At 74.2% G+C, this 56825-nt stretch carries 53 protein-coding genes, 1 pseudogene and 1 riboswitch (1 of these 55 running past the window's edge); of the genes and pseudogenes, 21 read left to right on the forward strand and 33 right to left on the reverse strand.

The window, feature by feature from the left end:
- Positions 1–45 precede the first annotated feature (45 nt).
- From BAW75_RS16430 to BAW75_RS16465, 8 genes are all read right to left on the reverse strand, one after another.
- The gene (locus BAW75_RS16430) at positions 46–1281 is read right to left on the reverse strand and encodes a glycoside hydrolase family 16 protein (protein WP_104114139.1); all 1236 of its coding nucleotides are present in this window, start codon (positions 1279–1281) and stop codon (positions 46–48) included.
- Between the two features lie 114 nt (positions 1282–1395).
- A complete protein-coding gene (locus tag BAW75_RS16435; RefSeq protein ID WP_104114140.1) occupies positions 1396–2676 on the reverse strand; it encodes an MFS transporter in 1281 nt (426 codons plus the stop codon).
- Positions 2673–3248: a helix-turn-helix domain-containing protein gene (locus tag BAW75_RS16440; protein ID WP_104114141.1), complete on the reverse strand. Its 576-nt coding sequence runs from the start codon at positions 3246–3248 to the stop codon at positions 2673–2675. The genes BAW75_RS16435 and BAW75_RS16440 overlap by 4 nt, the downstream gene beginning before the upstream one ends.
- A 61-nt stretch (positions 3249–3309) precedes the next feature.
- Positions 3310–3747 carry a VOC family protein gene (locus tag BAW75_RS16445; RefSeq protein WP_104114142.1) on the reverse strand — a complete coding sequence of 146 codons (438 nt, stop codon included), beginning with the start codon at positions 3745–3747 and terminating at the stop codon, positions 3310–3312.
- 109 nt (positions 3748–3856) lie between these two features.
- Positions 3857–4348, reverse strand: coding sequence for an SsrA-binding protein SmpB (smpB, locus tag BAW75_RS16450; protein WP_104114143.1), 492 nt, complete (start codon positions 4346–4348; stop codon positions 3857–3859).
- The gene (locus tag BAW75_RS16455; RefSeq protein ID WP_244206142.1) at positions 4321–4980 is read right to left on the reverse strand and encodes a lysoplasmalogenase; all 660 of its coding nucleotides are present in this window, start codon (positions 4978–4980) and stop codon (positions 4321–4323) included. The genes smpB and BAW75_RS16455 overlap by 28 nt, the downstream gene beginning before the upstream one ends.
- A gap of 11 nt (positions 4981–4991) precedes the next feature.
- A complete protein-coding gene (locus tag BAW75_RS16460) occupies positions 4992–5819 on the reverse strand; it encodes a sterol desaturase family protein (protein WP_043323784.1) in 828 nt (275 codons plus the stop codon).
- A complete protein-coding gene (locus tag BAW75_RS16465) occupies positions 5816–6544 on the reverse strand; it encodes a FadR/GntR family transcriptional regulator (RefSeq protein ID WP_043330104.1) in 729 nt (242 codons plus the stop codon). The genes BAW75_RS16460 and BAW75_RS16465 overlap by 4 nt, the downstream gene beginning before the upstream one ends.
- Positions 6545–6681: 137 nt before the next feature.
- Here BAW75_RS16465 and htpG point away from each other — a divergent pair, with 137 nt between their 5' ends.
- The gene (htpG, locus tag BAW75_RS16470; RefSeq protein WP_104114145.1) at positions 6682–8574 is read left to right on the forward strand and encodes a molecular chaperone HtpG; all 1893 of its coding nucleotides are present in this window, start codon (positions 6682–6684) and stop codon (positions 8572–8574) included.
- Positions 8575–9135: 561 nt separating this feature from the next.
- Here the strand turns inward: htpG and BAW75_RS16475 are convergent.
- Genes BAW75_RS16475 through BAW75_RS16485 form a run of 3 tightly spaced genes read right to left on the reverse strand, consistent with a single transcriptional unit; the run spans position 9136 to position 11953 of the window.
- Positions 9136–9834 (reverse strand): SDR family oxidoreductase, encoded by a 699-nt coding sequence (locus BAW75_RS16475; protein ID WP_064445843.1) that lies wholly within the window; start codon positions 9832–9834, stop codon positions 9136–9138.
- Between the two features lie 33 nt (positions 9835–9867).
- Positions 9868–10344 carry a winged helix-turn-helix transcriptional regulator gene (locus tag BAW75_RS16480; protein WP_043323791.1) on the reverse strand — a complete coding sequence of 159 codons (477 nt, stop codon included), beginning with the start codon at positions 10342–10344 and terminating at the stop codon, positions 9868–9870.
- A gap of 46 nt (positions 10345–10390) precedes the next feature.
- The gene (locus tag BAW75_RS16485; protein WP_104114146.1) at positions 10391–11953 is read right to left on the reverse strand and encodes an LLM class flavin-dependent oxidoreductase; all 1563 of its coding nucleotides are present in this window, start codon (positions 11951–11953) and stop codon (positions 10391–10393) included.
- 172 nt (positions 11954–12125) lie between these two features.
- A riboswitch (cyclic di-AMP (ydaO/yuaA leader) is annotated at positions 12126–12271 on the forward strand.
- Between BAW75_RS16485 and BAW75_RS16490 the strand changes: the two genes are divergently transcribed.
- Positions 12270–12929, forward strand: coding sequence for a LysM peptidoglycan-binding domain-containing protein (locus BAW75_RS16490; RefSeq protein ID WP_104114147.1), 660 nt, complete (start codon positions 12270–12272; stop codon positions 12927–12929). (Overlaps the previous riboswitch by 2 nt.)
- 183 nt (positions 12930–13112) lie before the next feature.
- Positions 13113–13562, forward strand: coding sequence for a YbaB/EbfC family nucleoid-associated protein (locus tag BAW75_RS16495; protein WP_043323797.1), 450 nt, complete (start codon positions 13113–13115; stop codon positions 13560–13562).
- A 134-nt stretch (positions 13563–13696) separates the two neighbouring features.
- On the opposite strand, the gene BAW75_RS16500 is transcribed toward BAW75_RS16495, so the two are convergent.
- From BAW75_RS16500 to BAW75_RS16515, 4 genes are all read right to left on the reverse strand, one after another.
- A complete protein-coding gene (locus BAW75_RS16500) occupies positions 13697–15760 on the reverse strand; it encodes a M4 family metallopeptidase (protein ID WP_043323799.1) in 2064 nt (687 codons plus the stop codon).
- A gap of 404 nt (positions 15761–16164) precedes the next feature.
- A complete protein-coding gene (locus BAW75_RS16505; protein ID WP_104114148.1) occupies positions 16165–18483 on the reverse strand; it encodes a transglycosylase domain-containing protein in 2319 nt (772 codons plus the stop codon).
- A 192-nt stretch (positions 18484–18675) separates the two neighbouring features.
- The gene (locus BAW75_RS16510) at positions 18676–19341 is read right to left on the reverse strand and encodes a hypothetical protein (protein ID WP_104114149.1); all 666 of its coding nucleotides are present in this window, start codon (positions 19339–19341) and stop codon (positions 18676–18678) included.
- Positions 19342–19471: 130 nt separating this feature from the next.
- Complete coding sequence (locus BAW75_RS16515) at positions 19472–20623, reverse strand: hypothetical protein (protein WP_244206143.1); 1152 nt, start codon at positions 20621–20623, stop codon at positions 19472–19474.
- 152 nt (positions 20624–20775) lie between these two features.
- On the opposite strand from BAW75_RS16515, the gene BAW75_RS16520 reads away from it, so the two are divergent.
- From BAW75_RS16520 to BAW75_RS16535, 4 genes are all read left to right on the forward strand, one after another.
- The gene (locus tag BAW75_RS16520) at positions 20776–21711 is read left to right on the forward strand and encodes a diacylglycerol/lipid kinase family protein (RefSeq protein ID WP_104114150.1); all 936 of its coding nucleotides are present in this window, start codon (positions 20776–20778) and stop codon (positions 21709–21711) included.
- A 29-nt stretch (positions 21712–21740) separates the two neighbouring features.
- Entirely contained in the window at positions 21741–22511 is a 771-nt protein-coding gene (locus BAW75_RS16525) for a nucleotidyltransferase (protein WP_104114174.1), read from the forward strand.
- Between the two features lie 36 nt (positions 22512–22547).
- Positions 22548–25343, forward strand: coding sequence for an FAD-binding and (Fe-S)-binding domain-containing protein (locus tag BAW75_RS16530; RefSeq protein ID WP_104114175.1), 2796 nt, complete (start codon positions 22548–22550; stop codon positions 25341–25343).
- Between the two features lie 199 nt (positions 25344–25542).
- Complete coding sequence (locus BAW75_RS16535) at positions 25543–26403, forward strand: SDR family NAD(P)-dependent oxidoreductase (RefSeq protein WP_244206144.1); 861 nt, start codon at positions 25543–25545, stop codon at positions 26401–26403.
- On the opposite strand, the gene BAW75_RS16540 is transcribed toward BAW75_RS16535, so the two are convergent.
- Both BAW75_RS16540 and BAW75_RS16545 read right to left on the reverse strand, forming a co-directional pair.
- Positions 26381–29365, reverse strand: coding sequence for a glycosyl hydrolase (locus BAW75_RS16540; protein ID WP_104114151.1), 2985 nt, complete (start codon positions 29363–29365; stop codon positions 26381–26383). The genes BAW75_RS16535 and BAW75_RS16540 overlap by 23 nt on opposite strands.
- A gap of 260 nt (positions 29366–29625) precedes the next feature.
- A complete protein-coding gene (locus BAW75_RS16545; protein ID WP_104114152.1) occupies positions 29626–29988 on the reverse strand; it encodes a hypothetical protein in 363 nt (120 codons plus the stop codon).
- 96 nt (positions 29989–30084) lie between these two features.
- Here BAW75_RS16545 and BAW75_RS16550 point away from each other — a divergent pair, with 96 nt between their 5' ends.
- Both BAW75_RS16550 and BAW75_RS16555 read left to right on the forward strand, forming a co-directional pair.
- The gene (locus BAW75_RS16550; RefSeq protein WP_064445853.1) at positions 30085–30705 is read left to right on the forward strand and encodes an L-threonylcarbamoyladenylate synthase; all 621 of its coding nucleotides are present in this window, start codon (positions 30085–30087) and stop codon (positions 30703–30705) included.
- A 78-nt stretch (positions 30706–30783) separates the two neighbouring features.
- Positions 30784–32358: a Na+/H+ antiporter gene (locus BAW75_RS16555; protein ID WP_244206145.1), complete on the forward strand. Its 1575-nt coding sequence runs from the start codon at positions 30784–30786 to the stop codon at positions 32356–32358.
- Positions 32359–32396: 38 nt separating this feature from the next.
- On the opposite strand, the gene BAW75_RS32935 is transcribed toward BAW75_RS16555, so the two are convergent.
- The 3 genes from BAW75_RS32935 to BAW75_RS16565 all read right to left on the reverse strand — a co-directional run bounded on the left by BAW75_RS32935 (position 32397) and on the right by BAW75_RS16565 (position 34896).
- Complete coding sequence (locus tag BAW75_RS32935) at positions 32397–32735, reverse strand: hypothetical protein (protein ID WP_244206146.1); 339 nt, start codon at positions 32733–32735, stop codon at positions 32397–32399.
- A 5-nt stretch (positions 32736–32740) separates the two neighbouring features.
- Entirely contained in the window at positions 32741–33331 is a 591-nt protein-coding gene (locus BAW75_RS32940) for an NHL repeat-containing protein (protein ID WP_244206147.1), read from the reverse strand.
- Positions 33332–33447: 116 nt separating this feature from the next.
- Complete coding sequence (locus BAW75_RS16565; protein WP_043323818.1) at positions 33448–34896, reverse strand: glycoside hydrolase family 10 protein; 1449 nt, start codon at positions 34894–34896, stop codon at positions 33448–33450.
- 382 nt (positions 34897–35278) lie between these two features.
- On the opposite strand from BAW75_RS16565, the gene BAW75_RS16570 reads away from it, so the two are divergent.
- Positions 35279–36124: a S1 family peptidase gene (locus tag BAW75_RS16570; protein ID WP_104114153.1), complete on the forward strand. Its 846-nt coding sequence runs from the start codon at positions 35279–35281 to the stop codon at positions 36122–36124.
- A 51-nt stretch (positions 36125–36175) separates the two neighbouring features.
- On the opposite strand, the gene BAW75_RS16575 is transcribed toward BAW75_RS16570, so the two are convergent.
- Together BAW75_RS16575 and BAW75_RS16580 are read right to left on the reverse strand one after the other, a co-directional pair.
- Positions 36176–36508 (reverse strand): putative quinol monooxygenase, encoded by a 333-nt coding sequence (locus BAW75_RS16575; protein ID WP_043323822.1) that lies wholly within the window; start codon positions 36506–36508, stop codon positions 36176–36178.
- A gap of 40 nt (positions 36509–36548) precedes the next feature.
- Positions 36549–37511 carry a hypothetical protein gene (locus BAW75_RS16580; RefSeq protein WP_104114154.1) on the reverse strand — a complete coding sequence of 321 codons (963 nt, stop codon included), beginning with the start codon at positions 37509–37511 and terminating at the stop codon, positions 36549–36551.
- 165 nt (positions 37512–37676) lie between these two features.
- Between BAW75_RS16580 and BAW75_RS16585 the strand changes: the two genes are divergently transcribed.
- Positions 37677–37982: a DUF1330 domain-containing protein gene (locus BAW75_RS16585; RefSeq protein ID WP_030500037.1), complete on the forward strand. Its 306-nt coding sequence runs from the start codon at positions 37677–37679 to the stop codon at positions 37980–37982.
- A 7-nt stretch (positions 37983–37989) separates the two neighbouring features.
- Here BAW75_RS16585 and BAW75_RS16590 read toward each other — a convergent pair whose 3' ends face one another.
- Positions 37990–38733: an N-acetyltransferase gene (locus BAW75_RS16590; RefSeq protein WP_244206148.1), complete on the reverse strand. Its 744-nt coding sequence runs from the start codon at positions 38731–38733 to the stop codon at positions 37990–37992.
- 72 nt (positions 38734–38805) lie between these two features.
- Between BAW75_RS16590 and BAW75_RS16595 the strand changes: the two genes are divergently transcribed.
- On the forward strand, positions 38806–39228 hold the full coding sequence (locus BAW75_RS16595) for an acyl-CoA thioesterase (RefSeq protein ID WP_043323829.1): 423 nt from the start codon (positions 38806–38808) through the stop codon (positions 39226–39228).
- 7 nt (positions 39229–39235) lie between these two features.
- On the opposite strand, the gene BAW75_RS16600 is transcribed toward BAW75_RS16595, so the two are convergent.
- Complete coding sequence (locus BAW75_RS16600) at positions 39236–39895, reverse strand: response regulator transcription factor (protein ID WP_043323831.1); 660 nt, start codon at positions 39893–39895, stop codon at positions 39236–39238.
- Complete coding sequence (locus tag BAW75_RS16605; protein ID WP_104114156.1) at positions 39883–41166, reverse strand: sensor histidine kinase; 1284 nt, start codon at positions 41164–41166, stop codon at positions 39883–39885. Before BAW75_RS16605 ends, BAW75_RS16600 begins: the two co-directional genes overlap by 13 nt.
- Positions 41167–41563: 397 nt before the next feature.
- Here BAW75_RS16605 and BAW75_RS32945 point away from each other — a divergent pair, with 397 nt between their 5' ends.
- From BAW75_RS32945 to BAW75_RS16625, 4 genes and pseudogenes are all read left to right on the forward strand, one after another.
- Positions 41564–41941, forward strand: a complete 378-nt coding sequence (locus BAW75_RS32945) for a DUF998 domain-containing protein (RefSeq protein ID WP_244206153.1) — start codon at positions 41564–41566, stop codon at positions 41939–41941.
- 4 nt (positions 41942–41945) lie between these two features.
- Positions 41946–42233 (forward strand): DUF1905 domain-containing protein, encoded by a 288-nt coding sequence (locus tag BAW75_RS16615; RefSeq protein WP_069088624.1) that lies wholly within the window; start codon positions 41946–41948, stop codon positions 42231–42233.
- Positions 42230–43072, forward strand: a complete 843-nt coding sequence (locus BAW75_RS16620; RefSeq protein WP_104114157.1) for an SIR2 family NAD-dependent protein deacylase — start codon at positions 42230–42232, stop codon at positions 43070–43072. The genes BAW75_RS16615 and BAW75_RS16620 overlap by 4 nt, the downstream gene beginning before the upstream one ends.
- A 224-nt stretch (positions 43073–43296) precedes the next feature.
- Positions 43297–44414: pseudogene (locus tag BAW75_RS16625) on the forward strand (low temperature requirement protein A).
- 3 nt (positions 44415–44417) lie between these two features.
- Here the strand turns inward: BAW75_RS16625 and BAW75_RS16630 are convergent.
- Positions 44418–44963, reverse strand: a complete 546-nt coding sequence (locus BAW75_RS16630) for a hypothetical protein (RefSeq protein ID WP_064445864.1) — start codon at positions 44961–44963, stop codon at positions 44418–44420.
- 69 nt (positions 44964–45032) lie between these two features.
- Here BAW75_RS16630 and BAW75_RS16635 point away from each other — a divergent pair, with 69 nt between their 5' ends.
- Complete coding sequence (locus BAW75_RS16635; RefSeq protein WP_104114158.1) at positions 45033–45611, forward strand: TetR/AcrR family transcriptional regulator; 579 nt, start codon at positions 45033–45035, stop codon at positions 45609–45611.
- A gap of 25 nt (positions 45612–45636) precedes the next feature.
- Here the strand turns inward: BAW75_RS16635 and BAW75_RS16640 are convergent, their stop codons facing one another.
- From BAW75_RS16640 to BAW75_RS16660, 5 genes are read right to left on the reverse strand one after another with little or no spacing between them, the layout of a single operon-like run.
- Entirely contained in the window at positions 45637–48381 is a 2745-nt protein-coding gene (locus BAW75_RS16640; protein ID WP_104114159.1) for an ATP-binding protein, read from the reverse strand.
- Between the two features lie 48 nt (positions 48382–48429).
- Complete coding sequence (locus BAW75_RS16645; RefSeq protein WP_104114160.1) at positions 48430–49851, reverse strand: hypothetical protein; 1422 nt, start codon at positions 49849–49851, stop codon at positions 48430–48432.
- A gap of 8 nt (positions 49852–49859) precedes the next feature.
- On the reverse strand, positions 49860–50405 hold the full coding sequence (locus BAW75_RS16650; protein ID WP_104114161.1) for a hypothetical protein: 546 nt from the start codon (positions 50403–50405) through the stop codon (positions 49860–49862).
- Positions 50406–50417: 12 nt separating this feature from the next.
- Positions 50418–50969, reverse strand: coding sequence for a hypothetical protein (locus tag BAW75_RS16655; RefSeq protein ID WP_104114162.1), 552 nt, complete (start codon positions 50967–50969; stop codon positions 50418–50420).
- A gap of 47 nt (positions 50970–51016) precedes the next feature.
- Positions 51017–52717: a sugar ABC transporter permease gene (locus BAW75_RS16660; protein ID WP_244206149.1), complete on the reverse strand. Its 1701-nt coding sequence runs from the start codon at positions 52715–52717 to the stop codon at positions 51017–51019.
- 113 nt (positions 52718–52830) lie between these two features.
- On the opposite strand from BAW75_RS16660, the gene BAW75_RS16665 reads away from it, so the two are divergent.
- Entirely contained in the window at positions 52831–53760 is a 930-nt protein-coding gene (locus BAW75_RS16665) for a diacylglycerol/lipid kinase family protein (protein ID WP_104114163.1), read from the forward strand.
- 5 nt (positions 53761–53765) lie between these two features.
- On the opposite strand, the gene BAW75_RS16670 is transcribed toward BAW75_RS16665, so the two are convergent.
- Positions 53766–54026 (reverse strand): hypothetical protein, encoded by a 261-nt coding sequence (locus BAW75_RS16670; RefSeq protein WP_104114164.1) that lies wholly within the window; start codon positions 54024–54026, stop codon positions 53766–53768.
- On the reverse strand, positions 54023–54421 hold the full coding sequence (locus tag BAW75_RS16675) for a DUF2267 domain-containing protein (protein ID WP_104114165.1): 399 nt from the start codon (positions 54419–54421) through the stop codon (positions 54023–54025). The genes BAW75_RS16670 and BAW75_RS16675 overlap by 4 nt, the downstream gene beginning before the upstream one ends.
- A 135-nt stretch (positions 54422–54556) precedes the next feature.
- Between BAW75_RS16675 and BAW75_RS16680 the strand changes: the two genes are divergently transcribed.
- The 3 genes from BAW75_RS16680 to BAW75_RS16690 form a co-directional block, all read left to right on the forward strand.
- Positions 54557–55309 (forward strand): dienelactone hydrolase family protein, encoded by a 753-nt coding sequence (locus tag BAW75_RS16680; RefSeq protein WP_064445873.1) that lies wholly within the window; start codon positions 54557–54559, stop codon positions 55307–55309.
- 60 nt (positions 55310–55369) lie between these two features.
- Positions 55370–56668 (forward strand): FUSC family protein, encoded by a 1299-nt coding sequence (locus tag BAW75_RS16685; protein ID WP_064445874.1) that lies wholly within the window; start codon positions 55370–55372, stop codon positions 56666–56668.
- Between the two features lie 69 nt (positions 56669–56737).
- Positions 56738–56825, forward strand: partial view of an RraA family protein gene (locus BAW75_RS16690; protein ID WP_104114166.1) — the 5' end (the start) only. It continues 626 nt past the right edge of the window; only the first 88 of its 714 coding nucleotides appear in the window; the start codon lies at positions 56738–56740; its stop codon lies off the right edge, out of view.

Consider the following 56825-nt stretch of genomic DNA (forward strand, 5'->3'; position numbering starts at 1 on the left):
GGCGGGGCGGGCGGATGCGCCGCCCGCCCCGGGCCGGGACGCCGGTCAGCGGCGCCACTTCTGGTTGGCGGCGCCGGTGCAGTCCCAGATCTGCAGCCGGGTGCCGTCGGCCGAGCTGGGACCGGTGGCGTCCAGGCACTTGTTGGCCTGGGGGTTCACGATGTCGCCGGCCGCGCTGAACACCCACTTCTGCGCGCCGGTGCCGTTGCAGTCGTAGAGCTGCACCTTGGCGCCGCTCGCCGTGGACCCGGCGGCCACGTCGAGGCACTTGCCGAGCGCGCGTACCGAGCCGTCGGTGTTCCAGCTCCAGCGCTGGGCGGCGGTGCCGTTGCACGTCCAGAGCTGCACCGGGGTGCCGTTCGCGGTGCCGGCGCTGGCCACGTCGACGCACTTGTTGCCGTACCCGGTGATCTGGCCGCCGGTGCCCCCGCCGCCGTTGTCCCAGGCCTGGACCCGGACGTAGTCGATGGTCATGGTCTGCGGGAACGTGGTGCTGCCGTCCGGCGAGCCGGGCCAGTTGCCGCCGACCGCCACGTTCATGATCATGAAGAACGGGTGGTCGAAGACCCACCGGTTGCCGCCGATGTCGGCGGGCGTCTTGCGGGAGTACGCCACGCCGTCGAGGTACCAGGTGATCGAGTCCGGCGCCCAGTCCACGGCGAACGTGTGGAAGGCGTCGGCGAGCGCCTGCCCGCCGGGCAGCGAGGTGGAGGCGCCGACGCCGCTGCCACCGGAGTAGCCGGGACCGTGCAGCGTGCCCCAGACGGTCGACGGCGCATACCCGACGTTCTCCATGATGTCGATCTCGCCGCTGCCGGGCCACGGGTTCGTGCCGATGTCGTTGCCGAGCATCCAGAACGCCGGCCACAGGCCCTGTCCACGCGGGACCTTGATGCGCGCCTCGAACCGTCCGTACGCCTGGGCGAACGTGCCGTTGGTGAGCAGCCGGGCCGAGGTGTACTGGCAGCTTCCGTACCAGCAGTTGTAGCCGCCGGGGTTCTCCTTGCGGGCGGTGATGACCAGGTTGCCGTTGCCGTCGAGCGCGGCGTTGCGGGTGCTGTTGGTGTAGTACTGCAGCTCGTTGTTGCCCCAGCCGCCGCCACCGATGTCGTAGCGCCACTTGCTCGCGTCGGGCGCGGCGCCGGCGGGGCCGTTGAAGTCGTCGGACCAGGTGACCGCGCCGGGGGCGGCGATCGCGGGGGAGTGGGGGACGACGGTGAGGGCGGCGGTGAGGCCGACCGCTGTCACCGCCAGGGCGGCGAGGGTACGGATGGTGCGCACGGGGCGCCTCCTGCGGGGGTGGTGGCCGTTTCCGTCACGGCGGCCGGCCCCGTCGAACGGTTAACAAACCATACAAATAGACTTCGATGAAGGTATGAACGAAGTCGGTCGATGTCAAGAGAGCGTTTCCCGCCTGCGCTCCGAGGCGGGCTCGGGCTCGCGCTGCCGCACCACTGTGGGCCGGCGCATGTCCCGCCACGGGCCGCCCAGCAACGGCGTCAGCACCACCAGCAGGTAGCAGGCGCCCATCACGACCAGCGTGGACGTCGGGCCGAACCGGTCCGCGGCGAATCCCGCGCCGACCGCGCCGGCCGGCATGGCCGCCCACGCGCCCGCGCCGATCACGCCGTACACCCGGGCCCGCATGGCCGGCGGCACCCGCTCCAACTGGACCGCGCCCATCAGCGGGTTGAGCGCGCCGGCGGCGAGCCCGGCCATCGCCACCACGGCGGCCACCACCGGCAGCGGCGGCGCGGCGGCGAGCGCCCACAGCGGTGGGGCGCCGCACAGCGCGTACGCGGTGACGAACGTGGCCCGGCGGGGCAGGCGGTGCCCGATCGCGCTGAACACCAGCGAGCCGACCAGCGCCCCACCACCCATGACGCCCACCAGCAGGCCGAACGCGGCCGGCCCGCCGAGTTCCCGTTCGGCGACCACCGGCAGCAGCACCTGGCTCTTGGCCGCGTCGAACAGGTTCGTCACCAGCACCAGCAGGACCATGGCGCGCAGCAGCGGCTCGCGGACCAGGAAGCGCAGCCCGGCGGCGAACTGCCGCCAGTAGCCGCCGGTCTCCGGCTCGCTCCCGTCGTCGGACGGTCGCAGGCCACGCGGCACCAGCAGTGTCACCACGAGCGCCGACACGGCGAACGTCACCGCGTCCAGCGCCAGCACCGGCACCGCCCCGAACACGCCGACCAGCAGGCCGGCCAGGGGTGCGCCGATCATCCGGGCGCCGCGCGAGGTCGCGTCCTCCCACCCGGCCGCCCGCTCGATCGGCACCCCGGCCGCCGCCGCGGCCTCCGGCAGCAGCGCGGTGCGCGCGGTCTGCCCCGGCGTGTCGAGCAGACCGCTGACGAAGACCAGGGCCAGCAGCGCCGGGAACGGCAGGCCGACGGTGGAGTGCAACAGGGGTACGGCGGCGATCGTCACGCCGGAGACCACGTCGGCGAGCACGCTGGAGCGCCGGTAGCCGATCCGGTCGACGAGCACGCCGCCGAACGCGCCGCCGAGCACCACCGGCGCGGTGGCGAACGCGCCGGCCAGCCCGGTGGCGGCCGGTGAGCCGGTCTCGGCCAGCACGTAGAGCGGCAGCGCGATGAGCGTGAGCACGTTGCCGGTCAGCGAGACGGCGTGTCCGATCAGCAGTCCGGCCAGCGGCCGGCGGTCGCGGGTCACCGCGGCCCCCGGTACGCCTGCCAGATGAGCGTGACCATTTCCGCGCCGGACCGGCCGGCGGCGCCGCGTTCCCGCCAGCGCCGGCCCAGCTCGGACAGTTCGTCCCGCAGCTCCACCAGCTCGTCGGGGGTCAGGTGCAGCACCGTGTCGCTGCTCGTGGTGCCGCGGACCCAGGCCGGGTCGAGGTCGGCCTCCGATTCCAGGTACGCCTGGTAGCGGGCCACGTAGCGCTGCATGGCGGCCTGGCGCAGCAGGTTGCCGGCGAGCCGGCGTTCCGGGTCGTCGAGCAGTTCGAGCGGATCCCAGTCGGTGGTGGCGTGCGCGGCCCGCCACCACCGTTCGCGCCGGTCCCGGGCGAGTTCGGGGGCCTCGGTCACGAAGCCGTGCTCGGCCAGCTTGCCGACGTGGTAGCTGACCGACCCGACCGCCTCCCCGGTCCGCTCGCTCAGCATGCCGACGGTCTGCGGGCCGCGCAGGCGAAGCTCGCCGAGCAGCCGCAGCCGGGTGGGGTGGGCCAGCGCCCGCATGGCGCGCGGGTCGCTGAGGCGCCGGTTGCCGGTTCCGTCAGTCATGCCGTCAGGCTAGACCGACAAGAAGTAATGTACAAGGAGTCTTGTTGAACCTCCTCGGGTCTCAGTCGAGGCAGAACTCGTTGCCCTCCGGATCGGTCATCAGCACGTGCCCCGCCTCCAGCGGGGGAGCGGGCTCGAAGCGCCCGAAGCGCGTCGCGCCGAGCGGAACGAGCAGGTCGGCCGCCGCCTCCAGCGCCGCCATCCGGGCCTCGCCGGTCAGGCCGGGCGCGGCCCGGACGTCCAGATGCACCCGGTTCTTGACCCGCTTGGACTCCGGCACCCGCTGGAAGAACAGTCGCGGACCGGCGCCCTCCGGGTCGACCACTGCCGAGGCGTCGTTGTGCCGCTCCGGCGGAACGCCCATCGCGGTCAGCGCCTGTTCCCACGAGTCGAAGCCCTCCGGCGGGCCCTGGACCCGGTAGCCGAGGACCTCGGCCCAGAACGCCGCCAGCTTCGCCGGGTCGGCGCAGTCGATGGTGATTTGCACGTCGCGGGCCATCTCGGCTCACCTTCCGTCGGTCCCGCCGGCGAACCGGCGGCACGTGTGATCGGTCGCCGTCCAGCCTGCCGGAGCCAGCGGACAGCGACTGTCCTCAACACGGGACGGATCAGGTTCGGCGGCCGCTGGTGCGGCCCTTGAGCCGGCGACCCATCTCGCGGGCGATCTCCTTCTTCGCGTCCCGCTCGGCCAGCGCCTGACGCTTGTCGTACGACCGGCGGCCCCGGGCCAGGCCCAGCTCCACCTTGGCCCAGCCGTCGGCGAAGTACATCGACAGCGGCACCAACGTGACGCCGCCGTCGCGCAGCTTCTCCAGGATGCGGGCGATCTCCACCCGGTGCAGCAGCAGCTTGCGGGTGCGCCGGGGCGCGTGGTTGGTCCAGGTGCCGAAGCCGTACTCGGCGATGTGCAGGCCGTACAGCATGATCTCGCCGTCGCGCTCCTGGGCGAACGCGTCGACAAGCGACACCCGCCCCTCCCGCAGCGACTTGACCTCGGTGCCGGCCAGCACGATGCCCGCCTCGTACGTCTTGAGGATGTCGTAGTCGTGCCGCGCCTTCTTGTTCGAGGCGATCAGCTTGCGCCCGTTTTCCCTGGCCACGCGAGCAGGGTACCCGCGGGCGGCGACTCCGGGCCGGTCGCCGGGCGGGTCGCGGCCGCCCAGCCGGTGGTGATCAGCAGCAGCGCCGCGCAGTAGGTGGTCATCACCAGCAGGCCCCGCCCGGGCAGCTCGATCCCGGCCGCGCCCACGCCGATGAGCAGGTCGGAGACGAGGAAGAACGCGCCGCCGGCGGCGACAGGCGCGGACACCCCGGCCGCGGCGGCGGCCATCAGGCACAGCGCCAGGCTGTAGCCGAGCACCGGCAGCCGCAGCGGCCCGAGCATGCCCCACAGCAGCGCGTTCGCCCCGGCCCAGGCGAGCAGGTAGCCGGCCCACGCCACGACCGGCGCGCGCCGGTGCCGGACGAACGCGGTGATGAACGCGATCTGGGTGACCAGGAAGAACCCCATGCCGGCCAGGAACGCGGTGTCACCCTCCAGGAGCAGGGCGACGTCGCCCGCGGTGGCGGCGACCAGGCCGACTGCCACCGCGTCCACCCGGCGGCGGCGCTCCCAGAGGTACGCCAGCAGCACCGGCGCGAGCAGCGGCTTGGCCAGCCACTGGAGCGCCGTCGAGTCGAGCGCGACCCCGACCAGTTCGACGGCGGCGACCAGCCCGAACAGGAGCAGCATCCAGGAGCGCCTCATCGGGCCGGCTGCCAGCCCGGGCGGCCGAACAGGTAGCCGAGTCGGTGCCGCCAGCAGTCGGCCCGGCGTACGTCGGACCAGATCGCGGCGAACTCGTGGGTGGCCACCCGCAGCGGGTTGTAGGTGCCGATGTTCTTGGTGAGGCCGTAGCGCGCGGAGGCCCGCTCGGGCTCGAACGTGCCGAACAGCCGGTCCCAGATGATCAGGATGCCGCCGTAGTTGCGGTCCAGGTACTCGGTGTTGGAGCCGTGGTGCACCCGGTGGTGCGACGGCGTGTTGAAGATCCACTCGATCGGCCGGGGCAGCACCCTGATCCGTTCGGTGTGCAGGAAGAACTGGTAGAGCAGGCTGACCGACTGCTGCAGGAAGATCATCCACGGCGGGATGCCGAGCAGGGCCAGCGCGAGCCAGAACGGCAGTGAGGTCATCGGCGTCCAGCTCTGCCGCAATGCGGTCGAGAAGTTGTAGTAGACGCTGGAGTGGTGGACCACGTGGCTGGCCCAGAGCACACGCACCTCGTGGTGCGAGCGGTGGAACCAGTAGTAGGCCAGGTCGTCGGCGAAGAACAGGATCACCCAGGTCCACCAGTCGCCGGGGGACAACTGCACCGGCGCCACGGTCCACAGCGCCGCGAACAGGCCGACGGTGAGCAGCTTCCACGGGAAGCCGATGATCTGGCTGCCCAGCCCCATGGACAGGCTGGTGGTGGTGTCGCGCAGCTCGTAGCCGCGCTCGTCGTCGTCGGGCAGGAAGCGGTAGGAGACCGCCTCGATCACGATCAGGAGCAGGAACGCCGGGACGGCGTACAGCACGGCGGGGATCATGCGCGCGCTTCCCTTCCGGGGGTGGTGGTGGGGGTGGGGGTGACCGGCGCGGTCAGCAGCTCCCGGGCGTGCCGGGCGGCCGCCGCGCCCTGACCGGAGGCGATCGAGGTGGCGAGACGGCGGTGCCCGGCGACGTCGAGCAGTTCGGCCGCGCGGGCGTCCGGGGGGACGTCACCGACCGCGAACGTGCCGGCCACCAGGCTGTTGAAGGCGAGCTGGTAGGCGGTGTTGCCGCTGCCGCGTACGACCAGCCGCCAGATGGCGATGTTCGCCTCGTTCATCAGGTCCAGGTCGGGGGCCAGGTCGCCGTACTCCTCGGCGGCCCGGACCACGGCGGCGACGACGGCCGCGTCGCCGCGCTCGGCGCACAGCCGGGCCGCGTCGATCCCGACGCAGGCCCGCATCTCCAGCATGTCGCGCACCAGCGTCTCGACCGGGAGTACGTCACCGGAGCGGGCCAGTGACAGCGCCAGGTCCAGCCCGGCGTGGACCCGCCAGTCCAGCACCCGGGTCGCGCCGCCCTGGCTGACCCGGACCAGGCCGAGCTGCTGCAGGCGGCGCAGCGCCTCCCGGACCGCGTGCCGGTTGACCGCGAACGCGCCGGCCAGCTCCCGCTCGCCGGGCAGCGTCTCGTCCGGCGCGTACCGGCCGGAGACGATCGCGTCGCGCAGCCGGCCGAAGACGTGGTCGGAGACCGAGACGCGGGGCGCGGGATCGAAGGTCATGCGCAGCAGTGTGGCCCCGTACACATCAACCCGTCAACTGGTTGTACCAGTCGAATTCCGGGGCGGCCGGTGCGTGCCGCAGCGGTCACCCCTCGTATCCTTTCCGCCGTAGGAGCCGCCAGAGGGAAGGAGCCGGTGTGAGCGACGGGGTCGAGACGTTGGAGTTCCAGGCCGAGGCCCGTCAGCTGTTGCAGCTGATGGTGCACTCGATCTACTCGAACAAGGACGTCTTCCTGCGCGAACTGATCTCGAACGCGTCCGACGCGCTGGACAAGCTGCGGCTGGAGTCGCTCGTCGACAAGGACCTGCCGGCCGACACCTCCGACCTGCACATCGAGATCGAGGCCGACAAGGACGCCCGTACGCTCACCGTGCGGGACAACGGCATCGGCATGACCCGTGACGAGGTGGTCCGCCTGATCGGCACCATCGCCAAGTCCGGCACCGCCGAACTGCTGCGCAAGCTGCGCGAGTCCTCCGACGCCGCCGCGTCCCAGGAGCTGATCGGCCAGTTCGGCGTCGGTTTCTACGCCACGTTCATGGTCGCCGACAAGGTGACGCTGCTGACCCGCCGCGCCGGACAGTCCGGCGGCACCCGCTGGGAGTCCACCGGCGAGGGCACGTACTCGATCGAGGAGGTCGAGGACGCACCCCAGGGCACCTCGGTCACGCTGCACCTCAAGCCCGTCGACACCGAGGACAACCTGCACGACTACACCGCCGAGTGGACGATCCGGGAGATCGTCAAGCGCTACTCCGACTTCATCTCGTGGCCGATCCGGATGACGGTCGACAAGCCCGGCGAGGACGGCGCCACCACCCGCGAGGAGCAGACGCTCAACTCGATGAAGGCGCTCTGGGCGCGCTCGCGGGACGAGGTCGACGAGGCCGAGTACAAGGAGTTCTACCGGCACGTCGCGCACGACTGGGCCGACCCGCTCGAAACCATCCACATGCGCGGCGAGGGCACCTTCGAGTACGAGGCGCTGCTGTTCCTGCCGTCGCACGCCCCGCTGGACCTGTTCTCCCCGCAGGGCCGCCGCGGCGTGCAGCTCTACGTCAAGCGCGTGTTCATCATGGACGACTGCGACGCGCTGATGCCCAACTACCTGCGCTTCGTCAAGGGCGTGGTGGACGCGCACGACCTGTCGCTGAACATCTCCCGGGAGATCCTCCAGCAGGACCGGCAGATCCGCGCGGTACGCCGCCGGCTGGTCAAGAAGGTCCTCGCCACGCTCAAGGACATGTCCGCCGAGTCGTACCGCACCTTCTGGACCGAGTTCGGCGCGGTGGTCAAGGAGGGTCTGCTGGAGGACCCGGACAACACCGAGACGCTGCTGGAACTGGTCCGCGCCGCCAGCACCCACGACCCGGCCGAGCCCACCACGCTGCGGGCGTACGTGGAGCGGATGAAGGACGGGCAGAGCGAGATCTACTACGCCACCGGCGAGAACCGGGCCACCATCGAGAACTCGCCGCACCTGGAGGCGTTCCGCGCCAAGGGCTACGAGGTGCTGATCCTCACCGACCCGGTGGACGAGGTGTGGGTCGAGCGCGTCGGCGCGTACGACGGCAAGACGCTGCGCTCGGTCGCCAAGGGCCAGGTGGACCTGGAGACCGAGGAGGAGAAGGAGAAGGCCGAGGCCGAACGGCAGGAGTACGCCGACCTGCTCACGTTCCTCGGCGGCGCGCTCGCCGACAGCGTCAAGGAGGTGCGCCTGTCCACCCGGCTGACCACGTCGCCGGCCTGCGTGGTGGGCGACGCGCACGACATGACGCCGACGCTGGAGAAGATGTACCGGGCGATGGGCCAGGAGGTGCCCCAGGTCAAGCGGATCCTGGAGCTGAACCCGGCCCACCCGCTGGTCACCGGGCTGCGCAAGGCGCACGGTGAGGGCGGCGACACGGCCGCGCTGACCGAGACCGCCGAGCTGCTGTACGGCATGGCGTTGCTGGCCGAGGGCGGCGAGCTGGCCGACCCGGCCCGGTTCACCCGCATCCTGGCCGACCGCCTGGCCCGCGGCCTGTAGCCCGACCCGACCCGGCCCGCTTGATCGACTCCACTACGCCGAGGTGGCGGTATCTGGGTGCCCCCGATGCCTCCACCTCGGCGAGCTGGTGTCGATCAAGCGCCGGGAAGTCGATCCGGGTGGTTGTCGGGTCAGTCCTTCGCCGGGCTCGTGCGGGCGGCTGGCTGCCGCTTGATCGACACCAGCTCGCCGAAGTGGTGGTATCAGGCGGGCTCTGACCCCGCCACTTCGCCGAGCTGGTGTTGATCACCTGGGGCGTCCCGGAATGAGGAAGATCGATCCCAGCTGGAGGGACGCTCGGGGCTCTAGATGAGTGAGGGCTCTGGCGGAGATGGTCTTGCGGGCCCGCGTCGGCGGGGCGGCCCTAATGCGCAGGTGTCGAGCGGGTGGATCTGACGGAGCGCCGCTTGGCGAGCGTCGGCTGATGTCGGGCTCTTGTCGAAGGCTGTTGATCGGCTGTGTCCGGGCGGTTGTCGTGGCTTGTGCTTGATCGACACCATTGCGCCGAAGTGGCGGCATCGGACGGGTTCTGACCCCGCCACCTCGGCGAGACGGGTCTGTTCAGGGGAGGGCGGGATAGAGCGCTGCCACCCCACCGGACAGCCCCGCCTGGACCCGGCGGGCGACGTCGTCGGCCAGGATCTCGTAGCTGCCGGACTCGATGCCGTCGGCAGCGAGCCGGGCGACGTCGGCCGGGTGGGCCTTCGGGCCGGGCACGGCGGCGGCCATCTCGGTGTCCATGTAGCCCACGTGCAGCCCGGCGACCCGGACGCCCCGGCCGGCCAGTTCCAGGCGCAGCGCGTTCGTCATCGACCACTCGGCGGCCTTGGCCGCGCCGTACGCGCCGACGCCGGGGATCGTGAACCAGGACAGCGCCGACAGCACGTTCAGGATCGTGCCGCCGCCGTTCGCCGCGATCCGGGGCGCGAACGCGCGTACCACCGACAGCGTGCCGAGGTAGTGCGTCTCCAGCTCCAGCCGGATCTGCGCGAGGTCACCGTCGAGCAGGTCGGCGCCGGTGCTCACGCCGGCGTTGTTCACGAGCAGCGTCACGTCACCGGCCCGCTCCGCGGCGGCGGCCACCGAGGCGGGGTCGGTGATGTCGAGGCGTACCGGGGTGACGCCGGGCAGGTCGACGGTGTCCGGGTTGCGGGCGCCGGCCCAGACGGTGGCGCCGCGCGCGACGAGTTCGGCGGCCAGGTGCCGGCCGAAGCCGCGGTTGGCGCCGGTGACCAGGGCGGTGCTTCCAGCGATCTTCATGTCTCGCTCCGAGGGGTGGGAAAGGAAGGTGGGTCAGGCGGACAGCAGGCCCGGACCGGGCAGGACGGCCAGCTCGCCGGGCGGTACGTCGTGTCCGGCGTCGCAGCGCAGCCGGGCGTGCACGGCTGCGCCGCACTCGTCGTGGGTCAGCCGGACGGCCGGGCCGGCCTCGTCGGCGGCGTACGTGTCGCCCCACTGCCGCAGCGCGACCAGCACCGGGATCAGGTCGCTGCCCTTGGCGGTGAGCACGTACTCGTCGCGGGTGCGCTGCCCGGGCTCGCGGTAGGGGCGCCGGTCGAGCAGCCCGTCGGCGACGAGCTGCTTGAGGCGTGCGGCGGCGACGGGCTCGCTGACGCCGACCCGCCGCGCGAAGTCGTCGAAGCGGCGGGTGCCGAACGACGCCTCGCGCAGCAGGAGCAGCGTGGTGCGGTTGCCGACCACCTCCAGCGCCCGGGCGATCGAGCAGTTGGCGGTGGACCAGGAGTCACGCTGCGCAAGGAGGTCCGTCATGGCGTCGACGGTACCCCCTGACTTAGGAAATCAAAAGTCAGCTACCTCACAGCTGGCCGGGGAAGAAGCCGTGCCGGGCCAGCGGCTCGACGATCTGGTGCTCCTCGTACGACAGGTGCGACAGCAGCGTGTCGGTGAGCAGGTCCACCGCCTCCTGGAGCTGCGTGAAGTCGCCGGGCCGGTGGACCAGTTCCACGAGCGCCCGGTCGACGCCCTCCACCACCCCGTGGATCACCACGTGTTCCTCCTCGAGGCGGTCGAGCACGGCCGCCAGCCCGGCCTCGGAGCGGCGCAGGTGCGGGAAGATCGAGGCGTCCTCCAGCCCGTGGTGCTGGGTGACCATGGTGCAGTAGGCCGCGCAGTACGCCCCGAGCGTCCAGTTGTTCTGCCGCATGGTCATCTCGTTGAGCGCCGCCCGCGCCCGGCCCGGCGACACGGTGCCCCGCTTGACCTGTTCCAGCAGGTCGCGCACCTGGGCCAGCTCCTGGCGCAGGTGGTCGTGCACGTCCACCAGGTGCTGCCCGGCGGCCTGCCCCCGGGGTGGGTAGACCTGGCCGGCCGGAGGCGGCGGGGCGGTCGGCCGGGTCGACTCGTCCCAGGGGCGGCGCGCGCTCAGACGTACCCCCGGGTCGGGGCCGGGGGTGACCGCCAGCGTGGCCGCGCCGCCGGTGGCGGCCGTGTCGTCGGCGACCGCGCGGGCCCCGCTGCCGGGCGCGGTGCGCTCGGCGGCGACGAGTTCGCGGACCGCCGGCGCGACCTCCTGGGCGAAGATCTGGATCGCGCGCGGCTCGTCGCTGCCGAGGATGAACGTGGTGATGCCGTGCTCCAGCGTGAGCCCGGCCAGCTCCTCCACCCACTGCTCCGGCGGGCCGGCCAGGAAGCCGGCCGACGAGCGGGCGAACGTGCCGGTCACGTTGAGCATGCGGCGGATCTCGGCCGGGTCGCGCCCGGCGGCCTGCGCGCCCTCGTCCACGAGCGCGTTCAGGGCGGGCAGCTCGTCGGGGCCCTTGGGCAGGTAGGACAGGGAGGGCAGCCAGCCGTCCGCGGCGCGGCCGACCAGGCGCAGCATGCGCGGCTTGTACGCGCCGACCCAGATGCCCACCTGATGCGCGGGCGCCGGACCGCGCTTGGCGCCGACCACCCGGTAGTGCTCGCCGTCGACGCGGATCATGCCGCGGCGGTCGGTGTCCCAGACCTCGCGGATCACCCGGATCGCCTCGTCCAGGGCCTCGACCGCCGCGCCGGGGGACAGGCGCCGCCCGCCCGTCGCCTCGATCGCGTCCCAGAACGCACCCGCGCCGAGTCCCATCTCGACCCGGCCGCCGGTGAGCAGGTCCAGGCTGGCCATGCTGCGGGCCAGCACCACCGGCTGGCGCAGCGGCAGGTTGAGCACGTTGCCGGCCAGGCGGATGCGCTCGGTGACGGCGGCCACGTAGGACATCAGCGTCCAGGTGTCCAGGAACCCCGGCTGGTACGGGTGGTCCTGGAACGTGACCAGGTCCAGCCCGACCTGTTCGCAGAGCGTGGCCAGCGCCACCACCTGGTCGGGCTGCCCGGCGGCGGGCGTGATGAAGCCGCCGAAGGTGAGCTCGTGTCCGTGATCGGTCATCCGTCCCGCCCCTCCCGTGATCTTGCTCGGCCCTGCCACGGTAGCTCCACAGGTGGTAGCCCGGCCGGGTGAACACCGTCACAAGAAGTGGACGATCGTCGCAAACCGTCCTTAGCGTCGGTTTCGTTCGCATTCGCGGGCACCGCGGGCCGGAAACGCCAAATCCCGCCGCCGGCCCCGGTAACCGAACCTCGTGCGGGAGCGGGGGAACCACACGTTCCACGGTGCATCGTCACCTCGGGGTGAAGCCGCCACCGGCGGCCGGGCTCCTCGGCCCGAACCCGACAGCTCACCTCGTCGGCGTGGAGGAATCCACATGGCAACTGCATACTCGGCCCGAAGCCGCCGTACCGCTCTCGGAGCGGTCCTGGCCGGCGCCGCCGTCGGCGCCGCGAGCCTGTTCGGCCCGGCCGCACCGGCCAGCGCGGGCGTCAACTGGGACGCGGTCGCGCGCTGCGAGTCCGGCGGCAACTGGAAGATCAACACCGGCAACGGCTACTACGGCGGGCTCCAGTTCTCCCGCGCCACCTGGAACGGCTACGGCGGCCAGAAGTACGCCGCCCGCGCCGACCTGGCCAGCCGGTCCGAGCAGATCGCCGTCGCGGAGAAGGTGTTGCGCGGCCAGGGCATCGGCGCGTGGCCGGTCTGCGGCAAGAAGGGCGGCTCGGCGAACGCTGCGGCGACCCGGTCCGAGCGGGCGGCCCCGAAGAAGGCGGCCCCGAAGAAGACCACTTCGAAGAAGGCCGCCCCGAAGCGGGCCGCCACGCGCAAGGCCGCGCCGGAGCGGGCCGCGACGACTGCGGCGCCGCAGCCGTCGGCCGGGACGTACGTGGTCCGGCGCGGGGACACGCTGTCGGAGATCGCCGTGGCGCAGCGCGTCGACGGTGGCTGGCGTGCCCTGCACGAGCGCAACCGGGCAGTGGTCGGCGACGACCCCGGCCTGATCTTCCCCGGTCAGCGGCTGCGTCTGCGCTGATCTGGTCCGGACGCCCGGCCGGTTCGACCCGGCCGGGCGTCCGGCCGCCCGCGACACGCCGCGCCGCCGGTGTCCGGCCTGCTCGCGGCGCCGGACGCCACCCGTGACGGCCGCTGACCGCGATTCGTCGGAGCCGGTTGCTAGGGTCACGATGATCGGCTCAGACGTGAAGAAAGCGCGGAAATGACCAACGATCCGTTCTCGGCGGCCGCGAGCATCGACGAACTGCTGACCCGCACGCAGCAGGCGCTCACCGCGATGCGCTCCCGGGCCTCGGAGCACGCCGACGGCGAGCCGGGCGACCTGCTGCGCGCCGAGGGCACCGCAGCCGACGGCCGGGTCCGCGCGGTCGCCGTTCAGGGTGGCCGGCTGGATTCCGTGACGATCGACCCGGACTTGGCCGGCGAGCCCCTCGACGTCCTCTGCGGACATGTCACCGCCGCCGCCAACGCCGCGCTGTCCGAGCTGGACGCCCGGGTCAGCGCGTCGGCGCGGGCCGACGCCGACGCGCTCGCCGCCCGGCTCGGCAGCATGGGTGACCAGGCCGAGCTGTTCGGTCGCGCGATGCACGAGGCGGCCGCGCGGATCCACCGCGACCGCGGCACGGCGTCCCAGGCCGGGCGTCCGGCCTGACCCGACCGCACACGGCCCGGCACGACGCGGCGCCGCCCCGGCACGCGGCGGCGGCCAGGCGCGACGCGGCACCGCCCGGCACGACGAGGCGGCCGGCCGCCGGGAGGACGACGACCGGCCGCGCTACGCCACGGTCAGCTCAGGGTGACCGCGGTGTCGTCGACGACGAAGGACGTCTGCAGTGAGCTGTCCTCCACGCCGCTGAACGAGATGGTCGCCGTGGTGCCTGCGAGCGACGAGATGTCGAAGGACCGCTGCACGTAGCCGGTGGCCTTGTTCAGGTTGGAGTAGGTGGCCAGCGTGGTGCTGCCGGCCTTGACGGTGAGCTTGTCGTACGCGGTGCCGGTGGTCGTCTCCGCGCTGTCGATGTGCAGCCAGAAGCTGAACGTCGCGCGGCATCCGGCCGGGATCGTCACCGACTGACTGAGCGTGTCGGTGTGCGACGAGCCGTACCCGTCCAGCCACGCCTTGTACGAGCCGCCGTGCGCGGCCTGGCCGCTGTCGGTGGTGATGACGCCGGACGAGGCGGTCCAGCTCACGTTGCCCGACTCGAAGCCGGGGTTGGCGAGCTTGTTGCCGGAGCAGCCGCCCGACGGCGGGGTGGTGGTGGCGGTCGGCGTGGGCGTCGGGGTGCCGCCGGCGCAGGTCGGCTCACCCGACTGGGCCGGTACGCTGACCGCCGCCCAGGCCGCCTTGACCGCGTTGAACTCGGTGCAGCTGCTCGGGTAGAGGTTCTTCGCCGCCTGCAACGTCCAGACGCGGTACTTCAGGTAGGACGAGGACGACGTCTTCAGCAGCATGGCGTTGTACATGATCTTGATGGCCTTCTGGATGCCCAGGCCGCTCACGCTGCTGCTGTTGCAGGTCGAGCTGGACGGCTGCCCGTTGGTCGGGCTGCTGCCGTTGGCCAGCAGGTAGAACCAGTGGTTGCCGGGCCCGGCCGCGGCGTGCACCTCGGTCGACGGGATGCTGCTGGAGTAGCAGTTCGGGTCGCCGAGCGCCGACGGGTTGTACATGTTGCGGATCGGGCCGGAGCCGACCAGGTTGATCTTCTCGCCGACCAGGAAGTCCGGCGCGTCGTAGCTGGACGGCTCGTTGGCGAACCACTCGGTGGCCGCGCCGAACGTGTCCGCCACGAACTCCTGCGTGCCGCCGCCGGAGATGCCGCCGGGGGTGTTGTCGTCGATGCCGTGGCCGATCTCGTGCGCCACCACGTCCAGCGAGCCGATCCACTGACCGGCGGTGTTCTTGCCGATCTGCACCTGGCTGCCGTCGTAGTAGGCGTTCTGGTCGTTGAGGCCCACCCGGATCGGCCAGTAGCCGCCGTTGCCGTTGGCGCCGTTGCGGCCCAGCCACTGGGCGAGCATCTTGTGCTCGGTCTGCGCGGAGAAAAGCGCGTCCACGCAGCCGGTCTCCTTGTTCGTGGCGGTGCCGTTGCCCCACACGTCGTCGGAGCCGCTGAACGTGGTGTTGTTCGCCGCGTCCTGGCAGCTCAGGTTCGTGACGGTCGGGTCCTTCATGGTGTACGTGGAGCCCGACTGGGTGGTGTTGAGCGTGAGCGGGCTGGGCCCGTTCCAGGCGCCGGTGCCGGTGCCGCGTACCACGTGCTCCTGCTTGCGCAGGACCGCGCCGGTACGGGCGTCGACGTCGACGGTGAGCCGGCTCGGGCCGTCCGCGCTGGTGCCACGTACCGTGGTCTCCCAGGCGAGCGCCGGTGCGGCGCCGAGCGTGTAGACGACGAGCGTGGTGCCCTCGACGGCGCTGACGGTCTTGAGCTGGGCGCGCGCCGTGGCCGCGGCGGCGGCCTGGGTCAGCGCGGGCGTGGTGGCGAGGGCGCCGATCGGCCGCTGCTGGGCGACCGAGGCGTACTTGAGGTTGCCGGCGGAGTCGGTGGCCAGCACGAAGTCGCCGCCGACCACGGGCAGGCCCTTGTAGGTGCGCTCGTACGGCACGTACTGGGTGCCCTCGGAGGAGATGACCGGCTTCTGGACGAACGCGTCGTCGGAACCGGCCTGGAGGTAGGCGGGGCGGTTCGCGACCAGCGCGCGGGTCGAGTCGGCGGCGGCTGCTCGGGCCTGGGCCGGGTTGGGGGCGGCGGGCCCGGGTGGCGCGGCCTGCACGGCCGCGGCGGTGCCGGCGGCGATGACGCCGGCCGCCGCCGCGCCGGTGAGCGCGGCGAGGCGAGGTGAGAGTTTCACGGAGGTTTGCTCCTGTTCTACAGGCGCGCCGCACGAGCCCGGTGGGGACGGGCGGCGCGGTGGTGCGAGGCAGGGTGACGGCCGGTCACCGGAGCTGCCGGCGTGGCTCCGGGTCGACAGATCGACCGTCGCGATTCGCCGGGGGTCGGCGGTTCGCTGGTGCACAATCACACGCCGCGCGAGCCGTGAGCAATGGGTGACCTGGGCAACGGCTGGCAGTCGGGCGTGTCGCCGCGCGTGTCGTCACAGGCAACCATGATCTTCAATAGGCCCTGATCAGGGCGAACATCGCCGACAGTGGATGGGGGCCCGTGCAAATTGCGGACGTTGCCTATGTGCGCGAATGGCGCACATAGACGCGAGGCCGCCGCCGCACGCGGGCCGCCACCGCGCGGCCGGGTACGTCAGCGCGGGCCGCGGGTCCGCGTCGGCGTGATCGTGGGCGGCGGTGGCAGCGTGGGCGTCAGCGTGGGCCGCGACGTCGGCCGCCCGGTCGGCTCCGGGCTCGGGCTGGGGCTCGACGGGGTCGGGCTCGGGCTCGGGGAGTCCGACGGCGTGGGCGCGGCGGTCGACGGCGGCGGCGCCGACGCGGTCGGCTCCGGGGTGTCGCCGGGAAACTTCGGCTCACCGAATCGGTACTTGCCCGGGTCGAGCTTCATCGCCTCGGTGGCCTTTGTCATGAACTGCCGCCAGATCGGCGCGGCGCCGGTCGAGCCGTACACGTCGTAGCTGCCGTCGCTGGTCCGCAGCGGCTTGCCGTCGGTGGTGCCCAGCCACACGGCCGAGGCCAGCGCGCCGGTCCAGCCCACCATCCAGGTGTGCACGTTCTGTGTGGTGCTCTTCCCGGCCTGCCAGGTGCCGGTCTTGCCGGCGGAGTCCCAGCCGTTGTCCAGCTTGGCCGCCCGGACCCGGCGCAGCGTCCAGTCCAACTGGTCGATGGCCTCCCGGTCCAGCCCGAGGTCGGTGGTGCGCAGCTGCTCGGTCCACACCTCCTCGTCGTCCTTGCTCACCGACCGGACGAAGTGTGCGTCGGCGCGCTTGCCGCCGGCTGCGAACGTGGCCATCCCGTTCGCGTGGTCCTGCACGGTGATGCCGTACTGCCCGATGCCGACCTCGGTGGAGAACCGCTTCGCCACCTCGTCGGCGGGGTCGCTGCGCAGGTCGACGCGCTGCGGCCGGGGGTTGCCCCGGACCGTCTCCCACATCGACTCCACGCCCGCCTGCCGGGCCATCTCGATCACCTTGTCCGTGCCGAGCCGTTCGGTCAGCTCGAAGTAGGTGACGTTGAGCGAGGCGACGGTGGCCTCCCAGAGCGCGCAGTCCGGCTGGCAGGGCGCCCGCTCGGCGTTGCGGATCGGCCCGGCCGCGCTGCCCTTGGTGCGCCCCGAGGCGGGGAACTCCTTGGTGTCCGGCGAGTCGAACCGCTCCTTCACCGAGATCCCGTCGCGCACGGCGGCGGCCAGGTCGTACACCTTGAACGACGACCCCGGCGGATGCTGGCCGAAGCCGCGGGCCTGGCCGTCCTCGTTTGAGTACCAGCCCGCGTAGTCCGCGCCCGAGCCCTTGTCGCCGCCGTAGTAGCCGAGCACCCGGCCGGAGCCCGGCTCCACCGCCACCAGCGCCGCCTGCCAGTTCCGCGGCTGCCCGCGCACCGCTCGCGGCGCGGTGTCGCGGCGGATGTCCGCCGCCGCCTCGGCCGCGTCCTGCACGCGCTTGTCGATGGTGGTGACGATGCGGTAGCCGCCGTCGCGGATCACCTCGTCCGGCTTGCCGCGGAACGGCTCGGTCCCGCGCAGCTCGGCCAGCACGTGGTTGACCACCAGGCCGGTCGGCCGGTCCAGGTCGGACCGGCCCGCGTCCTTGTCGATCGGCCGGACCGTGTCCGGGTACGCGAGGTCCGCCGCCTGCTGCGACGTCAGGTAGCCGAGCTTGACCATGCCGTCGCGGATGTAGTTCCACCTGTCGATCGAGTTCTGCTTGGCCAGCGCGTTGCGGCGCGGGTCGTAGCCGGGCGTGCCCTCGGGGTCGGCCGGATCCGCCTCCGGCTGCTTCACCATGGCGCAGAGCACCATCGCCTCGGCCTGGGTGAGCTGCCGCTCGGGTGGGGCGTCCCGGCGGACCGTCTTGCCGAAGTACGTCTGCGCGGCCGCCTCGATCCCGTACGCTCCCCGGCCGAACGGCACGGTGTTCAGGTAGAAGCCGAGGATCTCCTCCTTGGTGTACGCGTCGTCGAGCTTCCACGCGATCACCGCCTCGCGCAGCTTGCGGGAGTAGGTGACCCCGCGCAGGTCGGCGGCGATGCGCGCGTACTGCTGGGTGAGCGTGGAGGCGCCCTGCCGCTGCCCGCCGCTCACGTTGGCCCAGGCGGCGCGCAGCACACCCTTGAAGTCGATGCCGCGGTTGGTCCAGAAGGTCCGGTCCTCGGCCGCCACGATCGCCTGCTTGGCCGAGTCGTTCATCTGGTCGTACGGCACGATGGTGCGGTTCTGCGCGCCCAGCTTCGCCATCGGCGTGCGCCCGTCGGCGTAGAAGACGGTTGTCGACTCGGGCAGCTTCAGGTCGCTGGGCGTGGGCACGCTGTCGAAGTAGTAGCCGCCCGCGACCAGGCCGCACCCGGCCAGCAGCACGCAGACCGCGAGGACGACCGGCAGGCGCCGCCGCTTGCGCTTCGGGCTCGCGGTCGTGGCGCCGGCCGGCCCCGGGGTCTCTCCCGTTCCTCGCACCGTTACCTCCGGTCGCTCGGCGAAGTCGTGCCCGGCTCGCAGGCTAACCGAGGTAGGGCGCCCGCACCGGCCGACGACGTCGGGGCAACGGATCAACCTCCGGCTCGCCGAGGCCGAGCACAGCGACGTCTGCGTGAAGGCGGCGGGCGGGAGCCGCGGGGGCTGGGTGGCCGCCCCGGCCCGGTCAACCGGTCAGCGCGCCGCCCGGTCGGCGGCCCGGCCGTCGCGGTCCGGGCGGCCGAAGCCGCGGTGACGCACCGGCCAGCGGTCGTTGCCGCCCGCACGGAACGGCGTCGACCGCCACAGCGCCCGCAGCTCGGTGCCGTCCGGGGCCGCGAAGGCCTCCCGTGCGGTGTAGCCGAGCCGCCGCAGCAACTCCTCCTGCTCCCCGGCGCACGGGTGCGCGTAGGTGGGCAGGCTGAGGGTGTCCATCCGGCGCTGCGCCCCGGCGAGCGCCTCCGCCGCCCCGCCCCGGGGAGCGGCCAGCAGCGCCAGGTTGTTGTGCGGCTCGACCGGAAGCCGGGCGGCGAGCGCGTCACCGAGGCGGCGGAACCGCTCCTCGTCCGGGCCGGCGGCGGCGGCGAGACGATCGGCGTACCGGTGGGGCGTCGGGATCGGCCGGTAGCGGTGGAACCACACGGTGGCGGCGCTGCCGTCGGGCAGCAGGAACGCGTCGCCGAACAGCAGCGCGTGTTCGGTCCAGATCCGCGCCACGGCGGCGAGGACCGGCAAACGGCGCGGCGCGTCGGGGACGAGCCAGGCCGCCAGGGCGGTGGGCATCAGGGCCTCGGCGACGAGATCGGCGATGCGGCCGATGTCGCACCACCGGGCGCGGGCGACGGGCAGGGCTGTGCTCATGAACGAACTCCTGTTTCACAGGCGTGATCGGGTCTGGTGCGGGCGCCGGACGACGGCGCCGCCGCGCAGGCGCGGCAGTCGGGCGGGACACGCCCGTGCTCCGGATCGCATGTGGTCCTGTGAAGTCCGCTCAGGCGGGTCTGGTGCCGGGCCGTGACGTGCGGGAGGCCGGCAGGCGTTCGTGCGACGGGCGCCCGTACTGGTGGGCGAGCGTCGGCAGCCCCCAGCGGCACGCGTCCGCGTCGGCCGCCTCGCTGTGCACCGCGCCGCCGGCATGGCTGGCGCCGTCGTACGGCTGCGGCGCGACGGGGGTCGGGGCGAAGTCGGCCGCCGTGCGGACAGCCTGTGTCGCGCTGCGCGCGGCGGCGCCCCGTTGTTCGACGGCGAAGGCACGCGCCACCGGGCCGGCGGCGACCGTAACGCTGTCGCCCGCGCGGGCCGGCGCAGCCGGGCGGGCCTTCACGGCCGGACCAGCGGTGCCGGCCGGACCAGCCGGATCAGCCGGGTCGGCGAGGTCTGTCGGGTCACCGGGGTCGGTCGGGTCACCGGGGTCGGTCGGGTCAGCGGGGTCGGCCGGGCCCGGCTGCGACGCCGCCGGTGGGTCGAGCAGATCGGTCACCGGGCTGAGCGGGTCGAGCACCGGGTCCAGCGGCGCGACCACCGGTTCCAGGCCCCGCCAGACCGGACCGAGAATCGGGCTCAGCGGCTCCACGACCGGGGACAGCACGTCCGCGACCGGTTCGAGCACGCCTTCCGTGACCGGGCCGGTGAGCGGGCGCAGGGCCTCCGCGACGGGCGTGAGCAGGTGATCGCGTACCGGGTCGGTGGCCGGGCGCAGGCCCTCGGTGACCGGGGTCAGCACGTGGTCGCGGACCGGCGTCACCACCGCCTCGACGACGCCGCCGGTGACCGGCGTCGTGGCGGCCGGGGCCGCCTCCGGGGCCGTCGCCACGGCCTTTCCGGGCGTGGCCGTGCCGGATGTGGGCGTGCCGGGCGCGTCAGCGCTCGGCGCGGTGGCGTCGGCGGCGGGAGCTGTCGTGCCGGATGCCGGCGCGGCGGCGGGTGTGGACTCGACACCGACGGCCCCGGACGCGGGCAGGCCGAGAACCGCGCCGAGTGTGTGGGTCAGAGTCTCCACGGTGGCCGTGAGCGGCGGACGGTCGGCGGCGTGGGCGGCCGAGCCGGCCGCCACCTCGTGCGCGCCCCAGACGGCTGCCACGCCGCCGAGCAGCAAACCGAGGCGCAGCGTGTAGTACGCCACCCACCCGATCCGTCGCGTCATCGCACACCCTCCGGATCCGCGCCCGGCGGCGCGGATCATCGTCCGCACTGTACCGAACGTGGCCGTCCGGGCACAGTACGCCGCGAATCGGTTTCGGGCGCGTCGCGCCGGGCGCAGGCGTGGGACGCGCGCGCTCCGGGTACAGCGGGACCATGAACACGAGCACGGCCGAGCGCCCGGCCACCGCCCCCGCCGCGCGCCCGGCCGGTGTGGTCGCCGTCGTCGCCCATCGGAAGAAGACGTTCGGGGGAGGGCTCGACGAGCTGCGCTCCCGGCTCGTCGCCGCCGGGGTCGGGCGGCTGCTCTGGTACGAGGTGCCGAAGAGCCGCAAGGCGCCCAAGCGGGTCCGCGCGGCGCTGGACTCCGGCGCCGAGCTGGTGCTGGTGTGGGGCGGCGACGGCATGGTGCAGCGGTGCGCCGACGCGCTGGCCGGCAGCGGCGTGCCGATGGGCATCCTGCCGGCCGGCACGGCCAACCTGTTCGCGGTGAACCTGGGCATCCCGGTCGACCTGCCGGAGGCGGTACGGATCGCGCTGCACGGCCGCCGCCGCGAGCTGGACCTGGGCCGGATCAACGGGGAGCACTTCGCGGTGATGGCCGGCGCCGGGTTCGACGGCGACCTGATCCGGGACGCCGACCGGCAGCTCAAGGGCCGGTTCGGCCGGATCGCGTACGTCTGGACCGGGCTGCGGCACGTGCGCGGTGAGTGCGTACGGACCCGGATCCGGGTCGACGGCGCGGACTGGTTCGACGACGAGGCGAGCTGCGTGCTGTTCGGCAACGTCGGCACCATCACCGGCGGCATCCCGGCCTTTGACGACGCCCGCCCCGACGACGGTGCGCTGGAGGTCGGCGTGTCCACCGCCAGCGGCGCGGTGGACTGGGCGCGCACGCTGGGCCGGATGGCCGCCGGACGCTCCGAGGAGTCGCCGTTCGTGCGGATCACCCGGGGCCGCAAGATCACGGTGCGGTTCGACGCGCCGAAGACGTACGAGCTGGACGGCGGCGCCCGGGGCAAGGCGAAACGCCTCAAGGTGAAGGTGGTCCCGGGCGCGTTGACGGTGTGCTGTCCCGACCCGCCGGACTGACCGCGTTCTGGCCGGGGCAGGATGCCGGAATGCGCGACGACATCCGCGACTACCTGGCCGAACTGGTCCACCGCTCCCGGGACGTGCTCGGCGACGACCTCGTCGGCGCGTACGCCGCCGGGTCGGTCGGGCTGGGCGCGTACCAGCCGGGGCGCAGCGACGTGGACGTGGCGCTCGTGGTCGCCGGGCCCCAGCCGGAGGCGGCCAGGCGCCTGCTCGTGGAGCGGCTGCGGCACGAGTCGCTGCCCTGCCCGGCGCGCGGCCTGGAACTGGTCGTCTACCGCCGCGACGTGGCCGCCTCCGGCGCCCCGGAGCCCGGCTTCGAGGTCGAGCTGAACACCGGCGCGACAATGCCCTTCCGCGCCACCTACGACCCGGCCGACCGGCCCGCCGCCGACGGGCGGTTCTGGTACGCGCTGGACCGCAGCATCCTGCGCCAGTCCGGCCTGACGCTGCTCGGCCCGCCCGCCGCCGACGTGTTCGCCGACCCGTCACCGCAGGCGCTGCGGGCGCTGCTGGCCGACGCGCTGCGCTGGTGGCTGGCGCTGCCGACCCCACCCGGCGACGAGCCGGCCCCCGGCGCGGAGGACGCGGTGCTCGGCGCCTGCCGCGCGCTGGTGCGCTGCCGCGACGGTGTCTGGCTGGGCAAGGTCGACGCCGGGCTGCGGGTGGCCGCCGACGACCCGGACGCCGCGCTGATCCGCGCCTCGATCGAGGCCCGCCGCGGCGGCACGCCGCCCGCCGACCCGGCCGCCCGCGCGTTCCAGCGGCGGGTGCTGGACCGGATCACCGCGGACTGAACCGCGACTACTGTGAGCCGGGGAGGTGCGGTGATCATGACGGAGCTGAGCGCGTCCACGCGGGCCGGACTGGAGTCGGTGGTGCCCGGCGGCGTGGCGACCCGGGCCGCGGACCGGCTGCGGATGGCCCACGACGCCTCGCACTATCTGCTGCACCCCGGCGCGGTGATCACCCCGGCCGACGCCGGTCAGATCGCCGCGCTGCTGGCGCACAGCCGCCGCACCGGCACCCCGCTGACGTTCCGCTCCGGCGGCACCAGCCTCAGCGGCCAGGCCGTCACCGACCGGCTGCTCGTCGACGTGCGACGGCACTTCCGCGACCTCACGGTGCTCGACGACGGGCGGCGGGTGCGGGTCCAACCGGGGGTGGTGCTGCGGCAGGTGAACGCGCGGCTCGCGCCGTACGGCCGCAAGCTCGGCCCCGACCCGGCCAGCGAGTCCGCGTGCACGGTCGGCGGCGTGGTCGCCAACAACTCCAGCGGCATGACCTGCGGAACCGAGTTCAACACGTACCGGACGCTGGAGTCGCTGGTCCTCGTGCTGCCCAGCGGCACCGTGCTGGACACCGGCGCCCCGGACGCCGACGCCCGGCTGCGCGCCGCCGAACCGGCGCTGCACGCCGGGCTGCTGCGGCTGCGCGACCGGGTGCGCGGCAATCCCGACTCGGTGCGCCGGATCCGCGCCCAGTACGCCATGAAGAACACCATGGGGTACGGCGTGAACGCGTTCCTCGACCACGACGACCCGGCCGATCTGCTCACCCGGCTCGTGGTGGGCAGCGAGGGCACGCTCGCGTTCGTCGCGTCGGCGACGTTCCGCACCGTACCCGTGCACCGGCACGCCGCGACGGGCCTGTTGGTCTTCGAAACGCTGGGCGCGGCGATGGCCGCGATGCCGGCGCTGGTGGCCGCCGGGCCGGCGGCGGTCGAGCTGCTCGACGCCGCCGCCCTGCGGGTCGCCCAGCGGGACCCGAAGGCGGACGCCACGCTGCGCGGCCTGGCCGTGCGCGGGCACGCCGCGCTGCTCGCCGAGTGGCAGGAGTCCGACGCGGCGGCGCTCGCCGACCGGGTCGCCGACGCCGGAGCGGTACTGGCCGGCGTGCCGCTGAGCGCCCCGGCGCGGCTCAGCGGCGAACCGGCCGCCCGGGCCGCGCTGTGGCACATCCGCAAGGGCCTGTACGCGGCGGTGGCCGGCGCGCGCCCGTCCGGCACCACCGCGCTGCTGGAGGACATCGCCGTGCCGGTCGAGGCGCTCGCCGGCACCTGCGCGTCGCTGGCCGAGCTGTTCGAGCGGCACCGGTACGCCGACAGCGTCATCTTCGGCCACGCCAAGGACGGCAACCTGCACTTCATGCTCAACGAGCGCTTCGACGGCGGTGCGGCCCCGGCGCGCTACGCCGACTTCACCGAGGAGATGGTCGACCTGGTGCTCGGCCACGGCGGCACGCTCAAGGCCGAGCACGGCACCGGCCGGGTGATGGCCCCCTACGTGCGCCGCCAGTTCGGCGACGAGCTGTACGAGGTGATGCGCGAGCTGAAGACGCTCTGCGACCCCGACGGCGTGCTCAACCCGGGGGTGCTGCTCAGCGACGACCCGGAGATCCACATGCGGCACCTCAAGACCGTGCCGACGGTGGAGGAGGAGGTGGACCGCTGCGTCGAGTGCGGCTACTGCGAGCCGGTCTGCCCCAGCCGCGACCTCACCACCACGCCCCGGCAGCGCATCGTGCTGCGCCGGGAGATCGCCGCAGCGCAGGCCGCCGGCGACACCGCGCTGGTCCGGGAACTGACCGACGACTACGACTACGACGCGGTGCAGACCTGCGCCGTCGACGGCATGTGCGCCACCGCCTGCCCGGTGCTGATCAACACCGGTGACCTGGTCAAGCGGCTGCGCGCGCAGGAGCACGGCCGGGCGGCGGGGACCGCCTGGCGCGGCGCGGCCCGCCGCTGGGGCGCCACCACCCGGGGCATGGCCCGGGGACTCGATCTGGCCGGGGCGCTGCCGCCCGCGCTGCCCGAGGCCGCCACCCGGGCCGCCCGCGCGGTGCTCGGCGCCGACCGGGTGCCGCAGTGGCAACGGGACCTGCCGCGCGGCGGCACTCCGCGCCGCCCCCGCCCGGCCGACGACCCGGACGCGGTGTTCGTACCGTCCTGCCTGGGCACGCTGTTCTCCCCGGCGCAGGGCGGCAGCGGCGTCGCAGCCGCGCTGCTCACGCTCGCCGAGCGGGCCGGCGTACGCCTGCTCGTGCCCGACGGCATCGGCGACCTGTGCTGCGGCACCCCCTGGTCGTCGAAGGGACTCACCGACGGCTACCGGCAGGTGCGCGACCGCGTCCCGCCGGTGCTGCGCGCCGCCAGCCGCGACGGCGCGCTGCCGGTGGTCAGCGACGCTGCGTCCTGCACCGAGGGCTTCGAGCGGCTGCTCGACGGCGCCGGGGACGTGCGGGTCGTCGACGCCGTCGCGTACACCGCCGGCACGCTGCTGCCCCGGCTGACAGTGCGCCGCCGGATCGGCTCGCTCGCGCTGCACCCGACCTGCTCGTCGGTCCGCCTCGGACTCGACGACGCGCTGCTCACCGTGGCCCGCGCGGTCGCCGACGAGGTGGTCGTCCCGGAGGGCTGGCAGTGCTGCGGCTTCGCCGGGGACCGGGGACTGCTGCACCCGGAGCTGACCGCGTCGGCCACCCGGGCCGAGGCCGCCGCCGTCACGGCACGCGCCTTCGACGGGTACGCCTCGGTGAACCGTACGTGCGAGATCGGGCTGGCGCGGGCGACCGGGCAACCGTACCGGCACGTGCTGGAGTTGCTGGCCGAGGCCACCTCGCCGTAGCGACGTCCGCGGAGTGCCGGCTTTTCGCGTGATCAACACCAGTTCGGGGGGCTGGCGGGGTCCAGGTGGGTTGGATGGCACCACATCCCCGTAATGGTGTTGACCTTGGCCGGGCCGGGCGCGCGTGGTTGCGTGATCGACACCAGGTCGGGCGGGGCGGCTGGCTTCGTCCAAGGGATGCCGCCACCGGTGGGGCGGTGTGCCGGTTGAGGGAGGCGTCGGTGACGAGGGGAGCGGGCGCCGTGAGCTGCACTGGCGTACCGCCCCGATGTCGCGCTGGTCGGCCACGTGCGCGGACCAGCGCGACATCGGGGCGGTACGCGCGTTCGCCGAGGCGGTCGAGCGGGAGCACGGCGGCGTGGACGTGCTGTTCGCCAACGCCGGTATCCAAGCGTTCGCGCCGCTGCTGGAGATGACCGACCAGCACTGGCACGACCAGATCGACGTGAACCTCACCGGCGCCGCGAACGTGCTGCGGGTGTTCGCGCCACTGCTGGTACGGCGCGGCGGCGGGCGGATCGTCATCACGTCGTCCACCCAGGGACAGCACGGCACCACGAACGGGTCCGCGTACTCGGCGTCCAAGTGGGGGCTCATTGGGCTGATGAAGTCCGCCGCGCTGGAACTCGGGCCGCACGGCGTGACGGTGAACGCGGTGATCCCGGGGCTGGTCGACACCGCGCTGACCCGGCACCGGGACCGTTACGTGCAGGCGCTGGTGGAGGCGGGGAAGTCACCGTCGGATGACCTGGCCGAGGTGGAGCGGGAAGCGGTCGGGGCGCTGCGGGCGAAGACGCCGCTGGGCGTGCCGTGGGTGGAGCCGGAGGACGTCGCGCCCGCTGGTGGTGTTCCTCGCCTCCGACGCGGCGCGCATGGTCAGCGGCATGTCGTTCGCCGCGACAGCGGGCGACAGCGCGCACGTGACCGCCTGATCCCGTCGGGCCGCCGGCGACGGCGGTCGTGGCCGGGGACGCATCGAGCCGGCGCCCCGGCCACGAGGGCCGGGGCGCCGGAGTCGCGCGTTCAGGAGCTTCGGGTCAGGAACCGTACGGCAGCGTGACAGTCGAGCCGTTGCCCACGCCGAGGATCGTGGGCGCGCCGCCGATGGCGTTCCACACCTCGACGCGTACCGTGCCGCCGGACAGATTGCCCAGCGTGCCGGTGGCCGAGAGCAGGCCCTGGGTCTGCCGGTAGCGCTCCGCGCCCGGGATCGGATCGGTGGCGAAGTACCGGTAGGTCTCCACCCGCTCGACGCTGCCGTTGCCGGTCAGGTCGTAGGAGACCCGGATCTGGACGCCGTTGCCGATCGCCGTGCCGGCGTCGACGGCCAGGTCGAAGGCGGTCGCCCCGCCGGTGTACGTGCCGGTCAGCCCGGTGGCGGTGAACACCTGCGGGTTGGTCGGCGTGCCGTCGTGGTTGCCGTTCGCCGCCGCCACGTTCACCGTGCCGGCGGTGCCGGCGTTGCCGTCCAGCCCGCCGCCCGAGCGCAGGTACCGGACCGGCTTCAGCGCGCTGCCCGTACCCGTCGGGCTGGGGCTGGCGGAGGTCGGCGTGGGACTCGCGGTGGTGGGGGTGGGGCTGGGCGTCGAGGTCGTCGGCGTGCCGGTCGGCACGGTCCCACCGCCGGTGGCGTTGCCGCCGCTCCACGTGTACGCCCCGGACGTGGCGGTCTTGCCGGCCGGCACGGCGAGCGTGACGCCGTTGGAGAACGTGACGGTGAGCGGCCGGGCGGTGATGTTCGACGCCACGTAGGTGCGGACGCCGTTCTTGACGAACACCTTCGCCAGCGGGTGGTTGGCGGTGACCGTGGTGTCCACGGTGCCGAGCGCGGCGAGGTTGCGGATCCAGTGGAACGTGTGCGCCTTGCTCTCGCCCTCCTCGCTGGTGAACCCGCTGTTCGCGCGGAAGTTGCGCAGCGCCTGCTCGCCGTCGCCGAGGGCCAGGAACTCCCAGATGATGTCCTGCCACACCGTCGGCGGGCCGCCCTTGTTGGTGACCAGCTCGGCGTAGTTGGCCTTGACGTACTCGGGGAAGTCGCCCAGGTAGAGGTGACCGCCGGTGATCGGCAGCATGTTGATGCCCTGGATCATCTCCGGCGCCGCGGAGAACCAGGTGGAGTACGACCCGCCGTCGCCCCACACCATGCCGACCGTCTTGTGCCCGAACGCGGCCGGGAAGTTCTGGTCGTACACGTCGAACCAGTACTCGGAGATGGCCGCGGACTGGGTGGTCCACAGGTAGACCCCGGCGTCGCGCACGGCGGTGTCGCCGGTGGCCTGACCCCACTGGATCAGGGCGTTGGCGAAATTCATCCCCTCCGACGAGGACTCCTGGTTGTTGCCGGCGAAGAACGGCGCCAGCCCGGAGGCCCAGTCGTGCCCGGCGTAGATGTCGAAGTCCCGCAGGTAGGGGAAGCGGCTGTCGGCGCGGTCGTAGTTGTTGGCGTCGCGGATGAGCAGGTCGATCATGCCGCCGTAGCGGCTGTCGTCGGCCCATCCGGGGTCGAACTTGGCGACCGTGGCGGCGGCGGCGATGAAGTAGCCGTAGTGGAAGTGGTGGTCGTTGAGGTCCTCGTCGGAGCCGTACGAGGCGGGGTAGCCGATGAGCGTGCCCCAGTTGCGGTCGTAGTAGAACAGCTGGCCGGTCTCGCCCGAGCTCGCGGTGAGCCAGTTGGTCAGCCGGTTCTTCATCGCGGTCACCGCCGCGTCGCGGACCGAGGTCTGCCCGAGCTGGTCGGCGATCTCGGCGATCCGGGCGGCCCGGCCGAGTCCCTTGCCGGCCCAGTACGTGTCGGTGCCGCTGACGCCTTCCGGGTTGCCCTGCTCGGCGTTCAGGTAGCCGGTGACGGTGGCCAGGTCGGCGCCGCTGGAGTCGCCGACGGCGGGCACCGCGGGCAGCACGCCGGTGAAGCGCATCGTGGTGGTGAACGACGGCACGCCGGTGAGCACCCGCATGGCGCCGCGCGCCGAGACGTACGTCGGGGTGATCGGGGTGGCGCCGGTGAGGCTGCGCCACTGGTGCGGGTAGAGCGCCACCACGGTCTTCGTCTCGCTGCCCTCGCGGGGCGTGGTGGTGAACGCGTACGTGGTGCGCACGGTTCCCGCCGACGGGTCGTACGTGTAGCTCATCCGGGTGCCGGTGACGTGGGCGTGGGCGTACCGGCCGTAGGTGTCGGCCAAGGCGGCCCGGTCACCGCCGCCGGGCAGCACCGCCACCGAGAAGTACCCCTTGCCGGCCAGCGTCGAGCTGATGCCGGCGCCGTTGACGGTCCAGGTCGCGCCGGTGGGGGCGTACGCGACGTAGTCGTGGCCGTTGACCGTGAAGCCGATGGTGGCGCCGGAGTTGCGCCACACGGTGGGTGTCGCGGTGGCGGTGAGCTGCGCGGTGCCGCCGCTGACCGTGTAGTAGCTGAACGGCAGCCCGTGGCCGATGGTGGCGCGCATGGTGCGGCTGCCGTCGCTCCAGTCGGCGGTGACCGTCCAGTCGCTCCAGCCGGCGGCCTTGACCACCGGCGCCGACAGTCCGGGCATCCCGACGCGGACGTCCTCGCCGTACGGGTAGTGGAACTCGCCGACGCCGGTCGCGGTGCCGCTGATGGCGGGCGTGGTGGTGTACGACAGGCCGAGCCCGTTGTTCTCGGCCTTGAACGCCAGCGGGTGGGCGTGCAGGTTCTCGCTGCCGGCGCAGTTGTTGCGCTTCCAGATCAGCGACGACCACCAGTCGTTCGTGGGGATTGCGCCGGCGGGCGCGTCGGCGGTGGTGAAGATGCGCGGGTTGGTGCTGATCGCGCCGCAGCCCTTGGGCAGCAGGGCGCCGGGCGGCAGCGTCTCGGTGTAGCTGCCCGCGCCGACGGCGCCGGCGGTGGCGGTGCCGCCGCCGCCGACCACGGCGCCCAGCAGGCCGGCGGCCAGCACGGACGCGGCGACGAGGGCGGTCGCCCGCAGACCGCGACGGCGGGCCGGGGACGGGACGGGCGCGGTCGGGGGTACGGGGTCGGGAGAGAAGTCCCGCAGGAGGGTCATGGAGGTCCCCTTCACGAGGAGAAGGCGGGGTACGGAGTGGTGGTGCGGCAGTCGTGAGAGCGCTCTCTTGAGAAGGGACAGTAAGGTTCGGGTTACGGATCCGTCAATGTCTTGTTACCGAAGAGAGCGCTCTCCCGCGCTCGCGACCGACCCTTCGATCACCTTAAGAAGCGCGCTGACCAGGCTCGACGGTGCGCACGAGCGCCGCCCCGGGCCGAGGCGGCCGGGGGCGGCGTGAGGACGCGTGTGCCTACGCTGCGTCAGGCGGCGGTGGCGGCGAGGCTCCGCGCGTCGGTCCGTGCCTCGGCCGTGCCCGGCTCACCGGCGGCACCGGGCCGGCTGGCGCCCGGCTGTCCGGCGTCAGGCCGCGAGCCGGACTGCGGCGAGCCGGCGGACTGCCGGGGCGCGGCGGACTGCCGGGGCGCCCGGGCGGCGCTCAGCCCCGCCTGCGCGTTGTTCCACGCGCCGCAGGGCCAGGCGGCCCCGGCGCAGCTCGGGCTCGCGCAGACACGTTCGGCGTCGGGCTGGTGCGCGTCTGCCACCGCGGCGGCCAGGTCCCACAGCAGCGGATCGGTCACCTCCGCGGGGCGGTCGGTGACGCGGTCTGTGCTGGCTTCGGACATGATTCGGTCCCCCTGTCGTGAACAGCCCCCACCTGTTTCCGGAAACCGCCCCGGCCAAACCTGCGCCCGCCAGGTCGCGGGCATAGGCTGGCCGTCGTGGCGAGGTACTACGACCTGCATCCGGACAACCCCCAGCCCCGCGTGATCCGGCAGGTGGTGGACCTGCTGCGCGCCGACGGGGTGATCGCGTACCCGACGGACTCCTGCTACGCGCTCGGCTGCCGGATCGGCAACCGCGACGGCGTGGAACGCATCCGCGAGATCCGGCGGCTCGACGACCGGCACCCGTTCACGCTCGTGTGCGCCGACTTCGCCCAGCTCGGCCAGTTCGTCAAGCTCAGCAACGCGGTCTTCCGCCAGGTCAAGTCCGTCATCCCGGGCAGCTACACGTTCCTGCTGCCGGCCACCGCCGAGGTGCCCCGGCGGTTGCAGGACCCGCGCCGGCGGGTGGTCGGGGCGCGCGTGCCGAGCCACACGGTGACCCAGGCGCTGCTGGCCGAACTGGGTGAGCCGCTGCTGTCCAGCACGCTGCTGCTGCCCGGCGAGGACGAGCCGATGACCCAGGGCTGGGAGATCAAGGAACGGCTCGACCACCTGATCGACGCCGTGGTCGACGCCGGTGACTGCGGGCTCGAGCCGACCACCGTGGTCGACCTGTCCGGCGAGGAGCCGGAGATCCTGCGTCGCGGCGCCGGAGACCCGGCCCGCTTCGAGTAACGATCACCGATTCCGCCCCGTCCGGGCGCCGTCGTGGGGCACGGTAGGGACCCGGGGGAACGGTGACGGGGGTACGGCGTGGAAGCACTCCTGCTGATCACGGTGCTCGGCGCGACAGTGCTCGTCGGGACCACGATCGGCGGTCGCTACAGCGTCGCGCCGCCCGTGCTGCTGATCGCCATGGGCGCGCTGATCGGCCTGCTGCCGCCGTTCGACAACCTGATCCTCGAGCCCGAGGTCGTGCTGGTGCTGTTCCTCCCGGCCATCCTCTACCGGGAGAGTCTGGTCATCAGCCTGCGCGAGATCCGCGCCAACCTGGTGGTGATCATCGGCCTCGCCGTCGTGCTGGTGATCATCACGATGGCCGCTGTCGCGTTCACCGCGCAGGCTCTCGGCGTGGCGGCGTCCGCCGCCTGGGTGCTCGGCGCGGTCCTGGCCCCCACCGACGCCGCCGCCGTGGCCGGCCTGGCCAAACGGATGCCGCGCGGCATCCTCACCACGCTGCGCGCGGAGAGCCTGGTCAACGACGGTACGGCGCTCGTGCTCTTCGCCGTGGCGGCCGGCGTGATCGCGGGCGGGACGGTGCCCGGGCCGCTGCTGCTCACCGGCGAGTTCATCGGCAAGTCGGCCGGCGGCGTGGCCGCGGGACTGCTCGTCGGCGCGGTCGTGGTGCTGATCCGCAAGCACGTCGACGATCCGATGCGCGAGGGCGGGTTGAGCATCCTCACCCCGTTCGTGGCGTTCCTGCTCGCCGACGCGGTGCACGCCAGCGGCGTGCTCGCGGTGGTGGTGTCCGGACTGTTGCTGTCCTACGCCGCGCCCCGGGTGATCCGGGCCCGCTCCCGGGTCACCGCGTTCGCGTTCTGGGACCTCTCCACCTTCATGATCAACGGCGGCCTGTTCGTGCTGCTCGGCACGCAGGTGCCGCGTTCACTGCGCAGCATCACCAGCCACTCGCCGGCCGCGTCGCTCGGCATCGCGGTGCTCGTCGCACTGGTGGTGGTGATGATCCGGCTGCTCTGGGTGCACCTGTCGGTGTCGGCGCTGCAACGGGCGGACCGGCGGGAGTCGAGCCGGGCGCGGCACTTCGACTTCCGCATGCGTACCGCGGTGGGCTGGGCCGGGTTCCGCGGCGCCGTCTCGCTCGCGGCGGCGCTGGCCGTGCCGGTCACCATGCACGACGGAAGCACGGTACGCGAACGCGACCTGATCATCTTCGTCACCGTGGTGGTGATCGTGCTGATCATGCTGGTGCAGGGCACCACGCTGCCCGCCGTCGTGAGCTGGGCCGGCCTGACCGGCGACCGGGAACGCGACGACGAGGTGCGCTGGGCCCGGATCCGGGCCACCGAGGCAGCCCTGGAGGCGCTGCCCCGGGCCGCCAGCGACGTGGGCGCCACCCAGGACACGGTGGACCGGCTGCGGGCCGACTACGAGGACCACCTGGCCGCCGCGCGCGACCCCGGCGGCGAGGAGGCGGAGGGGGAGCGGGAGATGGCCCGCCGGCTGCGGTTGCGGGTGCTCGACCACAAGCGGCAGGAGATCACCCGGCTGCGCAACACCAGGCAGATCGACGACGTGGTGCTCCGGCAGCTCCAGGCGGCCATCGACATCGAGGAGATCCGCCTGCTCGGGCCGGAGACGGAGGAGTGAACCGGCCGCCACCCGGAAAGGGCGGCGGTCGGCGTGGCTCAGCGCGCGTCGACAGCGACGACCGTGTACGGGGTGGTCGGAGTCGGCGGGGTGGTGAACCGGCCGTTCGGCAGGTAGAGCCGGCCGAGCGCGGCGGCCACCGTGGTCGGCACGTCGAAGCCCGGGTCGGTGATGACGCCTCGGGCGACGCCGGCCGTGCCGGCGCGGTTCAGGTCGACCACGGCGACCTGGTTGAGGAAATTCTGCACCACGTACAGCCTGCGGCCGAGCAGCAGCAGGCCGTCACCGTTGAGGAACGTGGCGCCCGGCACGTCGACGGCGGTGGTGACGCCGGTGGCCGGGTCCACCCGGAACAGCGTGCCGGTGTTCGACTGCACGACGATCAGCGCGCGCCCGTCGGGCGTGGGCGCGATGCCGTTGAGGTTGACGCCGGTGCCGCGATCTGCTGGAAGTCACCGGTGAGCGGCAGCGTGGTGAAACCGCCGGCGGGCGGCAGCGTGCCGCCGTGTCCGAGCGGCAGGCGGTAGAGCACCGGCCGGTTCGAGTCGGTGAACCAGGCGGCGTCGCGGGTGAGCGTCACGTCGTTGACGAACGTCGGCGCCTCGGCGAACCGGTAGCTCGCGAGCACGGCGCCGGTGCGGGTGTCGACGACCCGGGCGTCCCCGGCGGTGCCGCCGGCGACGAAGAGCCGGCCCCGCGCGTCGACCTTCAGGCCGAGCGACGGAGTGCCGGTGGCGGGGCTGACCTGCTTGCCCGCCCCGGTGATCAGGTCGGCGCGGTAGATCTCACCGGTGGCCCGCGACCCGAACCAGGCGTAGCGGCCGGCGGCGGCGACGCCCTCCGGCTGGAAGCCGTCCGGCAGCGCGATCACGCTCGGGCGGCGGTCGTGGGCGGCGGCGGGGGCCGGGGCGGCGGTGGTGACGAGGGTGGCGGCCAGGGCGACGCCGAGGACGGTCCTGATGCGTCGGTTCACTGTGGTCCTTCCGGACGAAACGGTGGAACAGGACCTGCCCCACTGTACGGTCGCCGGCCGGCGACCGCCGGGGACGCGACCCGGCACGGTGCTCCCGTGCCGGGTCACGCCGACTGTCAGCCGGCCGCGCAGGCCGGCGTGCCGGAGGGCGCCGTGCCGGTGCCCTGGAATCCGAACTCGGTGGTGCCACCGGCACCGACCTGGCGGTTGTAGTCCACGTTGCGGAACGTCACCGCGCCGGTGGTGCCGCTGGCCTGCGCGCTCCAGGTGTTCGTGACCGCCGAGCCCGACGGCACGGTGAGCGACACGGTCCACCCGTTGAGCCCGCTGGAACCCGCGGTGATCCGTACGTTGGTGACGAAGCCGCCCGGCCACTGGTTGGTGGTGATCGTGGCGGTGCAGGCGCCGGTCGGCGGCGGAGTCGTCGTCGGCGGCTCACTGGTCGGCGGCGTGCTGGTCGGCGGCGTCGAGGTGGGCGGGGTGCTGGTCGGCGGCGCGGTGGTGGGCGGCGGGGTGCCGCCCTCGTTGAGCGCGTTCAGCACGGCGGTGTACGCCTGCTTCTTGTTGCCGCTGCCGTCGAACAGCAGCGGGGTGCCGCTGGCCCGCCACGAGTCGGTGTCGCGGATGCCCCACACGGTGATGCCGTTGCAGCGCGCCACGGCCAGGCAGTCCCGGGTCACGTTGCCGTACGAGGTGGCCTGGCTGCTGCCGGAGCCCTCGATGTCCAGCTCGGTGATCTGCACGTCGACGCCGAGCGCGGCGAAGTTCTGCAGCGTGGTGCGGTAGTTGCTCGGGTACGGCGACCCGCTGTTGAAGTGCGACTGGAGGCCGACGCAGTCGATCGGCACGCCCCGGGACTTGAAGTCCCGCACCATGTTGTAGACGCCCTGGGTCTTGGCCCAGCTCCAGTTGTCGATGTTGTAGTCGTTGTAGCAGAGCTTGGCGCCCGGGTCGGCGGCGCGCGCGGCACGGAACGCGGCCTCGATCCAGTCGTTGCCGGTCTGCTGGAGGTTCGAGTTGCGGCGGGCGCCGCTGTTGCCGTCGTCGAACGCCTCGTTCACCACGTCCCAGGAGTGGATCTTGCCCCGGTAGTGGGTGGCGACCTGGGTGACGTGGTTGATCATCGCGTCGCGCAACGCGCTGCCGGACAGGCTTCCCGTCCACCCGGGCTGCTGCTGGTGCCAGAGCAGCGCGTGGCCGCGCACCCGCATGCCGTTGGCCTGGGCGTGCGCGACGAGCCGGTCGCCGTTGGTGAAGTTGAACTGGTTCCGGGACGGCTCGGTGGCGTCCCATTTCATCTCGTTCTCGGCGGTGACCATGTTGAACTCGCGGTTCAGGATGCCGACGTACGTGCTGTCGGACAACTTGTTCACCGCCACCGCCGTGCCGAAGTACCGGCCCTGCTCCGCCGCCGACGCGCCGAGCGTCGTGCCGGCGCTGGCGCTGGTCGCCACCGCTATCGTGGCGGCGACCATCGCGGCCCCCGCCACCATCGCGACCACAGCGGTCCGCGGGCGTGACCGGGCTGCCGCGCTCCCGCTGCCGCGGGCGAGCACCTTGTCCATCTGAACGCCTCTCTAGCCTGTCAATGGGATCGGCTCGCCTCGGCCACCGCCCGCCACGATGTCGGCTCCGCGCGGTCGCCCGGTGGCCGCGCCAGCTCGGGGAGCGACTCCCCGGCACATCGTGAGTGGATCGAAGCGAATCTCTGCCCGAAGCCTACCGGAAGCGTTCCGAAAACTTAATCACCTCGATGCGTCGACATCGGGGCACGCGGTGGCGGGTGGAGGGCGGGAATCCGAGGGCGGGCGCGGGGGGACGGGCGCGCGCACCGCCCGCCGCGACTCCGGAAGTTTCGGGAATCGCCGGTTCTGCCGGTTGAGTGGATCGCGCCCGCGGGCTGATGCTGTGCCAATCGACCGTAGACGATGGAGGAGGTCCCGGAGGATGCGCCGACCCGCGCTCGTCGTACTCGTCCTCGCCGTCCTGCTGACCGGCGCTCCGGCGGTCGCCCGGGCCGGCGTCGCCACTCCACCGGCCGGGCCCGCCGCGCTCGCCGGGATCCGCACGCCCGGCACCGCCTGGGAGCACGACCCGGCCACCGGCCGGCTCACGGTCACCGCCGACGACACGGTACGCGGCAGCGAGCTGGCCGCGCTGCGCCGGACCGCGGCCCGGGCCGGCGCGGTGCTGCGCCACGAACCCGGGCGGCTGCGTACGCTCATCGCCGGCGGTCAGGCGATCTACGGCGGCGGCGGGCGCTGTTCACTGGGCGCGAACGTGCGCAGCGGCGCCACCTGGTACTTCGTCACCGCCGGACACTGCACGCGCCTCGCCGCCACCTGGTACGCCGACAGCGCCCGCACGACGGTGCTGGGCAGCCGGACCGGCAGCAGCTTCCCCGGCAACGACTACGGCGTGGTCCGCTACACCGGAACCGCCGCCCACCCGAGCGCGATCCACACCTACCCGGGGCAGGTCACCGTAACCGCCGCCGGCAGCGCGTACGTCGGGCAGGCGGTCTGCCGCAGCGGCGCCACCACCGGCGTGCGGTGCGGCACCGTCACCGGGCTGAACGCCACAGTCAACTACGCCGAGGGCAGCGTCACCGGGCTCATCCGCACGAACATCTGCGCCGAGCCGGGCGACAGCGGCGGACCGCTCTACGTGGCCGCCACCGGCACCGTCCTCGGCGTCCTCTCCGGCGGCAGTGGCACCTGCGCGAGCGGCGGCACCAGCTACTACCAGCCGATCCTGGAGATCCTCGCCGCGTACGGCCTGACCATCCCCTGACCGGCCGCGCGGGCGGCCCGTCGTGCCGCCCGCGCCGGACCGGTCACCCGGTCAGGCGTCGCCCGGCACGGCCATCTCGCCCAGGCGCGACCAGTCCTGCTGCGGCACCGTCACGTTGACGATCCGGGGCGTCTCGGCCAGGTGTGGCGGCAGCGTGCGCTGGGCTTCGCGGAAGTGCTCCGACTGCACGTGCGCCGCGCCCGCCTCGTCGTCGCGGAACGCCTCGACCAGCACGTACTCGGTCGGGTCGTCCAGGCTGCGGGACCAGTCGAACCACAGGCAGCCGGGCTCGGCCCGGGTCGCGGCGGTGAAGTCGGCGGCGATCCGCGGCCAGTTGTCGGCGTCTTCGGGGCGGACCCGGAACTTGGCGGTAATGAAGATCATGGGATCAGGCTACCCAGGGCCGCCGGTGACCCGCGCCCGATCAGCTCTTGGCCGCCGGGCCGAGCAGTTCGGCCGCCCGCCGGTCGGCGAACGCGGTGACCGCCTGCTGCCCGGCGCCGAACACGATGGCCAGGCCCAGCAGCGCGGCGGTGCTGCTCACACTGGTCTCCACCAGGCCGCCGATGACCAGCATGATGCCGACCACCGCCACCAGCGGGCCGACCGGCGGCTTGAGCAGCCCCTGCTGGAACGGCAGCTTGTAGGGCAGCCCGCCGGACCGGGACGTGATCATCGACGGCAGCGCGCTGAGGAACGCGCCGAGCGCCCCGGCGATCAGCACGAAGAACAGCAGCCGCCAGGCCGGTACGCCACCGGCGTCGGTCGGCGCCTCCAGCAGCCGGACGTCGTGGCTGAGCCACTGCACCAGCACCACGAGGATCTCCGCCACCAGCGCGAACACCGACAGCCCCAGCATCCGGTTGCGCAGCCGCCGCGCCGACTCGTGGAACTCGTCGGACGCGGAGTGAAAGCGCAGCAGCAGCGCCTGCACCCGGGCGCGCAGCAACTCCACGGGCACCCCGCCGGTCGCGGTGTCGAGGTCGCTGAGCACCTTGTCGTCGGCCGGCAGCACCTGCGCCGCCGCGCTGCGGTACGCCGGCAGCAGCCCAGCCAGCTCGTCCGGGCTGCGCAACCCCACCATGGCCCGCTCCACCGAGTGGATGGTCTGCCACGCGTACTCCAGGTTGCCGCCGCGCAACCACTCGACCACGCCGCTGCGTCCGAGCACCACCTCCACCCGGGACAGCTGCGCGCGCAGCGCCTCGGCCCGATCGGGGTCGCGCGCGGACAGCACCGCGAGCTGCTGGTACAGGTCGTCGAGTTTGGTCCGTACGCGGACCTGCCACACCGCGCCGGGAACCGGCGCGGCGGGCCGGGACGGCCCGCCCTCCGGCGTGTTCCGGGGCTCGGGTATGGCCTCCGGCTGGGTCTCCTGCTCGATCATCGTGCCCCACCTCTTTCCCCCACGCCGCCCGGACCTGCTACCAGTATTCGCAGGTCAGAGCCATAATGGCTAGAGCACACCGGACAGTCGACCCGGCTCGCGGAGGCGGCGGATCCGGCCCGACGGACGAGGCCGGAGCGCTCGGGCGGTCGGTAGCCTGAGCCGGTGACCGTCTACGCCCTCGCGCAGCTCACCATCCACGACCGGGCGCGCTACGACAGGTATGCCGCCGCCTTCCCGCCGGTGCTGGCCCGCTACGGCGGTCGGCTGCTCGCCGCCGACACCAGCCCGCGCGTGGTCGAGGGGGAGTGGCCGCACCAGAAGGCGGTGCTGTTGTCGTTCGACAGCCGGGAGGACTTCGAGCGCTGGTCCACCTCGCCGGAGTACCGGGAGATCTCCCGAGACCGGGAGGCGGCCACCGAGGGCGTGGTCCTGCTGCTCGACGGGATCGGTCACGCCTGGCCGGCCTGACGACCGGTCAGAGCCGGTGGCGTACCCACACGTTGGGCTCCACGTACGCGGCGTGGTCGTGGTCGACGTCGACGAGCACCGGCGTCAACGCACCAGGCACCCGCACCGGCCCGGAGGTGTCGAACGGCAGCCCGGTCCAGCGCCGCCAGTCCGCGAGCGTCCCGGTCACCGTCATCGACCGGGGCGCGACCCGCTCGATCACCCCGCCCGCCCGCACGTGCACCCGCAGCCACGGATCCTCCGGCAGGCCGTCGGGGCGGCGCCGGGCCGCGTACTCGGTCATCGGCACGTCCGGGGCGGCGGCCTTGCCGTTCGGGCGCACCGGCGCCACCAGCGTGTCGAACCCGGCGCGGGCCACCGCGGCGCGCATGGCGTCTAGCATCAGCCCGGACACCCCGCCGCCGCGCCGGTCCGGGCGCACGCAGATCTCCAGCGCGGACACCAGGTTGGGGGTGGACCCGGTGAGCCGGCCGAGCGTGGCCCGCTGGATCACCCGGTCCCAGCCGCCGTCGGGCAGCTCGTCCTCCGTCCAGCGCAACGGCGCCGCGTAGCCCCGGGCGACGGCCCGGCCCGGCTCGGCCGGGTCGACGGCGGCGAAGACGAACTCGGGGTACGTCTCGTGCGCGACGCCGTAGTAGAGCGCGCCCATCGGATCCCAGAGCATGAACGGCGGCCAGGCGCCGTCGAAGTCGGTGTCGAGCAGCGGCGCCAGGTCGGGCCGCTGCGCCAGGGTCACGATCTCCAGAGTCACGCCGGGCAGGTTAGGGCCGCGCGGCCCGGACCGCACGCCGATTACCGCCGCGCCGCTGGTTAGGCTGCCGGCATGGCAGATCCGTTCCGGGTGCGCGTCACCGTGCGCGGCTACGAACTCGACACGCAGGGGCACCTCAACCAGGCGGTCTACCTCCAGTACGCCGAGCACGCCCGTTGGGAGTGCCTGCGCGCCTCCGGCATCGGCCAGGACCGGCTGATCGCCGGCGGCGTCGGGCCGGTCGCGCTGGAGGTGACCGTGCGTTACCTGCGGGAGCTGCGCGGCGGCGACGAGGTCGACGTGACCTGCGAGTTCCACTGGGGCGAGGGCAAGACGTTCCGGATCGGCCAGGAGTTCACCCGCGCGGACGGCACCCCGGTCGCCTCGGTGTCCGGCGTCGGCGGCCTGCTCGACCTCGCCGAACGGCGGCTGGTGCCCGACCCGCGCGAGCGGTTCCGGGCGCTGGCCACCGACCCCGCGCCGATGAGCCTGTAGCGCCCGGTCAGCCCGCCGCGCGCAGGTGGGCGAGCACTGCCAGCACCCGCCGGTTGGTGTCCTCGTCCGGCGGCAGGCCGAGCTTGGCCAGGATGTTGCCCACGTGCTTGCCGATCGCCGCCTCGGTCACGTGCAGCCGCGCCGCGATCGCGCTGTTGGAGTGGCCCTCGGCGACCAGGCCCAGCACCTCCCGCTCACGGGGGGACAGCGCGCCGAGCGGGTCGCGCGGGCGGCGCAGCAGGTGCCGCACCACGTCCGGGTCGACGGCGGTGCCGCCGGCCGCCACCCGGCGCAGCGTCGCGGCGAACTCCTCGACGTCCGCCACCCGGTCCTTGAGCAGGTAGCCGACCCGGTTGCCGTCGCCGCTGTCGAGCAGCGCGGCGGCGTACCCGCTCTGCACGTGCTGGCTGAGCACCACCACGGCGAGGTCCGGGCGTTCGGCGCGCAGCGCGACCGCCGCCCGCAGGCCGTCGTCGCGGTGCTGCGGCGGCATCCGGATGTCGGTCACCAGCAGGTCGGGCCGGTGGGTGCGGACCGCGTCGAGCAGGTCCGGGGCGGAGCCGACGGCGGCGTCCACAGCGAAACCGAACCGGGTCAGCAGGCCCACCAGACCCTCCCGGAGCAGCACCTCGTCCTCGGCCAGGACGACCCGGATCACGGACGGCACGGCAGCTCCACCCGCACGAGGGTAGGCCCACCGGGCGGGCTGGACAGCAGCAGCCGCCCGTCCACCGCCGCCACCCGGTCCGCGAGCCCGGTCAGGCCGGTGCCGCGCGCCGGGTCGGCGCCGCCCCGGCCGTCGTCGCGCACCTCCACCACCAGCAGTCGTTCGTCGCGGATCAGGCGCACCTGCGCCCGGGTCGCCCCGGAGTGCCGGGCCACGTTGCCGAGCGTCTCCGAGACCACGTACCAGGCGGTGGTCTGCACCAGGTCCGGCACCGGGCGGGTCAGGTCGGCGTGCACGGTGACCGGGACGACCGACCGGGCGGCCAGATCACCGACGGCGGCGGCCAGGCCGAGTTCGGTGAGCTGCTGCGGGCGGATGCCCTGGACGATCCCGCGCAACGTCACCATCAGCTCCTTGGCCTGCTCGTGCGCCGCCGCGAGCGGCTTCGCCGCCGGGGAGTCGTCCGGCACGTCGAGGCGGGCCAGCCCGAGCTGAAGGGTGAGGCTGGTCAGGCGCGGCTGCACGCCGTCGTGCACGTCCCGCTCGACGCGGCGGCGCTCGGCCTCGTAGGCGCTCACCAGGCGGGCCCGGGACCGGGTCACCTCGCGCAGCGCCGTCCCGCCGGGCGCGTCGTCGAGCAGCAGGCGGGCCACCGCCGCCTGGGCCGCGACGAGCAGCCCGGCCAGGTAGACCAGCGCGGGGACCGCCAGCAGACCGGCGACCGCGTACGGCACCGCCTCGGCGGGGGAGTCGACAGTGGCCCAGATCAGCACGATGCGGTCCTCGCCGCCGGCCAGCCACGGACCGGCCACCAGCGCCACGTCCAGCAGCACGAGCAGACCGAACATCCCGTACACCAGCGGCACCGCCACACCCAGCACCGCCAGGTACGCGCCCTCCCGCCATCCGGCCGCGGTGGTGAAGCGGGCGACGAGTCCCCGCCACCTCGGTGCGGTCACCGGGCGGTCGTCGACCAGGCCGAGACGCCACCGCTCGACCGCCGCCACCGGCGCGCCGGCCAGCGGGGCGAACGCCACCACCGTCAGCGCCAGCACGGCCAGCACCGCCAGCGCCGTGGCGTCGACCGGGCGGCCCCGCCGCAGCGCGCCGGCCACCAGCAGCAGCGGCGCGGCGACCAGCACCGCGCCGAGCGCCGCCGCGCCGGCCAGGGGCAGGGTCGTGACGGCGTACGCCAGGGCCCGCCACGGCCACGCGGACAGCAGGTAGCGGCGGCGGCGCAACGCTGCCGCCAGCCCGTGATCAACGGTCATGCCGTGACGCTAGCCAGACCCCGCCGCCCTTCCCAGCCATCCAGGCCCCATCCGCGGGTAGGTCTGGCCCTACCTCGAACCGGCCCGCCACGCCCCGTGCGCCGGGGCGCCCCGAGACGGTGCACTCGTCGGGTGAGAAACCGTCTCGCGGGCGCCTGCTGGCTGCTCGCTGCCGTGTCGTTCCTGGCCGCCAACGTCCTCGTCGGCCTGGCCTGGGACCAGCCCCGGTTCAGCTGGGCCGAGCACAACATCAGCGACCTCGGCAACGTGACCTGCGGCGTGTGGGACACCAGCCGGCCGCGTCCGGTCTGCTCACCGTGGCACGCGGGCATGAACGCCGTGTTCCGTCGCCGCCGGGCTGCCGCTCGCGGTCGGCGCGCTGCTCGCGCGCCGGGCGCTGCGCCCGGGCCGCGCCGCGACCGTCACCGTGGCGTCGGCAGTGGCCGCCGGGTCCGGGTACGTGCTGGCCGGTCTCTACCCGGCCGACGTGGACGAGAACCTGCACGTGCTCGGCGCGCTGCTGGTCTTCGCGCTCGGCAACGCGGCGCTGCTGGCCGCCGCGCTCGGCCGGTCGCCGCTGCTGCGTGAGCTGCGGACCGTCAGCGCGGTCCTGGGTCTGCTCGGGCTGGCCGGCACCGTGCTGTTCCTGGCCCGGGTGGACGCCGGCATCGGCGTGGGCGGCATGGAGCGTGTCGCCGTGTTCCCGCTGTTCGTCTGGGTGACGACGGCCGGGCTGCGGCTGCTCGGGTTCCGTCGGTCCCGGCCCCTATCCTGACCGGATGGAGCTGGCGTTCAGCGGCGAGGTGTGGTTCTGGCGCGGCCCGGCGCCGTACCACTTCGTCACGGTGCCCGACGAGCAGAGCGCGGCGATCGAGGCCGCCTCGGCGTCGGTCACGTACGGCTGGGGCATGATCCCGGTGACGGTCCGCATCGGCGGCACCGACTGGCGGACGTCGCTGTGGCCCAAGGACGGCCGGTACGTGGTGCCGCTGCGGGTCGCGGCGCGCCGGGCCGAGGGCATCGAGCTGGGTGACCGGGTCGACGTGCGGCTGACGGTGGACGTGTGAACGGGCCCGAGCTGGCCGAGGCGGTCCGGCTGCTCGCCGCCGCGCGGCGGCCGGTGGTGTTCACCGGTGCCGGCATGTCGGCGGAGAGCGGCGTGCCGACGTTCCGGGACGCCCAGACCGGGCTGTGGCAACGCTACGACCCGCAGGAGCTGGCGACCCCGGCCGCGTTCCGCGCCGACCCGGCGCTGGTCTGGGGCTGGTACGAGACACGCCGGCGCGGGGTGCTCCGGGCGCTACCGAATCCGGGGCACCGGGCGGTGGCGGCGATCGCGGCCCGGCGGCCGGAGACCGTGGTGATCACGCAGAACGTCGACGACCTGCACGAGCGCGGCGGCGTGCCCGCCCCGGTACGCCTGCACGGCAGCCTGTTCGCGCCCCGCTGCTCGGCCTGCGCCCGGCCCGCGCCGCTGCCGTCGGACCTGCCGCCGTCCGCCGATCCGCCGGAGCCGCACGACGGGGCGGAACCGCACGGCGGGGCGGAACCGCATGCGCCGGAGGCGCACGACGGACCGCTGGACCCGCCCGCGTGCGCCGACTGCGGCGCGCCGGTGCGGCCCGGGGTGGTGTGGTTCGGCGAGGCGCTGCCGTCGGCCGCGCTCGACGCGGCGGTCGAGGCGGCCTCCGGTTGCGACCTGCTGCTGACGGTGGGCACCTCCGCGCTCGTGCACCCGGCCGCCGAGATCCCGCTCGTGGCGGCCCGTCTCGGCGCGCCGGTGGTGCAGGTGAACCCGGTACCGACGCCGCTGGACGCGATCTGCGCGGTGAACCTGCGCGGCCCGGCCGGCGAGGTGCTGCCCGCGCTGGTCCGCGCCGCCTGGCCGGACGACGCGGTCGGCTGAACTGACCGCAGGCCGAGCCCGGCGTGATCCCGGGAATCGCCCGATCGCCCGCCCTGCGCCGCCTACCGTCGGCGCAGGAGGTGGACCGGCGGAGGGCGGCGGGCGTGGGACGCGAACGGGTGCGACGACGGCCGCGCGCGCCCCGGCCGGGGCCGGACGAGCGCCGGGTCACGCCCTTCGAGATCTTCTTCGATCTGGTCTTCGTCTTCGCGCTCACCCGGATCATGGCGCTGATCGAGCCGCACCCGACCCCGGCCGGGATGGCCAAGGGCCTGCTCCTGCTCGTGCTGCTCTGGGTGGCGTGGCTGTCGTACACCTGGTTGGGCAACCACACGCCCGCCGACGTCGGGGTGGTGCGCGGCGGGTTCCTGGTCGCGATGGCCGCGTTGTTCCTGGCCGCGCTCGCCATGCCGCAGGCGTGGACGCCGGGCCCGGGGCTGGACGGTCCGTTGATCGTCGTGCTGGCCTACGTGGTGCTGCGCGCGGTGCACCTGACGCTGTTCCACTGGGCCGCGGCGGGTGACCCGGAACTGCGCGCCGGGATCCGGTTCTTCGCGTGCGTCAACGCCGTCGGCTGGGTGCCGCTGCTGCTCGGCGCGCTGCTGGACGGTGCCGCGCACGCGGCGCTGTGGGTGCTGGGCTTCGCCGTCGAGGTGGCCGGGCAGCGGCTGTCGTACGCCCGCCGGGGCGCCTGGCCGCTGCGCAGCCCGACGCACTTCGCCGAGCGGTACGGCCTGGTGCTGATCATCTCGCTGGGGAGTCGGTGGTGGCCGCGGGAGTGGGCGCGGCCTCGGCGGTCACCGAGCCGTCGGTCCTCGCCGTGGCGCTCGTCGGTTTCGTGGTGACCGTCTGCCTCTGGTGGCTCTACTTCCGCAGCACGTCCCCGGAGGCGGCCCGGGCGCTCGCCGCCGCACCGGCGGCGCGGCGGGACCGGATGGCCGCGGACGCCTACAGCCAGACCCATCTGCTGCTCGTCGCCGGCGTCATCTACCTGGCGCTCGGCATCGAGCAGGTGCTGGAGCACATCGCCGACCCGGAGGCCGGGCCCCGGCTGAACCGCTCGGCCGCGGTGGCGCTGTTCGGTGGCGCGGCCGTCTACCTGGCCGGACGGCTGCTGTTCCGGCGGCTGACCGGTCAGCCGGTGGGAGCGGCCCGGCTGGCCGTCGCCGGTGCGGCGTTGCCGCTGGCCGCGCTCGGGACGGCGCTGCCGCCGCCGCTGGCGCTGGCGGCGCTGGCCGGGCTGTTGCTGGTCGCGATCGCCGTCGATCGGCGCGGTGAGCCGTCCGCCGCCGGGCGGTCGGCGAATCAGCCGGTAGGCCGGGTCGCCGGGGGCGGAGGGTGAGCCTCACGCGTCGCGCGGCGCCCGCTTCGGGAAGACGGTGTACGCGACCGGCCAGAACACCAGCCAGCCCGCCATCACCACGGTGAGCCGGCCGGCCCACGCCCACAGTTCGGCGGTGCGCTCGCCGTCGCCGACCAGGGCGATGCCGCCGAGCAGCACGGCGCAGGCGACCGCCCAGCCGATCATGCCCTTGCCCCACTCGCGCCACTCGTGCCGGGCCCGCGCCATCCCGTACTTCGGGGCCCGGCGCGGGGGAGGGCCGCCGGCGAACCGGTGCGCGAACCGCTCGTCGGCCCAGCGCACCATGCTGTGCCCGAACGCCACCGAGAACCCGAGGTACGCGGCGGCGAGGCCGTGGGCGAACGTGGCTGTCGCGCCCCGGCGCAGGTCGATCATCGTGGCGGCCAGCAGCACGAGATCGACGACGGGCACGGCGATCAGCAGCGCCGCGCCGAGGCGGGGCCGGCGCAGCGGGTACCGGGCGATCAGCCCGGCGAGCAGCACCACCCAGAACGCCACCTCGCATCCGACGATCACTGCCACGAGCATGCGGCCTCCTTTTTTAGTACGCTGTGCGATAACCGTAGCAGCGTTCGTCGACCAGGTTCCGGAGGGCCCGTGCCCAAGATCGTCGACCACGACGCGCGCCGTGCCGAGCTGGCGCGGGCGATGTGGCGGGTCGTCTACCGCGACGGCGTCGGCGCCGCCACCGTGCGCAGCATCGCGGCCGAGGCGGGCTGGTCACCGAGCGCGCTGCGGCACTACTTCGCGACCCAGACCGAACTGCTGGTGTTCGCCATGGAGCACGTGCAGGCCGAGGCGGCCGAGCGGATCGCCGCCGACGACCGGACCGGCAGCCCCCGCGAGGTCGCCCAGCGGGTGCTGGAACACCTGCTGCCGCTGGACCGGCAGCGCGTCCGCGAGGCCGAGGTGTGGCTGCTGCTCGCCGCGCGCGCCCAGACCGACCCGGCCGCGCGAGCCCGGATGGCCGAGGCGGACGACGGCATCCGCCGCGCCGCCGAGTTCGCCGTCTGCCTCCTCACCGGGGAACCGGCCCCCGACCCGGACGTCGCCGCCGGGCTGCACGCCCTGCTCGACGGGCTCGCGCTGCACGCGCTGCTGCACCCCGAGCGGATGCCACCCGCGCGCGCCCGGGCGCTGCTCGGCGCGCACCTGGACACGCTCGCCGCGTCCTGACCGCCCTGGCCGCGTCCTGAGCGACTCAGTCGCCCGGACGCCGGCCCATCGCCGCGCCCAGCTCGGCGCGGCTGGCGATGCCCAGCTTGCGGTAGACCCGGGCCAGGTTCGCCTCGACCGTCTTCGGGCTGATGTAGAGCGCGTCGGCGATGAGCCGGTTCGTCTGCCCCCGGGCGGCGAGCCGGGCGACCCGCTCCTCCGTCGCGGTGAGGGCCGTCGGGGCCGGGGTGCGGGCGCCGATGCGGCCCAGCTCCGCCCGTGCCCGGTCGGCGAACGCGGACGCGCCGAGCGCGTCGAACTCGGCCACCGCCGCGTCGAGCGCCGCCCGCGCCTCCCGCCGCCGCCGCACCCGCCGGTACGCCCGCCCGGCCGCGAGCAGGCAGCGGGCCCGGTCCAGCGGCAGCACCGCCTCCGGCACCGTGGCCCGGGCCTGCGTCAGCGCGTCCAGCGCCTCGCCCGGGTCCGCGCCCGTCGCGCCGGCCAGCAGCACCCGGCTGCGGGCCAGCCCGAGCGTCGTCCACGGCCGCGGCAGCCGCGCGTGCCGCCGGGCCAGCCGGTCCAGCGCCGCGTGCGCAGTGTCCAGGTCACCGGCGCCCACGCACGCCTCGATCCAGTCCGGCTCGAACCGCTGCCCCAGCGGCTCGACGATGCCCGAACCGTCCAGGTCGGCCGCGAGCGAGCCGTACGCCGCCGCGGCCGTGACCCACTCGCCCGAGGCGAGCGCCACCAGCCCGGTGAGCTGGTGGTGCAGCCGGCGGCTCCACGCGTCGCCGAGGTCGTCGTCGCGACGTAGCCCGGCGGCGGTGGCACCCGCCCGCGCCAGCCGGCCCCGGTGCGCGTCGAGCATGCCGGCCAGCCAGCTCTCGCCCACCAGGCCGGTGCCGAGCTGCTCACCCAGGTCACGGGCGTCGGCGATGTGTGTACCGGCCTCGGCGAACCGCCCGGCGAGCAGTTCCGTCTCGCCGAGGTGGGTGAGCGCCTCGTGCCGCAGCGGGTCGTCCCCGCGCGCCACCGCCCGGTCCAGCATCAGGTGCAGCCGGGCCCGGGCCCGGTCGTGGTCGTCCACGGCCTTCCACCAGATCGCCGGCACCGAGCCGGCCAGGTAGGACGGTTCGCCGGCCTCCAACGCCAGCGCCCGGTCGAGCAGGCCGGTCGGCGCCTCGCCACCGGCGCGTACCTCGTGGAAGAAAAACAGCAGCAGCGCGGCGGTGAACAGCGGGCGGTGGTCGTCGCGGTCGGAGAGCCGGGCGATCGCCGCCCGCGCGTGCGCCCGCGCGGCCTCCGGCTGGTCGTGGAACATCGTCAGGTGCGTGTGGATCCGCCCGGCCAGGTCCCCGCCGTCGCCGGCCGCGGCGAGCGCCTGCTCGGCCACGCGCACGGCGGTGACCAGGTCGTCGGCGCACCAGGCGACGAGGGCGCGCAACAGCAGCGCCTCACCCCGCTCGGCGCCGGTCAGCTCCTCGGCCGCGGCCTCGGCGGCCCGGCCGGCCGCCGCGTAGTCCCCGCTGTCGATGCGGCACTGCACCGCGTCGAGGCGACGCCGGTTGCGGTCGGCGGTGGCGGCCTGCGGGGTCAGCTCGGCCGCCCGGGCGTACCAGTCGGCGGCGAGCGCGGGCGCGCCGCGTATGCGCTGCCGGGCCGCGGCGGCGGCCAGGTCGGCGGCGACGTCCGCGTCCGGCGCGACAGCGCACCGGGCCAGTTGCCGGGCCCGCTCGTCGGGGTCGGCGACCGCGCGGGCGAGCACCGCGTGCAGGCGCCTCCGGGCTCCCGGCGGGATGCTCTCCCGGACCGCCGCGGCGTACCGGGGGTGGGCGAAGCTGATCCGGCTCGGCGTGACCACGACCAGCCCGGCGTCCTCCGCCGCGTCCAGCGCGCCGGGCGGCATGCCCGCCGCCGTCAGGTCCCGCATGTCCGGCACGGTCAGCAGCGCGGCCAGCCGGACCGCCTCCCGGCTCGGGCCGGGCAGCGCCCGCAGCGTCTCGGCGAGCAGCCGGCGCAGCGACGACGGTACGGGCAGGTCCTCGTCGTGCGCGGGTGGGCGGGGCAGCCGCAGCACCGCCCGGGCCAGTTCGACGGCGAGCAGCGGGTTGCCGTCGGCGTCGCGTGCCAGCCGCTCGACCAGCGGGCGGCTGAGCGTGCCGCCGAGGCGGGCCTGAAGGATGCGGTGCAGGTCGGGCGCGGGCAGCGGCGGTACGTCGGCGCGCAGCAGCGGGTGCCGGCCGGTCGGGTCGTCGTCCAGCCCGAGCGGCACCGGCGTCGCCGGGGTCTCGCCGGTGCGGTGGGTGGCCAGGACTGCGGGCCACCGGGACAGCCGGCGCAGCGCGAACCGCAGCGCCCGGGCGCTCGGCAGGTCCAGCCACTGCGGGTCGTCGACGGCGAGCAGGAGCCGGGGCGCGTCCGTGACCGCCGCGTCGAGCAGGGTGCGGGTGGCGGCGCCCACGGCCCGTTCGTCGACCGCCGCGCCGTCGTGCTCGCCGGTCAGGAGCACCATGTCGGCCGCCGCGCGTTGCGGCGCCGGCAGCCCCGGTAGCGCGTCGGCCAGCGGGCGCAGCACGTCCGCCAGCGCCGCGTACGGCAAGGCGCTCTCGGCCTCGGTGGGCGCGGCGGACAGCACCCGCCAGCCGGTGCGCCGGGCGTGGTCGAGCACTGCTCGCCACAGCGTCGTCTTGCCGATGCCGCTGGGACCGTCGAGGAGCACCGGAGTGCCCGCCGCCAGGGCGCGCCACACCCGCTCGACGACCGCGTCGCGGCCGACCAGTGCGGCGTCCATGGCGGGATGGTGGCACAGCCGCGCCCCCGAACCCAGCGTCGGCGCGGCCTAGCCCGGAACCTGTCCGCATATCGAGACGGGCGGGATCACCTCCTGGTTGCGGTAGACGTCGGCGCTCCAACTCGGCCCGCTGGTCGCCGCGATCGGCGGGATCCGGGGCGCCCGGGACGGGCTGAGCAGGCTGAGGAACTTGTTGATCACTTGGACGACGGGTTCCAGGATGCGGTAGCCGATGCCGAACCTCGCCCGTACGCCGAGGCCGACGCCCCGGCACACCGCGTACGGGGCGCCGAGCGCGGACCCGATCGTGGCCCCGTACGAGGTGACCAGCTCGAACCAGATGCCGGCGGTGAACAGGAACGCGCTGATCCCCATGGTGAACCGCACGCCGTGCCGCACGACCAGCCCCATCACGCCGACCGGCACGCCGGTGAGCGAGTCGAGCAGGCTCACCCGGCGCGCGAAGCCCTCCGTCACGCGCGACCCCACCTGGCCGTTCGCGTAGCCGAACCCGAGCTTGCCGGCCAGGGCGTACTCGCCGGAGCCGCGGAACGTGCCCAGTTTCGCGCCGAACGCGGTGGCCACCTCCAGCGTCTGGCTCACCGTGAACGACAGCGGCAGGCCGGCGACCAGTCCGATCGGGAACGCGATGTCGACCGGGACCGGGAACGTCTTGCGGTGGTTCTGCCCGCCGTCGACGCCGGCGGTGAAGTCCACCTTGATGCCGAAGCCGCCGCCGATCTCCAGTTCGGCCCGGGTCACCTTGCCCGCGCCGATGGCCAGATGGAACGACGCGGCCGGGCGGCCGACAGTCAGGGTGACGGTGCCGGCGAGCCGGACGCCGCCGTCGTCGTACGTGAAGTGCGTGCCGACGCCACCGGCGCAGCAGAACGTCCGTACCCGGTAGCCGTGGGCGCTCGCGGCGGCCTGCCCGCCCGGCGCGGGCGGCGGCTGCGCGGGCGCGACGGCGAGCGGCCGGGATCGGCCGAGCGTGCCGCCGGCCGCCGCGGCGTCCCGGGTCCACGACGGCTCACCGGCCACGTAGACGGTCGGCTGGTCGAGGGTGACGTCGTCCCCGCCGAACGTGCCGTCGCGGATCACCTCGGTGAGTGTGACCGGGCCTATCGTGACGACCAGGTCGCCGCCTTCCTCGACCAGGTCGAGCACCCGGCCCACGCCGCGTCCGGTGAGGAACATGACCCGGCCGGGCGCGAGCCGGTCGGCGTCGCGCGCGCCGGGGTCGAGCCGCCAGGTCAGCCCGTCCGGGCTCACCGACCGCACGGTGCGGCTGCCGCCGCCGACCAGCACCACGTCCGGTTGCAGCGTGACGTCCTTCCCGGGCGCCGGCGCCTGCCCGTACCGGGGCTGCCCGTCGTCGGCCGCGTCGGCCGGGCCGGGCGTGGGGCCGCCGCAGCCGGTCACCGCCAGCAGCGCCGCCACGCCGGCCGCGAGCAGCCGACGGCCGCGCACCGGCCGCCTCACATCCGGCCGGCGACGGTACGGGCGAGCCGTTCCAGCGGCGCCCGGTTCTCCTGCGGGTCGTTGAGCCGCACCAGCCGCACCGCGACCCACAGGTCGCCCTTGCGCAGGAAGAACGCCTCCGCGGTGAGCAGAGCCTCGTCGGCAGTGCCGGCCAGCTCACGGATCTCGTGCTCGAGTTGCCGCTCGATGTCGAGGTACTTCTTGGCGCCGTCGCCCACGAACACCTCGACCTGGGCGGTCGGCCCGCTCGTCGGCCCCGTGTAGGTGCAGGACTGCCCCGCGGCGACCGGCTCGTCGAGGGGCGTGCCGGCGAGACGTTCGGCGTCGGCCTTGGACACCAGCGCGCAGGCGTCCGGCCCGGCGGCGTCGTCCACCGGTTCGGCGCTCGGCTCGGCCGGCGCCTCCCCGGTCGGGTCCGCGACCGGCGAGCCCGCGCCGGGCGCGGCGGCACCGGCGGCCGGCGGTTCGTCGCCGCCGCAACCGGCCGGCGCGGTGAACAATGTCGCGGTCAACGCGAGCGCGATCAGTCGACGGGTTCGCATGCCGGCCCCCGCTCAGGCCGGGATCGCGTCGAGCGTGCGGCGCAGGATCTGCTCGTTGCCGGCGGTGCCGCCGCCGAAGCTGCTGATCGTCACCGTGTACGTGCCCTTGCCGTCGATCAGCACCGCCTCGCCGCGCACGTCCTTGACCGCGAGGTAACCCCGCTCGCCCCGGTCCAGGTCGACGACCTTCTCGTACTGCTGGCCGGCCTGCTCGTGCTGGTAGTCGTAGGTGGCCTTGCCGGCGGTGGCCGAGGCCGTGGTGACCGCCAGCTGGGCGATGCCGTCGCCGAACGAGCAGTTGCCCTCGTCGCGCAGCTTCCGGTCGACCAGTTCGGAGACCTGGGCGGCGGTGAACGGGCACGGCGGTCGCACGTCGTCCACCGCGCCCGCGTCGGTGTCGCCGCCGTCCTCGCCCGCCACGGTGTCGGCCGCGCCTCCGTCGAGCACGTCGCCGCCGGAGTCGCACCCGGCCGGCGCGAGCAGGGCGAGCAGCACCAGGGGCAGCGCCAGGCGGGCGCGGTGGAGACGGGCGGTCCGGGCCGGTGTGAGCGCGTCAGTTGCCATGCCTGCGACGCTAGGCGCGACGTCACCGCCGGTAATCGGGGGTTTCCCTATGCGGTGACCTTGGCGGCAGGCTCGCGCGCCCCGGTAGGCGGCGTGTCCGGGCCGCCGCGCCACCCCACCCGGACGGCGAGCCGATCCAGGTAGCCGACCATGAGCGCGACGAACAACACCACGAACAGGATCAGCATGGGCAGCGGCAGGACCAGGCCCAGCGGAAGCTCGACCCCGGCGCCGAAGGCGCGGCCGGCGATCATCTGCACCAGCGCGGGAGCGGTGAGGCTGTCCGGGCCCCGGCCCACGAGCATCGACCACAACGGCGACTGGGCGTGTGCCAGCCAGGTCGGCAACGCGGTCACGGCCAGCATCGGCAGCGCCGGCAGCAGCAGCGTACGGCCGGCGCCGCCGCCGGAACGCCACCGCTCGTGCTGGCCCCGGAACAGCAGCGTGAACGCGAACAGCGCGGGCACCGACAGCCAGGTCGGCGGCACCAGGCCGAGGAACAGGCCCAGCTGTTCGCGCTCCATCGTGCGTTCGAAATTGGCGATGGCCAGCGGGCCGGCGCCGACGAACAACCACGGCGCGAACGGCACCAGCAGCAGCTCGCTCCAGCGCCCCAGCGGGCGCAGCGCGCCGATCCCGAACCCGGCCAGCGCCGCGACCGTCACCGCGACGAGTGTGGACAGCAGCGGCGGCACCCAGGTGTTGGCGAACAGGTTCGCCGTCTCGACCCCCTTGGGCAGGGGCCCGGTGTCGGCGGAGAAGTTCCGCAGCCACGGCAGCGACGCCCAGACGGTCACGCCGAGGACGACGACGAGCGCGACAGCGGTCAGCCCGACGAGCAGCGGCCGGCGGCCGGTGAAGGATTCCGCCTCCCGGACGGCCGGGCCGTCCCGCCAGCCGTCGAACTCGATGCGCAGCCGGGTGGCCAGGATGAGCGCCACCGCGGCCATCCCGAGCAGCCCGAGCAGCACCAGCAGCAGCGTCGACGTGGCGGACCCGACACCGAAGCGCATCGTCCGGAAGGTGGTCTGCACGGCGGTGAACACCGGCGTCGCAGTGGATTCGCCGCGCGGCCCGCCGCCGGTCAGGATCACCGGGGCGGTGTAGGTCTGCAGGGCGGCGGCGAGGACGCCCAGGCCGAGCAGCCCGCCGACAGTCAGCATGGCGGGCGCGGGCCGCTGGTCGGGGTCGCGGCGGCGCAGGGCGCTCAGGTACAGCGTCGCGGCCACCGCGACGACCAGCCCGAACGTCACCTGTGCCAGCGCCGAGACGAGGAACGTCCGGGGGGACTGCAGATCCTGGGTGAGGGTGCCGTCCTCGATGCCCTCGGCGCGCCGGCCGAGGTACACCGCGACCGGCGCGAACGCGGCGAGCGGCAGCGCCAGCACGCCCCGGGTGACCAGGCGGGCGACCCGGCCGGCCCGGTCGGCGAGGACGGCGAGCAGCGGCGCGGCGAGCAGCGCCACCGCCAGCGGGATCAGGGCGAGCAGCACCGCGAACCCGACCTGCCCGGCGAAGCCGGAGGTGAGGGCGGCCTCGTAGTTCGCCGTACCGGCCGACTCGCCCGAGCCGCGCGGCCCGTCACCCTGGAAGCTGCGGGCCACTGTAGACAGGGTGGGCAGGACGTACGACCAGACCCAGGCGATCACGGCCGGGACGATCAGCGCCAGCCCGATCAGGGTCTGCGCCGGGCGGTTCGGCTGGGTGTGCTGGGGCGCTGGCGCCTGCGGTGTTGCCGGCTGATTCATCGGGACATCCACCCTCGAAGATCGACGATCACGGCCGTCGCGACGGTAACCGATGCCGTCCACGTCGGCAGCGCGACCGGACCGCTGCCGGGCGGGCGGCTACTGTCGCAACCGTGCGGAGCAAGCAGGAGCTGACCACGGCGATCCGGGGACGACGGCGGGCGGCGCTGGTGGTCAACGCCCACTCCCGCCGTGGCCGGCGGCTCTACGACACCGTCCACGGCCGCCTGCGCGCGGCCGGGTTCACGCTGCTCGGCGCGTACCAGGCCGACCGGCCCGGCGAACTGGACCGGGTGCTCGCCGAGGCCGCCGACCTGGGCCCGGACCTGCTGGTCACCGTCGGCGGCGACGGCACCGTCGGCGCGGCCGCCCGGCTGCTCGCCCACCGGGACGTCGCGCTGGGTCTGCTGCCGCTGGGCACCACCAACAACTTCGCCCGCACCGTCGGCGTGCCGCTCGACCTGGACGCCGCGATCGCGGTGCTCACCGACGGCAAGGTGATCGACGTCGACCTGGGCCTGATCGGCGACACCCGGTTCACCAACCACGTCGGGATCGGGCTGTCCGCCGACATCATGCAGGCCGCGCCGCCGGGGCTGAAGCGGGCCGCCGGGCGGCTCGCGTACCCGATGACCGGGCTGGGTCTGCTGGCCCGGCACCGGCCGCTGCGCGTGACGGTCCGCGCCGAGGGACGCGAGCACACGTTCACCACCCATCAGGTGTACGTGGCAAACGGCGGTTTCCACGCCGGCCGCCCGATCACCGCCGACGCCACCGCCGACGACCGGCTGCTGGTCGCGTACCCGGTGGGTGGGCCGACCCGGCGCGGGCTGCTGCGCGAGACGGCGCGCAACGCGCCGGCCGGCCACCGCCGCACGCTCGGCGACGAGCCGTTCCTGGCGGTACGCCAGCTGTGGCTGGACACCGACCGGCCGGCCCGTATCGAGGTCGACGGCGAGCCGTACGGGCAGACCCCGGTCCGGATCGGTCTGGACCCGAACGCGCTGCGGCTGATGGCCCGGGCGGACAGCCCGGACCACTGAGCCGGTCAGGCCCAGTGCTCCTCGTCGGGCAGCGGGATCTCCGTGTTCTGCTCCACCGCGTCGGCGGCGGTCAGATCGTCGCGTACCGACTCGCCCAGGCCGGCCCGGTCGCTCAGCGGGCGCAGCACGCCCTGCTCGGCCAGGTCCGCCTCGCTCGCCTCGGGCACCGCCCTGTCGACCGTGTCGGGTGGCCCGACGAGCGTCTCGTCCTGCCGCTGTTCCTGCGCGTCGGCCTCGGGCGGGCGGCGCAGCGCGTCCTCGCTCACGCCGTGCGCCGTACGTACGGGGCGCTCCGGTCGGCCACGTCGCCGTACTCGGCGGGAAGCTGCGTGACGACCTGGGTGTACGCGGCCGGGTCGACGGCGTCGCGCAGCACGTCGAACACCGCCGTGATGCCGTCGCGGGCGGCGTCCACGTCCACGTCGGCGCGTCCGCTGACCCGCTCCACGAACACGTCGAGCCCGAACGGCTCGGCCGCCTCGGCCGGGCCGAACGCGTAGGCCCGCAGCGCCTCGGGCAGCTGGTCGGCAAGGTCGCGGGCCTCCCCGCCGTCGATCCGCTCGGCCAGCGTCGTCAACGTCGCCCGGGTGATCGCCGTGGCCTGCTCCGCGGACGCGCCGCACCGCCGGGCCACCGCGCCGATGAACTGATCCTGGTCCATCTCGCCGCCTTCCTCCGCTGGGATTGCCGGATTCCCACGCTGGACGTCGGCAAACGGGTCGCGAGCCCGAGGCGCCGGCGCCGCCGGGCCGGGGGTAGCGTGCAGCCCGGAACCCGCAGCAAGGAGGCCCCGACAGTGCAGCCGACGACCGTGGACGTGCCCACCCCCGACGGAACGGCGGACGCCTACCTGGCGCGGCCGGACTCCGGTGGCCCCTTCCCGCCCGTCCTGCTGTTCATGGACGCCTTCGGGCTGCGGCCCCGGGTGGCGGAGATGGCCGCGACGATCGCCGAGCGCGGATACGTCGTGCTGGCGCCCAACCTGTTCCACCGCGCCGGACGCGCCCCGCTGATCGACCTCGGCGCGCTCGCCGACGACAGCCGCCGCGGCGCCCTGTTCGAGAGCATCGGGCCGATGATGGCCGCGCTGACGCCGGAGACGGTGGCCCGGGACACCGCCGCCTACCTGGACTTCCTCGCCGCCCAGCCGGACGTCGCGCCGGGTCCGGCGGCGATCACCGGGTACTGCATGGGCGGCATGAACGCGCTGCGCGCGATCGAGGCGCTGCCGGACCGGATCGCCGCGGCGGCCGCGTTCCACGCCGGGCGGGTCGTCACCGACGCGCCGGACAGCCCGCACCTGGGCCTCGGCGCGGTGACCGGCGAGCTCTACTTCGGGCACGCCGACGCCGACCCGTCGATGACCGCCGAGCAGATCGCCGTGCTGGAGAAGGCGCTGGACGCGGCCGGTGTCACCTACCGCTCCGAGGTCTATCCCGGCGCCCGCCACGGCTACACCCAGTCGGACACGCCGATGTACGACGAGCAGGCCACGAAGCGGCACTGGGCCGCGTTGTTCGACCTGCTCGACCGCACCTTCGGGCGCTGATCCGGGCGCCGGCCGGGCCGGGCGGACGATTCACCGGCACGGGGGCGGGTAACCGGCGACATGGCCGACCGCCCTCGCGACACCGTCCGCTCGCCCCTGGACCGGGTGGTCGAGCGGGGCGGCAGCGCCCTCGCCCGGGCCCGTGCCGAGGGCGGCATGGCCAGCCGGAACCGGATGCGCCAACTGGAGATCACCGTGGTGATCTCCGCGCAGGCCGGGCTGGCCGCGGCGCTCGCCGCGCTGCTCGCCCAGTGGCTGCTCGGCTCCGGCGGGCACGTCTTCGCCCCGGCCGCCGCGGTCGGCACCATCGCCACCGCGATCGGCCAGCGGGCCCGGCGCACGTTCGAACTGCTCATCGGCGTGGGCCTCGGCATCGTGGTCGGTGACCTGCTGCGCGCCCTGCTCGGCAGCGGCTCCTGGCAGACCGGCCTGGTGGTCACGCTCGCCATCGCCACCGCGCTGCTGGTGGCCGGGCGCGGCGGCGCGCTGGTCGGCCAGGCCGGTGGTACGGCGGTGCTGATCGCCACGCTCGCGCCGGTGCAGCCCGGCCTGGAACTGCCCCGGCTCTTCGACGCGCTGGTGGGCGGGCTGGTCGGCCTGTTCGTGGTGGCGCTGCTGCTGCCGGTCAACCCGATCCGGGTGCTGGGCAAGGCGGTGGAGCCGGTGACCGCCGGGCTCACCGCGCAACTCGACGCCGTCGCGCACGCGCTGACCCGGCGCGACGCCGACGAGGCTCAGCGCGCGTTGGAGGACCTGCGCGGACTCGAGCCGGACATCGGGCGGCTCAACGACGCGCTCAGCGGGGCCGAGGAGGTGGTGACCATCGCGCCCGTCCGCTGGCGCCGCCGGGCCCAGTTCCACAGGTACGCCGAGGCGACGCAGCACCTGGAACGGCTGGTGCTCTACGCCCGGTCGATCGCCCGGCGCTCCGCCACCGCGTTGCAGTACGACGAGCCGATCCCGCCCGCGCTGCCGGACGCGGTGGTCCGCCTCGGCGCGGCCACGCGGGAGCTGAACCGGGCCTGCCGCGGCGGCGACGACGAGGACCTGGAACGCACCCGGGAGTTGGTGCGGGAGGGCGCGGAGCTGGCCGGACGCGCGTGGTCGCAGGGGGTGCGCACCTACGGCGAAGCGATGATCAGCGACCTGCGGACCGCGCAGAGCGAGCTGCTGCGGGCCACCGGCTGCCGGGCCGAGGACGCCAACGGCAGCGTGCGCCGGGCCGCCGGCGCGGGCGAGGCCGAAGCGCGCCCGCCGATCCGGGCCCGGATGAGCCGGCCGGTCCGGCGCCGGGTGGCCGGGCGGGGCGTGCCCGGTCGGCGCCCGGACATGTTCCGCCCGCCGACCCGCGTCGGCTGAGCGCTGCCGAAGGCCACCGGGCGGCAACTGGCACCTGCCCCGGCCGGTCCGGCTCGTTAGCGTCGGCCCATGGACACCCGTCACGCCGCCCTGGTCGCGCGGTTCGCCGCGCTGACCACCGCTCACGTCGCCGACGCCTGCCTGCGCGCCGGCGTCG

Origin of the sequence: Micromonospora chalcea (assembly GCF_002926165.1) — a bacterium.
Lineage (GTDB): Bacteria > Actinomycetota > Actinomycetes > Mycobacteriales > Micromonosporaceae > Micromonospora > Micromonospora chalcea.

Coding starts and splice junctions, on each gene's coding strand:
- BAW75_RS16685 (WP_064445874.1), top strand. CDS start 55,370: ATGGCCGACCGCCCTCGCGACACCGTCCGCTCGCCCCTGGACCGGGTG.
- BAW75_RS16525 (WP_104114174.1), top strand. CDS start 21,741: ATGCGCGACGACATCCGCGACTACCTGGCCGAACTGGTCCACCGCTCC.
- BAW75_RS16480 (WP_043323791.1), bottom strand. CDS start 10,344: ATGACGGACCTCCTTGCGCAGCGTGACTCCTGGTCCACCGCCAACTGC.
- BAW75_RS16475 (WP_064445843.1), bottom strand. CDS start 9,834: ATGAAGATCGCTGGAAGCACCGCCCTGGTCACCGGCGCCAACCGCGGC.
- BAW75_RS16605 (WP_104114156.1), bottom strand. CDS start 41,166: ATGACCGTTGATCACGGGCTGGCGGCAGCGTTGCGCCGCCGCCGCTAC.
- BAW75_RS16650 (WP_104114161.1), bottom strand. CDS start 50,405: ATGCGAACCCGTCGACTGATCGCGCTCGCGTTGACCGCGACATTGTTC.
- BAW75_RS16565 (WP_043323818.1), bottom strand. CDS start 34,896: ATGGACAAGGTGCTCGCCCGCGGCAGCGGGAGCGCGGCAGCCCGGTCA.
- BAW75_RS16615 (WP_069088624.1), top strand. CDS start 41,946: ATGGAGCTGGCGTTCAGCGGCGAGGTGTGGTTCTGGCGCGGCCCGGCG.
- BAW75_RS16460 (WP_043323784.1), bottom strand. CDS start 5,819: ATGATCCCCGCCGTGCTGTACGCCGTCCCGGCGTTCCTGCTCCTGATC.
- BAW75_RS16540 (WP_104114151.1), bottom strand. CDS start 29,365: ATGACCCTCCTGCGGGACTTCTCTCCCGACCCCGTACCCCCGACCGCG.
- BAW75_RS16495 (WP_043323797.1), top strand. CDS start 13,113: ATGACCAACGATCCGTTCTCGGCGGCCGCGAGCATCGACGAACTGCTG.
- BAW75_RS16515 (WP_244206143.1), bottom strand. CDS start 20,623: ATGACGCGACGGATCGGGTGGGTGGCGTACTACACGCTGCGCCTCGGT.
- BAW75_RS16490 (WP_104114147.1), top strand. CDS start 12,270: ATGGCAACTGCATACTCGGCCCGAAGCCGCCGTACCGCTCTCGGAGCG.
- BAW75_RS16440 (WP_104114141.1), bottom strand. CDS start 3,248: ATGACTGACGGAACCGGCAACCGGCGCCTCAGCGACCCGCGCGCCATG.
- BAW75_RS16485 (WP_104114146.1), bottom strand. CDS start 11,953: ATGACCGATCACGGACACGAGCTCACCTTCGGCGGCTTCATCACGCCC.
- BAW75_RS16575 (WP_043323822.1), bottom strand. CDS start 36,508: ATGATCTTCATTACCGCCAAGTTCCGGGTCCGCCCCGAAGACGCCGAC.
- BAW75_RS16465 (WP_043330104.1), bottom strand. CDS start 6,544: ATGACCTTCGATCCCGCGCCCCGCGTCTCGGTCTCCGACCACGTCTTC.
- BAW75_RS16640 (WP_104114159.1), bottom strand. CDS start 48,381: ATGGACGCCGCACTGGTCGGCCGCGACGCGGTCGTCGAGCGGGTGTGG.
- BAW75_RS16455 (WP_244206142.1), bottom strand. CDS start 4,980: ATGCTGCTCCTGTTCGGGCTGGTCGCCGCCGTCGAACTGGTCGGGGTC.
- BAW75_RS16595 (WP_043323829.1), top strand. CDS start 38,806: ATGGCAGATCCGTTCCGGGTGCGCGTCACCGTGCGCGGCTACGAACTC.
- BAW75_RS16580 (WP_104114154.1), bottom strand. CDS start 37,511: ATGATCGAGCAGGAGACCCAGCCGGAGGCCATACCCGAGCCCCGGAAC.
- BAW75_RS16675 (WP_104114165.1), bottom strand. CDS start 54,421: ATGGACCAGGATCAGTTCATCGGCGCGGTGGCCCGGCGGTGCGGCGCG.
- BAW75_RS16545 (WP_104114152.1), bottom strand. CDS start 29,988: ATGTCCGAAGCCAGCACAGACCGCGTCACCGACCGCCCCGCGGAGGTG.
- BAW75_RS16660 (WP_244206149.1), bottom strand. CDS start 52,717: ATGAATCAGCCGGCAACACCGCAGGCGCCAGCGCCCCAGCACACCCAG.
- BAW75_RS16520 (WP_104114150.1), top strand. CDS start 20,776: ATGAACACGAGCACGGCCGAGCGCCCGGCCACCGCCCCCGCCGCGCGC.
- BAW75_RS16445 (WP_104114142.1), bottom strand. CDS start 3,747: ATGGCCCGCGACGTGCAAATCACCATCGACTGCGCCGACCCGGCGAAG.
- BAW75_RS16570 (WP_104114153.1), top strand. CDS start 35,279: ATGCGCCGACCCGCGCTCGTCGTACTCGTCCTCGCCGTCCTGCTGACC.
- BAW75_RS16630 (WP_064445864.1), bottom strand. CDS start 44,963: ATGCTCGTGGCAGTGATCGTCGGATGCGAGGTGGCGTTCTGGGTGGTG.
- BAW75_RS16530 (WP_104114175.1), top strand. CDS start 22,548: ATGACGGAGCTGAGCGCGTCCACGCGGGCCGGACTGGAGTCGGTGGTG.
- BAW75_RS16655 (WP_104114162.1), bottom strand. CDS start 50,969: ATGGCAACTGACGCGCTCACACCGGCCCGGACCGCCCGTCTCCACCGC.
- BAW75_RS16510 (WP_104114149.1), bottom strand. CDS start 19,341: ATGAGCACAGCCCTGCCCGTCGCCCGCGCCCGGTGGTGCGACATCGGC.